Source organism: Sphingomonas sp. PAMC 26617, from assembly GCF_000242835.1.
In the GTDB taxonomy this organism is placed as follows: domain Bacteria; phylum Pseudomonadota; class Alphaproteobacteria; order Sphingomonadales; family Sphingomonadaceae; genus Sphingomonas.
Window position 1 is genome coordinate 4,065,387 of sequence record NZ_JH594425.1, and the last position, 55,032, is coordinate 4,120,418.

Annotated in this window: 62 protein-coding genes and 2 riboswitches (1 of these 64 cut by a window edge); of the genes, 11 read left to right on the top strand and 51 right to left on the bottom strand. The window is 64.9% G+C overall.

Going from position 1 to position 55,032, the window contains the following annotated elements; translation table 11 throughout:
- Positions 1-146: 146 nt before the first annotated feature.
- From gcvH (RH91_RS18080) to RH91_RS18100, 5 genes are read right to left on the bottom strand one after another with little or no spacing between them, the layout of a single operon-like run.
- Entirely contained in the window at positions 147-527 is a 381-nt protein-coding gene (gene gcvH / locus RH91_RS18080) for a glycine cleavage system protein GcvH (protein ID WP_010164536.1), read from the bottom strand.
- Positions 524-1,135: a redoxin domain-containing protein gene (locus tag RH91_RS18085; protein WP_029624051.1), complete on the bottom strand. Its 612-nt coding sequence runs from the start codon at positions 1,133-1,135 to the stop codon at positions 524-526. Before RH91_RS18085 ends, gcvH (RH91_RS18080) begins: the two co-directional genes overlap by 4 nt.
- Before the next feature lie 44 nt (positions 1,136-1,179).
- Positions 1,180-1,671: a hypothetical protein gene (locus RH91_RS18090; protein ID WP_010164540.1), complete on the bottom strand. Its 492-nt coding sequence runs from the start codon at positions 1,669-1,671 to the stop codon at positions 1,180-1,182.
- A complete protein-coding gene (locus RH91_RS21280) occupies positions 1,668-2,522 on the bottom strand; it encodes a LytTR family transcriptional regulator DNA-binding domain-containing protein (RefSeq protein ID WP_010164542.1) in 855 nt (284 codons plus the stop codon). The genes RH91_RS18090 and RH91_RS21280 overlap by 4 nt, the downstream gene beginning before the upstream one ends.
- A 54-nt stretch (positions 2,523-2,576) precedes the next feature.
- A complete protein-coding gene (locus tag RH91_RS18100; protein ID WP_010164543.1) occupies positions 2,577-3,680 on the bottom strand; it encodes an NADH:flavin oxidoreductase in 1,104 nt (367 codons plus the stop codon).
- Between the two features lie 15 nt (positions 3,681-3,695).
- Between RH91_RS18100 and RH91_RS18105 the strand changes: the two genes are divergently transcribed.
- On the top strand, positions 3,696-4,757 hold the full coding sequence (locus RH91_RS18105) for a LysR family transcriptional regulator (protein WP_010164546.1): 1,062 nt from the start codon (positions 3,696-3,698) through the stop codon (positions 4,755-4,757).
- A gap of 99 nt (positions 4,758-4,856) precedes the next feature.
- Here RH91_RS18105 and RH91_RS18110 read toward each other — a convergent pair whose 3' ends face one another.
- Entirely contained in the window at positions 4,857-6,224 is a 1,368-nt protein-coding gene (locus RH91_RS18110; RefSeq protein WP_010164547.1) for an epoxide hydrolase family protein, read from the bottom strand.
- 368 nt (positions 6,225-6,592) lie between these two features.
- Between RH91_RS18110 and RH91_RS18115 the strand changes: the two genes are divergently transcribed.
- On the top strand, positions 6,593-7,381 hold the full coding sequence (locus RH91_RS18115) for an aspartyl protease family protein (RefSeq protein WP_010164548.1): 789 nt from the start codon (positions 6,593-6,595) through the stop codon (positions 7,379-7,381).
- 234 nt (positions 7,382-7,615) lie between these two features.
- On the opposite strand, the gene guaA is transcribed toward RH91_RS18115, so the two are convergent.
- Positions 7,616-9,172, bottom strand: coding sequence for a glutamine-hydrolyzing GMP synthase (gene guaA / locus RH91_RS18120; RefSeq protein ID WP_010164549.1), 1,557 nt, complete (start codon positions 9,170-9,172; stop codon positions 7,616-7,618).
- Between the two features lie 123 nt (positions 9,173-9,295).
- On the opposite strand from guaA, the gene RH91_RS18125 reads away from it, so the two are divergent.
- Positions 9,296-10,939, top strand: coding sequence for a DUF6311 domain-containing protein (locus RH91_RS18125; protein WP_010164550.1), 1,644 nt, complete (start codon positions 9,296-9,298; stop codon positions 10,937-10,939).
- An 8-nt stretch (positions 10,940-10,947) separates the two neighbouring features.
- Here RH91_RS18125 and RH91_RS18130 read toward each other — a convergent pair whose 3' ends face one another.
- The 35 genes from RH91_RS18130 to RH91_RS18300 form a co-directional block, all read right to left on the bottom strand.
- A complete protein-coding gene (locus tag RH91_RS18130) occupies positions 10,948-13,077 on the bottom strand; it encodes a prolyl oligopeptidase family serine peptidase (protein ID WP_029624053.1) in 2,130 nt (709 codons plus the stop codon).
- 77 nt (positions 13,078-13,154) lie between these two features.
- Positions 13,155-13,577 carry a 50S ribosomal protein L17 gene (rplQ, locus tag RH91_RS18135; RefSeq protein ID WP_010164552.1) on the bottom strand — a complete coding sequence of 141 codons (423 nt, stop codon included), beginning with the start codon at positions 13,575-13,577 and terminating at the stop codon, positions 13,155-13,157.
- Between the two features lie 208 nt (positions 13,578-13,785).
- Positions 13,786-14,853 (bottom strand): DNA-directed RNA polymerase subunit alpha, encoded by a 1,068-nt coding sequence (locus RH91_RS18140; protein WP_010164554.1) that lies wholly within the window; start codon positions 14,851-14,853, stop codon positions 13,786-13,788.
- Positions 14,854-14,947: 94 nt separating this feature from the next.
- Complete coding sequence (gene rpsK / locus RH91_RS18145; protein WP_010164557.1) at positions 14,948-15,337, bottom strand: 30S ribosomal protein S11; 390 nt, start codon at positions 15,335-15,337, stop codon at positions 14,948-14,950.
- A gap of 54 nt (positions 15,338-15,391) precedes the next feature.
- On the bottom strand, positions 15,392-15,760 hold the full coding sequence (gene rpsM, locus RH91_RS18150) for a 30S ribosomal protein S13 (protein WP_010164558.1): 369 nt from the start codon (positions 15,758-15,760) through the stop codon (positions 15,392-15,394).
- Between the two features lie 198 nt (positions 15,761-15,958).
- Complete coding sequence (locus tag RH91_RS18155) at positions 15,959-17,305, bottom strand: HAMP domain-containing sensor histidine kinase (RefSeq protein ID WP_010164559.1); 1,347 nt, start codon at positions 17,303-17,305, stop codon at positions 15,959-15,961.
- Positions 17,302-17,994, bottom strand: coding sequence for a response regulator transcription factor (locus tag RH91_RS18160; protein ID WP_010164560.1), 693 nt, complete (start codon positions 17,992-17,994; stop codon positions 17,302-17,304). Before RH91_RS18160 ends, RH91_RS18155 begins: the two co-directional genes overlap by 4 nt.
- A gap of 418 nt (positions 17,995-18,412) precedes the next feature.
- The gene (locus tag RH91_RS18165; protein ID WP_010164561.1) at positions 18,413-19,063 is read right to left on the bottom strand and encodes an adenylate kinase; all 651 of its coding nucleotides are present in this window, start codon (positions 19,061-19,063) and stop codon (positions 18,413-18,415) included.
- Positions 19,064-19,091: 28 nt separating this feature from the next.
- Positions 19,092-20,444, bottom strand: a complete 1,353-nt coding sequence (secY, locus tag RH91_RS18170) for a preprotein translocase subunit SecY (RefSeq protein ID WP_010164562.1) — start codon at positions 20,442-20,444, stop codon at positions 19,092-19,094.
- Positions 20,445-20,691: 247 nt separating this feature from the next.
- Entirely contained in the window at positions 20,692-21,234 is a 543-nt protein-coding gene (rplO, locus tag RH91_RS18175) for a 50S ribosomal protein L15 (RefSeq protein WP_010164563.1), read from the bottom strand.
- Positions 21,235-21,398: 164 nt separating this feature from the next.
- Positions 21,399-21,575, bottom strand: coding sequence for a 50S ribosomal protein L30 (rpmD, locus tag RH91_RS18180; RefSeq protein ID WP_010164564.1), 177 nt, complete (start codon positions 21,573-21,575; stop codon positions 21,399-21,401).
- Between the two features lie 5 nt (positions 21,576-21,580).
- Positions 21,581-22,306 carry a 30S ribosomal protein S5 gene (rpsE, locus tag RH91_RS18185; protein WP_010164566.1) on the bottom strand — a complete coding sequence of 242 codons (726 nt, stop codon included), beginning with the start codon at positions 22,304-22,306 and terminating at the stop codon, positions 21,581-21,583.
- A 3-nt stretch (positions 22,307-22,309) separates the two neighbouring features.
- Positions 22,310-22,669 (bottom strand): 50S ribosomal protein L18, encoded by a 360-nt coding sequence (rplR, locus tag RH91_RS18190; protein ID WP_010164568.1) that lies wholly within the window; start codon positions 22,667-22,669, stop codon positions 22,310-22,312.
- Complete coding sequence (rplF, locus tag RH91_RS18195) at positions 22,669-23,202, bottom strand: 50S ribosomal protein L6 (RefSeq protein WP_010164569.1); 534 nt, start codon at positions 23,200-23,202, stop codon at positions 22,669-22,671. Before rplF ends, rplR begins: the two co-directional genes overlap by 1 nt.
- A complete protein-coding gene (rpsH, locus tag RH91_RS18200) occupies positions 23,202-23,597 on the bottom strand; it encodes a 30S ribosomal protein S8 (RefSeq protein ID WP_010164570.1) in 396 nt (131 codons plus the stop codon). Before rpsH ends, rplF begins: the two co-directional genes overlap by 1 nt.
- 10 nt (positions 23,598-23,607) lie before the next feature.
- Positions 23,608-23,913, bottom strand: coding sequence for a 30S ribosomal protein S14 (gene rpsN / locus RH91_RS18205; protein ID WP_010164571.1), 306 nt, complete (start codon positions 23,911-23,913; stop codon positions 23,608-23,610).
- A gap of 1 nt (position 23,914) precedes the next feature.
- The gene (rplE, locus tag RH91_RS18210) at positions 23,915-24,517 is read right to left on the bottom strand and encodes a 50S ribosomal protein L5 (protein ID WP_026046697.1); all 603 of its coding nucleotides are present in this window, start codon (positions 24,515-24,517) and stop codon (positions 23,915-23,917) included.
- Positions 24,510-24,827, bottom strand: a complete 318-nt coding sequence (gene rplX, locus RH91_RS18215; protein ID WP_010164573.1) for a 50S ribosomal protein L24 — start codon at positions 24,825-24,827, stop codon at positions 24,510-24,512. The genes rplE and rplX overlap by 8 nt, the downstream gene beginning before the upstream one ends.
- Positions 24,827-25,195, bottom strand: coding sequence for a 50S ribosomal protein L14 (rplN, locus tag RH91_RS18220; protein WP_010164574.1), 369 nt, complete (start codon positions 25,193-25,195; stop codon positions 24,827-24,829). The genes rplX and rplN overlap by 1 nt, the downstream gene beginning before the upstream one ends.
- A 65-nt stretch (positions 25,196-25,260) precedes the next feature.
- The gene (gene rpsQ / locus RH91_RS18225) at positions 25,261-25,533 is read right to left on the bottom strand and encodes a 30S ribosomal protein S17 (RefSeq protein ID WP_010164576.1); all 273 of its coding nucleotides are present in this window, start codon (positions 25,531-25,533) and stop codon (positions 25,261-25,263) included.
- A 10-nt stretch (positions 25,534-25,543) separates the two neighbouring features.
- A complete protein-coding gene (rpmC, locus tag RH91_RS18230) occupies positions 25,544-25,750 on the bottom strand; it encodes a 50S ribosomal protein L29 (RefSeq protein WP_010164578.1) in 207 nt (68 codons plus the stop codon).
- 1 nt (position 25,751) lies between these two features.
- Entirely contained in the window at positions 25,752-26,186 is a 435-nt protein-coding gene (gene rplP / locus RH91_RS18235) for a 50S ribosomal protein L16 (protein ID WP_010164579.1), read from the bottom strand.
- 10 nt (positions 26,187-26,196) lie between these two features.
- On the bottom strand, positions 26,197-26,898 hold the full coding sequence (gene rpsC, locus RH91_RS18240) for a 30S ribosomal protein S3 (protein ID WP_010164580.1): 702 nt from the start codon (positions 26,896-26,898) through the stop codon (positions 26,197-26,199).
- Positions 26,898-27,275, bottom strand: coding sequence for a 50S ribosomal protein L22 (gene rplV, locus RH91_RS18245; RefSeq protein ID WP_010164581.1), 378 nt, complete (start codon positions 27,273-27,275; stop codon positions 26,898-26,900). The genes rpsC and rplV overlap by 1 nt, the downstream gene beginning before the upstream one ends.
- Complete coding sequence (gene rpsS, locus RH91_RS18250; protein ID WP_010164582.1) at positions 27,275-27,550, bottom strand: 30S ribosomal protein S19; 276 nt, start codon at positions 27,548-27,550, stop codon at positions 27,275-27,277. Before rpsS ends, rplV begins: the two co-directional genes overlap by 1 nt.
- Before the next feature lies 1 nt (position 27,551).
- Positions 27,552-28,406, bottom strand: coding sequence for a 50S ribosomal protein L2 (gene rplB, locus RH91_RS18255; protein ID WP_010164583.1), 855 nt, complete (start codon positions 28,404-28,406; stop codon positions 27,552-27,554).
- Between the two features lie 4 nt (positions 28,407-28,410).
- Positions 28,411-28,722: a 50S ribosomal protein L23 gene (locus RH91_RS18260; RefSeq protein ID WP_010164584.1), complete on the bottom strand. Its 312-nt coding sequence runs from the start codon at positions 28,720-28,722 to the stop codon at positions 28,411-28,413.
- Positions 28,715-29,341 (bottom strand): 50S ribosomal protein L4, encoded by a 627-nt coding sequence (gene rplD, locus RH91_RS18265; protein ID WP_010164586.1) that lies wholly within the window; start codon positions 29,339-29,341, stop codon positions 28,715-28,717. Before rplD ends, RH91_RS18260 begins: the two co-directional genes overlap by 8 nt.
- Positions 29,342-29,343: 2 nt before the next feature.
- Positions 29,344-30,099 carry a 50S ribosomal protein L3 gene (gene rplC / locus RH91_RS18270; RefSeq protein WP_010164588.1) on the bottom strand — a complete coding sequence of 252 codons (756 nt, stop codon included), beginning with the start codon at positions 30,097-30,099 and terminating at the stop codon, positions 29,344-29,346.
- A gap of 247 nt (positions 30,100-30,346) precedes the next feature.
- The gene (gene rpsJ, locus RH91_RS18275) at positions 30,347-30,655 is read right to left on the bottom strand and encodes a 30S ribosomal protein S10 (RefSeq protein ID WP_007406109.1); all 309 of its coding nucleotides are present in this window, start codon (positions 30,653-30,655) and stop codon (positions 30,347-30,349) included.
- Between the two features lie 160 nt (positions 30,656-30,815).
- On the bottom strand, positions 30,816-32,009 hold the full coding sequence (gene tuf, locus RH91_RS18280) for an elongation factor Tu (RefSeq protein ID WP_010164590.1): 1,194 nt from the start codon (positions 32,007-32,009) through the stop codon (positions 30,816-30,818).
- 121 nt (positions 32,010-32,130) lie between these two features.
- The gene (fusA, locus tag RH91_RS18285) at positions 32,131-34,227 is read right to left on the bottom strand and encodes an elongation factor G (RefSeq protein ID WP_010164591.1); all 2,097 of its coding nucleotides are present in this window, start codon (positions 34,225-34,227) and stop codon (positions 32,131-32,133) included.
- 94 nt (positions 34,228-34,321) lie between these two features.
- Complete coding sequence (gene rpsG, locus RH91_RS18290; protein ID WP_010164592.1) at positions 34,322-34,792, bottom strand: 30S ribosomal protein S7; 471 nt, start codon at positions 34,790-34,792, stop codon at positions 34,322-34,324.
- A gap of 57 nt (positions 34,793-34,849) precedes the next feature.
- Complete coding sequence (gene rpsL / locus RH91_RS18295; RefSeq protein WP_010164594.1) at positions 34,850-35,221, bottom strand: 30S ribosomal protein S12; 372 nt, start codon at positions 35,219-35,221, stop codon at positions 34,850-34,852.
- Between the two features lie 330 nt (positions 35,222-35,551).
- Positions 35,552-36,238, bottom strand: coding sequence for an outer membrane protein (locus tag RH91_RS18300; protein ID WP_010164595.1), 687 nt, complete (start codon positions 36,236-36,238; stop codon positions 35,552-35,554).
- 309 nt (positions 36,239-36,547) lie between these two features.
- Between RH91_RS18300 and glpD the strand changes: the two genes are divergently transcribed.
- Both glpD and RH91_RS18310 read left to right on the top strand, forming a co-directional pair.
- On the top strand, positions 36,548-38,002 hold the full coding sequence (gene glpD / locus RH91_RS18305) for a glycerol-3-phosphate dehydrogenase (protein ID WP_010164596.1): 1,455 nt from the start codon (positions 36,548-36,550) through the stop codon (positions 38,000-38,002).
- A 225-nt stretch (positions 38,003-38,227) separates the two neighbouring features.
- Positions 38,228-39,130 (top strand): DMT family transporter, encoded by a 903-nt coding sequence (locus RH91_RS18310; protein ID WP_010164597.1) that lies wholly within the window; start codon positions 38,228-38,230, stop codon positions 39,128-39,130.
- Positions 39,131-39,173: 43 nt separating this feature from the next.
- Here RH91_RS18310 and RH91_RS18315 read toward each other — a convergent pair whose 3' ends face one another.
- From RH91_RS18315 to RH91_RS18340, 6 genes are all read right to left on the bottom strand, one after another.
- Entirely contained in the window at positions 39,174-39,800 is a 627-nt protein-coding gene (locus RH91_RS18315) for a DUF938 domain-containing protein (RefSeq protein WP_010164598.1), read from the bottom strand.
- Between the two features lie 7 nt (positions 39,801-39,807).
- Positions 39,808-41,469, bottom strand: a complete 1,662-nt coding sequence (gene gcvPB, locus RH91_RS18320; RefSeq protein WP_010164599.1) for an aminomethyl-transferring glycine dehydrogenase subunit GcvPB — start codon at positions 41,467-41,469, stop codon at positions 39,808-39,810.
- The gene (gcvPA, locus tag RH91_RS18325; protein ID WP_010164600.1) at positions 41,466-42,824 is read right to left on the bottom strand and encodes an aminomethyl-transferring glycine dehydrogenase subunit GcvPA; all 1,359 of its coding nucleotides are present in this window, start codon (positions 42,822-42,824) and stop codon (positions 41,466-41,468) included. Before gcvPA ends, gcvPB begins: the two co-directional genes overlap by 4 nt.
- 121 nt (positions 42,825-42,945) lie before the next feature.
- Positions 42,946-43,317 (bottom strand): glycine cleavage system protein GcvH, encoded by a 372-nt coding sequence (gcvH, locus tag RH91_RS18330; RefSeq protein WP_010164601.1) that lies wholly within the window; start codon positions 43,315-43,317, stop codon positions 42,946-42,948.
- Positions 43,317-44,489, bottom strand: a complete 1,173-nt coding sequence (gene gcvT, locus RH91_RS18335; protein ID WP_010164602.1) for a glycine cleavage system aminomethyltransferase GcvT — start codon at positions 44,487-44,489, stop codon at positions 43,317-43,319. The genes gcvH (RH91_RS18330) and gcvT overlap by 1 nt, the downstream gene beginning before the upstream one ends.
- 56 nt (positions 44,490-44,545) lie before the next feature.
- A riboswitch (glycine riboswitch) is annotated at positions 44,546-44,651 on the bottom strand.
- Positions 44,652-44,743: riboswitch (glycine riboswitch) on the bottom strand. It abuts the riboswitch before it with no gap.
- 65 nt (positions 44,744-44,808) lie between these two features.
- On the bottom strand, positions 44,809-45,465 hold the full coding sequence (locus RH91_RS18340) for a hypothetical protein (RefSeq protein WP_010164605.1): 657 nt from the start codon (positions 45,463-45,465) through the stop codon (positions 44,809-44,811).
- Positions 45,466-45,583: 118 nt separating this feature from the next.
- Here RH91_RS18340 and ispH point away from each other — a divergent pair, with 118 nt between their 5' ends.
- From ispH to rnhA, 3 genes are read left to right on the top strand one after another with little or no spacing between them, the layout of a single operon-like run.
- Entirely contained in the window at positions 45,584-46,543 is a 960-nt protein-coding gene (ispH, locus tag RH91_RS18345) for a 4-hydroxy-3-methylbut-2-enyl diphosphate reductase (RefSeq protein ID WP_010164606.1), read from the top strand.
- Positions 46,544-46,546: 3 nt separating this feature from the next.
- Complete coding sequence (thrB, locus tag RH91_RS18350; RefSeq protein ID WP_010164607.1) at positions 46,547-47,506, top strand: homoserine kinase; 960 nt, start codon at positions 46,547-46,549, stop codon at positions 47,504-47,506.
- The gene (gene rnhA / locus RH91_RS18355; protein ID WP_010164608.1) at positions 47,503-47,976 is read left to right on the top strand and encodes a ribonuclease HI; all 474 of its coding nucleotides are present in this window, start codon (positions 47,503-47,505) and stop codon (positions 47,974-47,976) included. Before thrB ends, rnhA begins: the two co-directional genes overlap by 4 nt.
- A gap of 200 nt (positions 47,977-48,176) precedes the next feature.
- On the opposite strand, the gene RH91_RS18360 is transcribed toward rnhA, so the two are convergent.
- The 3 genes from RH91_RS18360 to RH91_RS18370 all read right to left on the bottom strand — a co-directional run bounded on the left by RH91_RS18360 (position 48,177) and on the right by RH91_RS18370 (position 52,755).
- Positions 48,177-50,606 carry a TonB-dependent receptor gene (locus RH91_RS18360; RefSeq protein WP_010164609.1) on the bottom strand — a complete coding sequence of 810 codons (2,430 nt, stop codon included), beginning with the start codon at positions 50,604-50,606 and terminating at the stop codon, positions 48,177-48,179.
- A 115-nt stretch (positions 50,607-50,721) separates the two neighbouring features.
- Positions 50,722-51,810, bottom strand: coding sequence for an NAD(P)/FAD-dependent oxidoreductase (locus RH91_RS18365; protein ID WP_010164610.1), 1,089 nt, complete (start codon positions 51,808-51,810; stop codon positions 50,722-50,724).
- A 3-nt stretch (positions 51,811-51,813) separates the two neighbouring features.
- Positions 51,814-52,755, bottom strand: a complete 942-nt coding sequence (locus RH91_RS18370) for an alpha/beta fold hydrolase (protein ID WP_010164611.1) — start codon at positions 52,753-52,755, stop codon at positions 51,814-51,816.
- A 63-nt stretch (positions 52,756-52,818) separates the two neighbouring features.
- Between RH91_RS18370 and RH91_RS18375 the strand changes: the two genes are divergently transcribed.
- The 3 genes in view from RH91_RS18375 to RH91_RS18385 are tightly spaced (at most 35 nt apart) and all read left to right on the top strand, a layout consistent with a single transcriptional unit that may run on beyond the window.
- Positions 52,819-53,286, top strand: a complete 468-nt coding sequence (locus RH91_RS18375; protein ID WP_010164612.1) for an A24 family peptidase — start codon at positions 52,819-52,821, stop codon at positions 53,284-53,286.
- 35 nt (positions 53,287-53,321) lie between these two features.
- The gene (gene cpaB / locus RH91_RS18380; RefSeq protein WP_029624058.1) at positions 53,322-54,371 is read left to right on the top strand and encodes a Flp pilus assembly protein CpaB; all 1,050 of its coding nucleotides are present in this window, start codon (positions 53,322-53,324) and stop codon (positions 54,369-54,371) included.
- Positions 54,371-55,032: the start of a type II and III secretion system protein family protein gene (locus tag RH91_RS18385; RefSeq protein WP_010164616.1), read on the top strand. Its footprint extends 937 nt past the window's final position; the window shows 662 of its 1,599 coding nt (coding positions 1-662); the start codon lies at positions 54,371-54,373; its stop codon lies off the right edge, out of view. Before cpaB ends, RH91_RS18385 begins: the two co-directional genes overlap by 1 nt.

Here is a 55,032-nt window from a genome sequence, read left to right on the forward strand (position 1 = left end):
AGCCATTGCTTCATTCCCTTTGTTGACCTGCACACGCGGTCGCGTGCGCAGTACTAAGCTGGCTGCACATCGCCAGCTCAGTTCCTTGGCGTACATACGGATAGCGCGGCTGGGCTCGGCCTTCGCGCGCATGTCCGCGCGCGTTTCTACGCTGTAAGTTCTTCGACGAACGACGTGTACGCCGCCTCATCCATGAGGGCATCGATCTCTTTGCGATCGGCCACGCGGACTGTGTAAAACCAGCCTGCGCCCATCGGATCGGCATTGACCAGGGTCGGGTCATCGGTGACGCCGACATTGATCGCCGTAACCTCGCCCGAGATGGGCGCGTCGAGACCGTTCGAGACCTTTACCGATTCCACGGCGGCGACCTCCTGCCCCTTGTCGATCCGGGCGCCGACGTCCGGGAGATCGACATGGACCACCTCACCGAGTTGCGCCTGGCCGTAATCGGTGATGCCGACGACCGCCTCGTCGCCGTCCAGCCGGACCCATTCGTGATCTTCGTTGAAACGTAGGGTGCTCATCTCGGGTCCTCCTTGTCTTGGTCGCCGATGCTCTGGGCATAGCTCTTGCCGTAGGGATAAAAGGCGTCCTTGCGGTTCTGCTGCCACGCGGCTTTGAGTTCCGGCCTCGTGATGTCCCAATCGGAGCGGCATTTCCGGCTCACGGCCCGCAGGTCCTGGCGGAGCTCGTCCATGCTCGGGCGGCCGAAATACCAGTAGCCGTTGTAGACACTGTGGATAATCAGACCGGGCTCGAGGACGAGGACGTGCGGGATCATGGGATCGTGCACCGGATCGGTATATTCGGCGATATCGAGATCCTTTTGAACGATCCGCCGGCTATCCGAGAGGAAGGGCCAATGCGCGCCCACACCGCTGCGATATTCGTTTGTCTCGGTGATGCTGTCGGTGCTGATGGTGACGAGCCGACAATAGCCGACCTCCATCTCGGCGTGCAGTTCGAGAAGCCGCTGGTGCTGCCGGCGGTCCTTCGGGCAGTAGCCCCCGCGACTGAGCACGAGCACCATCGGATCCCCGCCCTGCAAGACCGAAAGTTTTCTCCGCTTCGCGCTGTGATCGGAGAGTTCGTAGTCGGGGAAGGAAGCCCCCGGAACCATGTCGCCTCGCATCGAATCCCCCTTTCTGTTTTCGAATATTGCTCAGAGACCTGAGATTACGCTGGCCATGACTTGGCCTTCGTCAACGCCCAGAAGATCATGACATGTGAAACGCCGACGAGCGGGGCGTAAAAGGTGTAGACGTACCAGAACGTGGCGATGTCGAACCGCGGGATGTCGAGCACCACAACACCGCGGACTCCGTTCAGAAGATCCAGGAACCCCCAGATATTGGCAATCCAAACAAGGGGGATCGCGAATTGTCCATTCACGCGCAGGACCATGATACAGGCGAATGCCAGCACGGCTTCCACCAGATCGCCATAAGCAGCGTTGAAGAGAAACTGAGCAGGAACTTTGGGATCGACCATGGTCGGAACCAGTAAAGTCATTCCGACGTACCGAGGCACATGCACGAACAGGAGCAGAGTAAGCGCGGACCCTATCGGCATCTTCATCAGGCGGGGCGCGACATACCAGACCGCCACTACGCCCGCGACGAAGAGGCTGGCGACAAGCTGCAGCCAGAAGATCACGACAATGTTCATTTACGTCCGTCCTCGGATGGGGTCATCGGGCGCTGGACGCTTGAAGGAGCGGTGACGTGCGGACGATCGCTTTTCGCCGAACCCCTCGATCTTTTCGGTGAACCCGACCCGGCCGAAGGCGCGCTTCGCTGCGCCGCAGCGTCAGCCTTCACGAATGCTCGGACGCGGGCCATGTAGCTCTGGCCGATGCAGACCTCGCCTCCGGAGCGCAGGCGAACGACCCACCTTCCGGAGCGACTGCGGCCGATCGCCACGATGCTTCGCTTTGCCACAAGGGCCGAACGGTGAACGCGGAGGAAAGCTGCGGCGTCCAGGTCGCGTTCGAGCTGGGAAAGCGTGGAATGGAGCAGATACGAGCAACTCCCCAGATGGAGTCGCATATAATCGCCTTCCGCCGAGACGTAGTCGATCCGATCGACGTCGATGCGAACAGTGTCGCCGCCGTCCCGTACCCAGAACTCGGATCGAGACGTGGTCTTCGCGAGCAACGGCGCGCCCTGACGGCCGTGTACCCGCTCGAGCGCGTGGCGCAGCCGATCAAGGGTAACCGGCTTCAGCAGAGCGTTGATGACCCCGACCGCGAACGCCTCCACCGCCGACCGCTCGTGCGGGGCGGTGAAGACGTTGCTCGGTGCGGGATCTCCACGTAACCGGGCTTCGCGGGCAGCTTCGTCGACGAACGTGTCGAACACCCGATAGGCCCCCGTTTCCCCTTCAACCCTCGCGGCATGCCACGTCAGGGTTCCGGGCCGGTCCTTCACCAACAGTGCTTCTCTCGCGAGAAACGCCTCGATCTCGGCTTCTTTTCCAGGTTTGGCCGTCATCTCGACCAGTACTGCAAACCCAGACATCTCTTACTTCCTTACGCTGGAATGCGTGCAGTCGCCTGCCGCACCAACATCGCTTTACATCGCGAGCTCGGTTTCCTTGACGTCGGCGATCGGTCCGAGGATCGCCGGATCGAACGTGTCGAGGGCAGCGCGATCGGCCAGGCGCCTTGGCAAATCGGGGTTCGCCAGCGCGCCCCGACCGATGGTGACGATATCGGCACCGTCGTCCAGCGCAGCCGTCGCGCGCGCAATGTCGTGCAGACTGCCGTTGGCGAGGATCGCCGCCCTGGGTGCATGCTGTTTGGCGAGACGCATCAGGGAAGGACCGTCCGCGACGAACGCGGGACGCCAGGCCTCGAACTCGGTGACATGGATGAAATCGACGCCCGCGTCCGCCAGGCTGCCGAAGATGATCTCGGCATCGCGCTCTGCGGCCGCCCACTTGTGGTGATAGTCGTTCACCTTGCCTTGCGACAGCCGGACGCCGACCGGAACCCTTGCCCCCACCCGCGCACGCACCGCCTTCAGCGTCTCGACGATCAGCCGCACGCGGTTCTCCGTAGTGCCGCCCCAGTGATCGGTTCTGGTGTTGGCGTAATCGGTCAGAAACTGGTCGAGGAGATATCCATTGGCGCCATGGATCTCGATCGCGTCGAACCCGGCGATTTGGGTCGCACGCCCCGCTGACTCGGCAAAACCGCTGATCGCGTCTGCGATCTGCGCCTCCGTCATCGCGCTCGGCAAACCGTAGCGGTCCTTGCCGTGGTAGAACGCCATCTGTTCTCCCTTCGGCTGGATGGAGGACGGCCCGACGGTGCCGTCGCGAAACCGATTGCCCTGGCTGATCGCGCCGGCATGCATCAACTGCGCGATGGCGAGCGTACCATGGGCCTTGAGGGCGCTGACGACCGGCTTCCAGGAGTTTGCCTGGACCTCATCGGTCATGCCCGGCTGGTGGACGTAGCCCTGCGCGAAGGCCTGATCGGTATAGATGCCTTCGGTGATGACCGTCCCGAAGCCGCCCCGGGCGAAACGCTCGTAATAGCGGGTCATCCGTTCGGTCGCCCGACCGTCCTCGGTCGCCGAGATGCGCGTCATCGGCGCGACCGACAAGCGGTTCTTCGCGGTATGGCCGTTTATGATGCTCGGCGCAAAAAGGGCTGTAGTATCAGTGTCCATCGGTCATACCTCTGCATGAATACGTCGGACACCTTCCCCTTAAAAGCGAAGAGCGATCCGATCGTCGTCGCTGGATCTAGTCTGGTCGACGGGGTGGCAGAAGATGAGTTTGACGATAAGCACTATATCGATCATCGTTATATTATGGATCTTGAAGATGTTGCCCTGTTTCGCGCGATAGCATCCGTCGGCAGCCTGTCGGCTGCGGCGCGCCAGACGGGCACGTCGCCGATGCTGGTCAGTCGCAGATTGGCAGGCCTCGAGGCCGAGCTGAACGCGCGTCTGTTCCACCGCACGACGCGGGCCCTTTCCCTGACTCAAGAGGGAGAGGCGTTTCTACCGCATGCCGTCACCCTCCTGGAAGCCCGGGATTCGGCGATGGCTTCGGTTTCGTCCGGCAGCTCCGGCCGGTCAGGCGGTGCCGGCCTGTCAGGTGTGTTGAAGATCACGGCACCCAACGTCATCGGGCACACCGTCGTCGTCCCTGTCGCGGCGCGGTTGATTGCCGACAATCCCGCGCTACGCGTCGATCTGACCTTGAGCGACGGGGTCGTCGACATCGCCACGGCAGGTCTGGATGTGGCGGTGCGCGTGGCGGAGATGAAGCCATCGGGCATGATCGCGACGAGGGTGGCCGACAACCCCTTCACGCTCATCGCATCGCCGGGCTACGTCGCGCGCCTGGGGAAACCCGCTACGGCGGAAGAGCTGATGGATCACGCCTGTATCCGGCTTCACGCGATGGAGACATGGCCGTTCACAAGGGGCGGTGAGGCACACCGCGTTCGGATAAGGGGCCCTTTGTCAGCCAATACCGTCGACGCGGTGCGCGCAGCCTGCATCGCCGGCGTGGGCATCGCGATGCTGACGTACTGGGACGTCCATAAGCAGATCGAACGCGGAGAGTTGCAGCGCATCTACCTCACCGACGTCGAGCCGCGGGAGGTGGGGATATGGGCCGTCTTCCCGAGCCGCTCGCACGTGCCGGCGCGGGTTCGGGCCTTTATCGATGCGATGCGGGAGTCCTGCCTCGCAGGATCCGATGCGCCTGGGTGGGACCCGGCCAGTCCGCTGTAAACGACGGCTTGGTCGATGCAATGAGGGTGCCGTAGCTGTTTCAGCTGCATGGGCACGCGGCCGGCCCGTTGCATCGAGCGTCCTGCGCAGGCGTGCCCGCTAGGTCCGGATGCGGGCAAAACACGCTCGCAGTTCCGCGGTGAACAGCGCAGGTTGTTCGAACGCGGCGAAATGCCCGCCTTTCGACACCCGGTTCCAGTAGAACAGCTTGGAATAGGTCCGTTCGCCCCAGATCCGTGGCGGTCGGTAGATTTCTCCCGGGAAGATACTGACGCCGACTGGGATCTCCACCACGTGTCGCGACGTCTGTTCCCCCGCGTCTTCAGCATAGAGCCGGGCCGATGAGGCGGCAGTCGCCGTGACCCAGTACAACATGATGTCGTCGAGCATCGCATCGCGCGAGATGACCGATTCCGGGTTCCGGTTGCTATCCGTCCAGTCCGTGAACTTCTCGTAGATCCACATGGCTTGCCCCACCGGGGAATCGACGAGGCCGTAGCCGAGCGTTTGCGGTCGGGTTTCCTGGATGCTCCCATAGCCGGTCATCGTGCGGAAGAACGCCTTGAGCTCTGCGATGGCGGCCTTTTCCTCGTCGCCCGGCGCGCCTTCGAGCGGCGGCGGCGAAAGGGTCGGCAGGTTGAGGTGAATCGCCGCCAGCCCTTCCGGCTTCTGCACGCCGAGCCATGTGGTGACATGCGCGCCCCAGTCTCCGCCCTGAGCGACCCAGCGGTGATAACCGAGCCGCTTCATCAGCGTGCTCCAGGCGGTGGCGATCCTCGGCACGTCCCACCCCGTCCGTTCCGGCTTGTCCGAAAAGCCGTAGCCCGGCAGCGAGGGAATGACGACGTGGAACGCATCCTCGGCGCGCCCACCGTGCGCCTCCGGATCGGTTAGCGGACCGATCACGTCGAGAAACTCGACGACCGACCCCGGCCACCCGTGCGTGAGGAGGATCGGCAAGGCATTTGCGTGCTTGGAACGCACATGCAGAAAGTGAATTCCTAGACCGTCGAGCGCCGTGCGAAATTGTGGAAACGCGTTGAGCCGGCGCTCAAGCCGCCCCATGTCGTACCCATCTCGCCAATAGTCGACGAGAGCTTGAGCGCGTTCCAGCTGGACGCCTTGCGACCCGTCGGCGACGGTTTCCCGTTCGGGCCAGCGTGTCATTGCGAGCCGTCGCCTGAGATCCTCGATCGCGGCCGACGCGATGGCGACACGGAAAGCTCGCACAGCCTCCGTGGCGGGTGGCAAATCGACCCCGATGGAACCTGCGATCGACAGGTGCGCGGCTGCCTTGCCCGACGCATAGCCGAGGGCACCCAGACCTAACCCGGCCTGTAGCACCGCCCTGCGCGGCGGCGACGTGCGGCCAGTGACCTCGTCGCTTGGAAGCCCCTCTTTCATCGATCCATCCTGCTTCCTGAACACGGCAAGGGCGGGACGGCTGATCCGCGCCATATCGTCCATTCGGATTGGTCCGACCCCAGGTTACAGGTTTCAGGACGGCATCCGGCGAAAGGCAGACATTTAGGGTATGTCCGCGTGGTCGCCGGTCAGTTCGTCGCGAAAGACGGATCAAATCTGCCGTTCCCTCTGCGTCATCGACGAGCGTTTCGCGCGCCCTATCCAGCTCCGCCCGCGCGGGCGGGAAGGTCAGACGGGGCTCAGGAACAGACTTTGGCACCGCATGACAGACTTAGCGCTTTTGCCCCCCCGGTTGTGAGTGCAAGATCGCCTCCATGTGATGGAACACGGTCAGGTGCACTCCCATGAAGTTCCGCTCTGCATGCCTGGTCTTGTGCGGCGTCGCGATGTCTTTGTCCCCGTCTACGACTGTGGCCCGCGATATCGTGCCGCTGTGTGCGAATTCCGCTGGCATCGAGACGGTGCAGGCTACGGTCGGCGGCCGGGCCGGTACCTATCTGTTCGACAGCGGTATCGGGACCTCCGGCGTGACACCCGCGGTGGCCGCTGCGATCGGATGCAAACCCTGGGGGAAGGTGACCGGCTTTCGCGCGATCGGCGAGCGCGTCGACGTCCCCCGCTGCAACAGCAGCACGGTAAAGATCGACGCGTATCAAACGACCGTGCCGCAACTGTCGGTCTTCGATCTGGCCAGGTTCATGGGGCCGGCCTCGGCCGGACTCAGCGGGGCGATCGGCCTCGATGCCTTCGTGGGGCAGACGGTGACGCTGGACGTCGCGCATCACCGGCTGGTCCTCGAGGACGCAGCCAGTCTCGCCGCAATCCGCAAGACCGCGGTGGAGGTGCCGATCCGGCTCGTGCGCGTGGCGGAGGGTGCGGCGCTCACCGTGGATCTCGGGGTTCCGACATCCTCGGGAACCGCATGGATGGAACTCGACACCGGCAACTACGGCGCGTCGATGGTCGATCGCACGATTGCCGGCCTGTTCGGTTTGAACCCGTCCGACACGGCGGTTCAGCGCTGGGATGTCACCCCGGCGCAGGGGCTGCACATTTCGGGCCCGGTGATGGTCAAGGACCTCATCCTCGACGGCAACCTTGGCCGAGAGGTGCTTCGGCACTGGGAAATCACTGTGGATCTTGCTGACGGCCGTGGCTGGATCAAGCCTTTACCGTCAACGAGACCGCCAACTGATTAGCCTGGCGGATGACGACATCACACCGATCGATCCTGAACATCCGCCATCGTGCGTGCGGTCTGCGGCATGGCGCCGCGTCTGTATCCCTGCCCCTACCCTGATACCACCGCGCCCAAACCAGACGTCCGTCGTGCCCTCAATTAGCGCTTGTTGGTTTCCCGTCGGCGTGTCGGCGGAATCAGGTAGGTCTGCCGCGCCATGGGGCAGCTCGATCACCCCTTGGCCAAGCAAACGTCATTCCCACTCGATCGTGCCGGGCGGCTTGCTCGTATAGTCGTAGGTCACGCGGTTGACGCCGCGCACTTCGTTGACGATCCGCGTCGCGACGCGCGGGAGGAAATCGCCCGGGAACTGGAACGCCTGCGCGGTCATCCCGTCGGTCGAGGTCACCGCGCGCAGTGCCAGCACGTTGTCATACGTCCGCCCGTCGCCCATCACGCCGACGCTGCGTACCGGCAGCAGCACCGCGAACGCCTGCCAGATCGCGTCGTACAGCCCAGCGCGGCGGATTTCCTCGAGATAGACCGAGTCCGCCTTGCGCAGGATATCGCAGCGTTCCTTGGTCACTTCGCCCGGGATGCGGATCGCGAGACCCGGCCCCGGGAACGGATGCCGCCCGACGAAAATCTCGGGCAGGCCAAGCTCGCGGCCCAGCGCGCGGACTTCATCCTTGAACAGTTCGCGCAGCGGCTCGACCAGCTGCATCTTCATCCGCGCGGGGAGGCCGCCGACATTGTGGTGGCTCTTGATCGTCACCGACGGCCCGCCGGTGAAGCTGACGCTCTCGATCACATCTGGGTAGAGCGTCCCCTGCGCAAGGAAGTCCGCGCCGCCGATCTTCCTGGCTTCCGCCTCGAAGATGTCGATGAACGCGCCGCCGATGAACTTGCGCTTCGCCTCGGGGTCGGTGACGCCCGCGAGCCCGGCCATGAACGTTTCCTCGGCGTCCACATGGACCAGCGGGATGTTATAGTGGTTGCGGAACAGCGTGACGACCTGATCCGCCTCGCCGCTGCGCATCAGACCGTGGTCGACGAACACGCAGGTCAGCTGCTCGCCGATCGCCTCGTGGATCAGCACTGCCGCGACCGCCGAATCAACCCCGCCGGACAGCCCGCAGATGACCTTGCCACTGCCGACCTGCGAGCGGATCTCGGCGATCTTGGTCGCGCGGAACTCCGCCATCGTCCAGTCGCCGGTCAGCCCGCAGACGTGCCGCGCGAAGGTTGCGATCAGCTTGGCGCCATCCGGCGTGTGGACCACCTCGGGGTGGAACTGCATCGCGTAATAATGCCGGTCGTCGTCCGCGATCACTGCGAACGGCGCGCCCGGGCTCGCCGCGACGGGGCGGAAACCGGGGGCGAGCGCGGTGACTTTGTCGCCATGGCTCATCCACACCTGATGCGCTTCGCCCGGCGTCCACACGCCGTCGAACAACGCGCAGGCATCGCCGATCTCGATCACCGCATGGCCGAATTCGCCGCTGTCGCCGAGCGTCACCGTTCCGCCGAGCTGGTGCATCAGCACCTGCTGCCCGTAGCAGATTCCCAGAATCGGCACGCCGCTGTCCAGAATAGACTGAGGAATGCGCGGGCTGTTCTCGTCGAGCACCGAGGCGGGGCTGCCCGACAGGATCACGCCCTTGGGCTGCATCCGCGCGAACGCATCGGCGGCGGTCGTGAACGGGGCGATCTCGCTATAGACCCCCGCTTCGCGCACGCGGCGTGCGATCAGCTGCGTAACCTGGCTGCCGAAATCGACGATGAGGATGGAGTCGCTGGGATGGGTCATGCGGCCAGATAGCAGAAGTGCGCCGCGATGCCAGAGGGCGGGGACGAATTGGCGGGCGCAACGCCCGCAAGAGCCAAACGTCGGGTTAACCCGTTATAGAGGGCGCGCTGCCAGACAGGGCTGATGCGTAGCCTTCTCCGTTCGCCGGTCGATCTGGCCGTGATCGTCCTTCTTTCGCTCCTTCTGTTCGTCGCCTTCTTCGACGTCGCGATGCTGGCACCACGGAACATCGGCTGGCTGCTCCGCGGGAGCGACAGCGGCGAGAATGCGCTGGGGCTGCACGCCTGGCTCAACGACCCTCATGCCACTCTTTTCCGGACCTATTTGCTCAACGCGCCGGACGGCGTGACGCTGCTGTTCACCGACAGCAATCCCCTGCTCGCGCTGCTCGTGGCGCCACTGGCGCGACTTGCGGGCGGAGACCTGCAAGTCGTCGGGCCGTGGCTGCTGGCCTGCCTGATCCTGCAGCTCAGCTTGGCGAGGGCGCTGCTGAGCCCCTATGCGCCCAGCCGGCTCATGCTGTGGATCGGGGTGATCTTGCTGACCTTGCTGCCATCGCTTTTTCTCCGGCAGGTTCACGTGAACCTTTGCGCGCATTGGTTGCTGTTGTGGGCCTTGTGGATCTTCATCGATCCGCGCCGCGCGGCCGACGGGCGCTGGTGGTTGGCCGTGGTCGTGTGCGCCGCGCTGGTTCACAGCTACCTGCTGCTGATGGTTGCCGCCATCTGGGGCAGCGCCATGCTCGAACGGTGGATAGGCCTGGAAAAAGGCCGGGCTGGCCGGCGCAACCTCCTGCTCGGCGCGGCTGGCGTCGCAATCGCCGCAGCGACCTGCGTCTTCCTCCTCGTCGATCGCGGCGGTCTCGTCCCCACGCATTCGTTCGGACAGTTCGGCATGCCCATCGATGCGCCCTGGAACCCGGCGATTGGCGGCCTGGCGCGCTTCCTGCCCGCCTACGCACAAGCGCCGGATCGCCAGATGGAGGCATTTCAGTATCTCGGCGCAGGTTTGTTACTGCTCATCGCAGCAATGCCGTTCAGTCTTGCGACCGGGCGCGAGACCATCGCCACGACCGGCTCGCTACACCGGCGGCTCTGCTGGCTGATTCCGGCGGGGACCGTCTTGACGATGTTGGCCATCACGCATCGCATGGATTATGCCGGTGTGACGCTGGTGCACATTCCGCTGTCCGCCACGATGGTTGCGGCGCTCGACCCGATCCGGGCATCGGCGCGGCTGTTCTGGCCGGTCGCCTATGGACTCGTGTTCGCCGCGATCACGGCGGCCTACCGCCTGCCACCCGCAAGGGGACAGTTGCTGCTCACGGTCGCGCTCGCGGTCCAGGTCCTCGACCTTGGCGGCCTGGCCCATTTCACGCGGGAGACGGCCAGCGGTGCGCGAGACCCGTCCAAATGGATCCGTACCCGCGATCCACGCTGGGCAATGGCGATTTCGGCAGCGCACGACGTGACCATCATGCCGCCCAATGCGGTGGAACAGCTCGATCTGTTTCAGGAGCTCGCATGGCGCGCGGTCGATGCGGGGCGCCCGATCCGGCTGGTCTATGCCTCCCGCAGCAATGTAGTGACCAAGGCACGGTTGAAGCGAGAGGAACAGGCGTTCGATCGCGGCGATCTCGATCCGCATCGGCTGTATGTCCTCCTCCCGCAGGCAAAGCTGCCAAAGGTGTCGGCCGACCGAATCGCGATGCTGGACGGTGTCCGCGTCATTCTTCCCCGACCGGACGGTCGGGGCAAGAACGACTGACGGACGCGCTACTGGACCGGCTTGACCGCCAGACCGGTCCACTTCGCCGCAAACGCCCAGGCGTCCGCAGTCTCGGCGATGACCTTGTCGGTCGGCTTGCCCGAGCCATGACCCGCGCGCGTCTCGATCCGCACCAGCCGCGGCTTCGGCCCGAGGTCGAGCGACTGGAGCATCGCGGTATATTTGAACGTGTGCCCCGGCACGACCCGGTCATCGGTGTCCGCCGTCTCCGCGAGGATCGCCGGATACGGCTTGCCCGCACGGATGTTGTGGTACGGCGAATAGGCGTAGAGCGTCTTGAAATCGGCCTCCTTGGACGGATAGCCGTAATCGTCGACCCAATAGCGCCCCGCGGTGAAACGGTCGAACCGCAGCATGTCCATCACGCCGACTGCAGGGACCGCCGCGGCGAACAGGTCGGGACGCTGGTTGGTGACCGCCCCCACAAGCAACCCGCCGTTCGACCCGCCCTGGATGACGAGCTGGTCCTTGCCGGTGATCTTCTGCGCCTTCAGATACTCGCCCGCCGCGATGAAATCGTCGAACACGTTCTGCTTTTGCGCGAGGCGTCCGCCGTCGTGCCACGCCTTGCCATACTCCCCGCCCCCGCGGATGTTGGCGACCGCGAGCACGCCGCCCTGCTCGAGCCACGCGAGCCGTGTTGCGGAGAAGGTCGGCGTGACCGAGATGTTGAACCCGCCATAAGCGTAGAGCAGCGTCGGCGCGGGGCCGGTCACGTCCTTGCGCCGGACGACGAACATCGGGACGCGGGTGCCGTCCTTCGACGTGTAGAAGCGCTGGTCGACCTGATAGCCCGCCGGATCGAACGCCACCTTGGGACTGGCCCAGGGAGTCGCCTTGCCGGTGCTGACATCATAGCGGTAGATCGTCGTGGGGGTGGCGAAGCTGGTGAACGCGTAGAAGGTCTCGCTATCGTCCGCGTCCCCGCCAAAGCCACCCACATCGCCGATTCCGGGCAGCGTGACCGTGCCGTCCGCCTTGCCGTCGAGCGTGAACCGACGGACCTCGCTCTTCACGTCCGCCAGATACGACACGAGCAGCCGCCCGCCGACCAGATTCGCTCCGTCGATCACGTCCTTGCCCTGCGCGACGATCTCGGTTTCGGGCACTTCGGCCGAGCGCGCATAGAGATTGGTCGCCACGATCCGGCCACGGGGCGCGCCCTTGTTCGTCACCCAGTAGAAATTGCCGCCGACATTGCCCGCCAGCGTCCACTCGTTCTCGAGCCCCTTGACGATCGTCCGGGGCGCAGGCTTGGGCGCGGCCAGGTCGATCACGGTGATCTGATAGCGGTTGTCGGTCCCTTCGTGGGTGGTGATGACGAGCCACTTGCCGTCATCCGTCACCTGCGCGGTGTGCCCGAGCTTCGGTTGGTCCGGGGTCGCGTAGATCAGGGCATCCGTAGATTGCGGCGTGCCGAGCTTGTGAAAGAAGACCTGCTGGTTCTCGTTGAGCGCCTGGAACTTGGACCCATCCGCCGGCGCGGCGAACCGGGAGTAAAAGAAGCCCGAGCCGTCCTTCGCCCACGACAGGCCGGAGAACTTGACCCATTCGACCGTATCGGACACCGCGCCGGACGCGACGTCGAGCACTTTGACGGTGCGCCAGTCGGTCCCGCCGTCCTGCACGGCATAGGCCAGCTTCTTGCCGTCCTCCGACGCGCTCCATTCGGCGAGCGCGGTCGCGCCGTCCTTCGACCAGCCGTTAGGGTCGATCAGCACCCGCCCCTCGCCGCCGACGCTGTCGCGAACGTACAGGACCGCCTGGTTTTGCAGGCCCGCGTTGCGGCTGTAGAAATAGCGCCCGCCTTTCTTCACCGGCACGCCGAACCGCTCGTAATCGAGCAACTGCTTCAGTCGCGCCGCAAAGATGTCCCGCCCGGGCAGCGTCGCGAGATAGGCGTTGGTGACGGCATTCTGGTCGACCACCCACTTGGCGACCTCAGGGTCGGTCCGGACGTCGTTCTCGAGCCAGCGATACGGATCGGCGACCTTGACGCCGAACTGTTCGTCGACCTGCGCGGTGCGTCGGGTTTCGGGATATTGCATGTGGGGAGCCTGTGTCTGCGCGAGGGCGGGGGAAGCGAGGAGAACCGCGAGGATCGGAAAAGGACGCATGCAAACCCCAGAAACGAAGAAAGGAGCCACACTCTGGACGAGTGCAGCTCCTTTCTCAATCCCGCGGGACGGACGGCTTACGCCGCGTCGTCATACTCTTCGCCGGTCATCACCGGGCCCGAATCCTGGCCCTTCGCGCTGACGTCGCGGTCGACGAACTCGATCACCGCCATCGGCGATGCGTCCGACAGGCGGATACCCGCCTTGATGATGCGCGTGTAGCCGCCGTTGCGACCGGCATAACGCTCGGCCAGAACGTCGAACAGCTTGGTCAGCTGCGCATCGTCAAGCAACCGCGCGTGTGCGAGACGACGGTTGGACAGGCCACCCTTCTTCGCGAGCGTGATCATCTTCTCGATGTACGGGCGCAGTTCCTTCGCCTTGGCGACGGTCGTGGTGATCTGCTCGTGCTTGATGAGCGCGGCGCTCATGTTGCGGAACAGGGCAATGCGGTGGGCCGAGGTCCGCTGAAGCTTACGGCCGCCTACGCGATGACGCATGGTATGTCCTTCGTTCGATAAGGGGCCGTGTGAGGTACCCCAGAGCCGGTGGGGACGGTGGCCCACCCGATGTTCCGTCGTACCCGCGGGAGCGGGAACCCTAACTATAGCCGGATACGCCGCGGCAAAGCCGCGTCGTCGGTCGGGCCTGGGGCCCGCCGGCCGGGCTTTCGCCGTCTCGGGATTAGCGTCGCTAATCCCGTGCCGCTCAGCCCATGATTTCCTGCTCGAGCTTCTTCGCCATCTCTTCGATGTTCTCGGGCGGCCAGCCGGGGATTTCCATGCCCAGGCGGAGACCCATGCTCGACAGCACTTCCTTGATCTCGTTGAGCGACTTGCGGCCGAAGTTCGGCGTGCGCAGCATCTCGGCTTCGGTCTTCTGGACCAGATCGCCGATGTAGATGATGTTGTCGTTCTTGAGGCAGTTGGCGCTGCGAACCGAAAGCTCGAGCTCGTCGACCTTCTTGAGCAGGTAGCGGTTGATCTGCTGCGTATCGCCCGAAACCTCGGTGCCACCGGCGGCAGGCGCTGCCTGGCCGATCGGGGCCTGACGCGTCACGCTCGAATCGTCGAAGCCGACGAACAGCGCAAGCTGGTCCTGCAGGATGCGACCGGCGTAACCGACGGCTTCCTCGGGCGAAACCGTACCGTCGGTCTCGATCGTCAGCGTCAGCTTGTCGTAATCGAGCTCCTGCCCGACGCGGGTGTTCTCGACCTTGTAGCTGACCTGCTTGACCGGCGAATACAGTGCATCGACCGGGATCAGGCCGATCGGCGCATCGGCCGGACGGTTCGACACGGCGGGGACATAGCCCTTGCCGACGTCTGCGGTCAGTTCCATGTTCAGCGTCGCGCCATCATCGAGATGGCAGAGCACGAGCTGCGGGTTCATCACTTCGATGTCGCCCGAAACCGCGATGTCACCCGCCTTGACCGGACCCGGGCCCGTTGCCGACAGCTGGAGCCGCTTGGGGCCTTCACCCTGCATGCGCAAAGCGATCTGCTTCACGTTGAGCACGATGTCGGTCACGTCCTCGCGGACACCCGCCAGCGACGAGAATTCGTGCAGCACGTTCTCGATCTTGATCGAGGTCACCGCCGCGCCCTGCAGCGAAGACAACAAAACGCGCCGCAGCGCGTTGCCGAGCGTCAGGCCGAAACCCCGCTCCAGCGGCTCGGCGATGAAGGTCGCCTTGCGCTTGCCGTCTCCGCCGGGCTTCTTTTCGAGACCGGACGGCTTCTTGAGCTCCTGCCAGTTCTTTGCATTGACGGACATAGGCTATCCCTTGATTTTGGGCCGGCACGGGCGATGCCGACCAAGTGGGAATCGGACCGTGCAGCGCGATCAACCGCGCACGGCCGAGACGAAATCAGACGCGGCGACGCTTCGAAGGACGCACGCCGTTGTGCGGGATCGAGGTAACGTCACGGATCGAGGTGATCTGGAAACCGACCGCCTGCAGCGCGCGAAGCGCCGACTCACGGCCCGAACCCGGGCCCTTCACTTCGACTTCGAGCGTGCGAACGCCGTGCTCGGCTGCCTTCTTGCCCGCGTCTTCCGCTGCGACCTGTGCCGCATACGGGGTCGACTTGCGCGAGCCCTTGAAGCCCATTGCGCCGGCCGACGACCACGAGATCGCGTTGCCCTGGGCATCGGTGATCGTGATCATGGTGTTGTTGAAGCTTGCGTTCACATGTGCGACACCAGAGGTGATGTTCTTGCGCTCACGCCGCTTAATGCGTTGCGGTTCACGTGCCATTGTCTTGTCCTAACCCTACTGCAGGAGCGAGCCGCGGTCACCCGCGGCTCAAGCTCACTTCTTCTTACCGGCGATCGGCTTTGCCTTGCCCTTGCGGGTGCGCGCATTGGTATGCGTGCGCTGGCCGCGAACGGGGAGGCCCTTGCGATGGCGCAGGCCGCGATAGCAGGCCAGATCCATCAGGCGCTTGATGTTCATCGCAACGGTGCGACGAAGATCACCCTCGACCGTGTAATCGGCGTCGATGGTCTCGCGAATGTGGAGGACTTCCTGGTCGGTCAGGTCCTGCACGCGCGCGGTCATCGGAATGCCCAGCTTGGTGACGATTTCCTTGGCCTTGGTGTCTCCAATGCCGTGGATGTAGGTGAGCGCGATTACTACGCGCTTGTTGGTCGGGATGTTGACCCCGGCGATACGTGCCATGAACTTGTTTCTCCTGCTCCACGGGACATGCATGGCTGCACATCCCATCTCATCGCGTTGCGCAACCGAACCCCGTGCCTTGCCAAAAAACGCAACACACCGGCGAGCGCAAACAAGCGCCGCCGGAGACCGGTGGTTCGGAATGCCGAGCTGGTAAAGATCGACTCGCCGCCTGTCAAGCACGCGTGACCGGTTTGCCTAGCGCGAGATGGGAACCACGATCGCGGCGATCAACCCAGGCGCATTGTCCTGCAGTTCGACCCGTCCCTCATGCAACCGTGCGACCGCCTCGACCAGCGCCATCCCCAGCCCCGCCCCGGGCAGGCTGCGCGCGCGATCGAGCCGACCGAAGCGACGCAACGCTTCTGCCCGATCCGCCTCCGCGATGCCGGGGCCGCGATCCTCGACCTGGAAGCGCGCGGCATTCCCCGCCATCGCCAGGCGCAGAACGATCTCACCGCCGACCGCGGCGTGGCGTAGCGCGTTGTCGATCAGATTGGCGATCGCCTGAGTCATCAACTCGCGGTGAAGCACGATGGGCGGAAGCCCGGTCGCGACGATCGCTTCGAACCGCATTCCGGCGTCCTCGACCACGGGCGCATACAGATCGGCAATTTCCTCGACCAGCGTCGCCGGGTCGATCCGCGCGAGCCGGTCGCGCGAGACGCTCTCGGCGCGCGTAATCTCGATCATCGTCGACAGCATGCGCATCACGAGATCGGTCTCGATCAGCAGCCCCCCCATCGCCGCCTCGCGCTGCGCGGGATCGGCCTGGAGCACCGCCGCCTCCGCCTTGGCGCGCAACCGCGCGAGCGGCGAGCGCAGGTCATGCGCGAGGCCGTCGGTGACGATCCGCAGTTCGCCCATCAGCCGTTCGGTCTTGTCGAGCATTGCATTCAGCCGTGTCGCGAGCCGGTCGAATGCGTCCCCGCTCGCGGCGTTGACGACCCGCCGCGAGAGATCGCCCGCAGCGACGCCTTCGATCACGTCCGCGACGCGATCGAGCCGGCGCCCGACATAGCGCGTGACGACCAGCCCCCCGCCGACCCCGAGCGCGAGCGACAGCAGCATGGCGGCGGCAAGCGCACGTTCGATCCCGCGTTGCTCGGCGTTCCAGTCGTCAAGAACGCGGCCGCTGACCAGGCGATACGGGCCGATCTGGCGCACCGCATAGCCGACCTCGCGCTCAGACCAGGGGGGGCCAATCGCGCGGATCCGGAAGCCGAGGTTAGGCCAGCGGGCGAAGCCATCGAGTTCGGGGCCGACACCCGCGATCAACCGGCCATCGCGCGCGATCACCGCGACGATCCGGGACAGGTCGCCAGGTGCCCGCGCTTCGCGGATCGTGCGCCCGAGTGCCGGAAGCCCGCCACTGCGATAGACCGCGATCAAGGCGTCGGATTGCTCGATCGTGTCGCGGCGCAGTTCGTCGATCGCATCGTCGCGGACCACCTTCCACACGAAGGCGACGAGCACGAGATTGGAGACGAGCGCGAGCAGGATCGACAGCAAAGCGATCCGTGCCGTGACCGACAGGCGGATCAAGGCTCGACCGACAGCCGATACCCGGCGCCACGCACCGTATGCAGGATCGGTGCGGGGAATCCGTCCTCCAGCTTGCGGCGCAACCGGCCGATATGGACGTCGACCACGTTAGAGCCTGGGTCGAAATGGTAATTCCAGATCTTCTCAAGCATCATCGTCCGGGTCACCACCTGCCCCGCATGCCGAGCGAGATACTCGAGCAGGTTGAACTCGCGTGCGCCGAGCGAGATCGGCTTGCCCTGCCGCGCGACGGTGCGCGCGAGCAGGTCGATCTCGAGGTCGCCGACCGACAGGCGCGTCGGTTGCCCCTCGGTCGCGCCGCGATCGACCCGCCGGAAGATCGCGTCGATCCGCGCAGTGAGTTCGGCGAAGGAGAAGGGTTTGACGAGATAATCGTCCGCGCCCGCGTTGAGCCCGTCGATCCGGTCGTCGACCGTCCCCAGCGCGGACAGCACCAGCGTCGGCGTGCTGACTCCGGCCGCGCGGATCGCGCCCAGCATCGCAAGGCCGTTGAGGCCCGGGAGCATGCGATCGGCGATGATCAGGTCGAAGATCCCCTCGCTCGCGAGGAACAGGCCGTCCCGACCGTCGGCACAGGTCTCGACCGCATAGCCCGTCTCTGCCAGCCCCTTCGCCAGATAGGCGGCGGTCGAGCTATCGTCTTCAACAATCAGGATCTTGCGGGTCACAGGCGGCATTCCGGGCGGTTTCCTCATGCCTAGAATGAAATGAGGCCGACGGAAAGCGAGCCTTCCGCCGGCCAACGGCACTCCCGGGAGTGCGAGTGCCGATCTCGGTGATGATTTCCGGCCGCGTGCATCGGCCATGCCGGGATGTTTGCACCGGATTGCCTGCGCGATCCGGTGACATTGAGGTGACGAAAATGTCATTGAGGTTTCTGAGTTTCGGTCGGATGCGGCGGGAAACAGCGCCCCCTATTCTGCCGTCATGCTGAACTCGTTTCAGCATCCACCGCCCAACGGGGAAGGTCCGGACTCGCGGAGGGCTGGATCCTGAAACGAGTTCAGGATGACGGGTGTGCGGGGGGGTGCCCTAAATCGTCGAGCGTAAGCGGCGAAAGCAAACGCGCTCCCCGCCCGCCTCACTTCAAATCGCGTCGAGAATACGCTCGATCGCCTTCGACACGCTGTCCATGTCCGCCATCCCATCGACCCCCGCGAGCAGCCCGCGCGCTTCGTAGATCGGGATGATCGGCTCGGTCTTCGCACGATACTCCGCCATGCGCGTGCGCACGGTGTCTTCGTTATCGTCCGGACGGCGCTTGAACTCGTGGTGCCCGCACACGTCGCACGTGCCGGCAACCTTGGGCTGCTTGAAGTGATCGTGATAGCCAGCGCCACAATTGCCGCAGGTGAACCGCCCGACGATCCGCTCGACCAGCGCATCCTCGTCGACCGTCAGCTCGATCACCTTGTCGAGCGTCCGCCCGCGTGCGGCAAGGATCGCGTCGAGCTGCTCAGCCTGCGCCGCGGTGCGCGGATAGCCGTCGAAGATCACACCCTTGTCGGTATCGCCCATGTCGAGCCGCTCGCCGATGATGCCCGAGACGATCTCGTCCGAAACGAGCTGCCCCGATTCCATCACCGCCTTCGCCTGAAGCCCGACCGGGCTTCCCGACTTGACCGCGGCGCGCAGCATGTCGCCCGTCGAGAGCTGCACCATGCCGCGGTCGCTTTCGAGGCGCGCCGCCTGGGTGCCCTTGCCCGCGCCCGGGGGGCCCAACAGAATGATATTCACGCGACTCTCCCGTTTACCGTCGCCGCGCTTAGCGCAGACGTCCGCCCTTCAGCTTCGCCTTCTTGATCAGGTCACCATATTGGTGCGCAAGCAAGTGGCTCTGGATCTGCGTCACCGTGTCCATCGTCACGTTGACGACGATCAGCAGGCTCGTCCCGCCGAGGTAGAAGGGGATCGACAACGCCGAAACCAGATACTCGGGCAGCAGGCAAATGATCGCGAGATAGCCCGCCCCGATCACGGTGATGCGCGTCAGCACATAATCGAAATAGGTCTCGGTGTTCTTGCCCGGACGGATGCCCGGGATGAACCCGCCATGCCGCTTCAGATTGTCTGCGGTCTCTTCCGGGTTGAACACGACGGCGGTGTAGAAGAACGAGAAGAAGATGATCCCCGCACCGTACAGCAGCATGTAGGCGACGCTGCCATGCTGCAGATACTGGTTGAGCGTGATCACGACCGAGCCCCACCACGTATCGCCCGACACGTTCTTGCCCGCGAACTGCGTGATCGTCAGCGGCATCAGCAGCAACGACGATGCGAAGATCGGCGGGATGACGCCCGCGGTGTTGATCTTGAGCGGCAGATGGCTGCGGTCCGACTGCATCCCGCGCTGGGTCTGGCGCTTGGGGTACTGGATGAGAATGCGGCGCTGCGCGCGCTCCATGAAGCAGATGAACAGGATAAGCCCCGCCACCGCGACGATGATCGCGACCAGCGTGAAGCCGGTGACGTTCCCGCCCCCGGTCCGCGCGGTCTGCGCGAGATTGAACAGCGTCGTCGGCAGGTTCGCGACAATGCCGGCCATGATGATCAGCGACATGCCGTTGCCGATGCCGCGGCTGGTGATCTGCTCGCCGATCCACATCAGGAACATCGTACCGCCGACCAGGCTGATGACCGAGCCGATGATGAACAGCATGCCGGGATCGACCACAACGCCCTGGCTCTGGAAGCCGAGGCTGAGGAAATAGCCCTGGATGACGGTCAGCGCGACGGTCCCGAAGCGCGTGTACTGGTTCAGCCGCTTGCGCCCGCTCTCGCCTTCCTTCTTGATCGCGGCAAGCGTCGGCGACAACGAGGTCGCGAGCTGAACCACGATCGAGGCGGTGATGTACGGAGTAACGCCCAGCGCGATCAGACTGGCGCGCTTGAGCGAACCGCCCGAGAAGGCGTTGAAGAAATCGAGCACGCCGCCATTGGTGCGGCTCGCCAGCGCGGCAAGCGCGGTCGGGTCGATCCCCGGCAGCGGGACGTAGCTGAGCAGGCGGAACACGATCAGCGCGCCGATGGTGAACCACAGCCGCTTCTTGAGGTCGGTCGCCTGCGCGAACTTCGACAGGCTGATGCTTGAGGCCATTTTATCGGCTGCGGATGCCATGCGGTTGATCGTCCTGGAATCGATATCGGCGGAAACAAAAACGGCGGGAAACGTTTTACCGCCCCGCCGCTTCATATAGTCATGGAGGCGCGCTTGCCTAGCCGTTGCAGTCCGCTACCGCTTCCCCAGCGAAGGCCGGGGCCCAGTAGCGGACCGATTGAAGTTCGGGCGCACCCTCCATTACCTCCATCACCACGCTTGGGCCCCGGCCTTCGCCAGGGAAGCGTTGATGGAAAACGCGAGCGAGTTACGCCTTGAACGACGCCTTGTGCGCCTGGCGCTCCTTGTACTTCACGCCCTTCTTGGCAGCGGCCTTCTCGTTTGCCGGCATGACGTAGATCACGTCGACCGAACCGCCCGCCTTCTCGACCGCTTCGATCGCGCCCTTCGACGCGCCGGCAACCGTGAACTTGAGGACCGTGGTCAGCTCGCCCTTGCCGAGCAGACGGACGCCGTCCTTGCCACCGCGTGCGAGGCCAGCGGCCTTGAGCGCTTCGTGGTCGATCGAAGCGCCAGCCTCGATCTTGCCCGCGTCGATCGCCATCTGGATCGCACCGAGGTTTACCTCGGCATAATCCTTGGCGAAAATGTTGTTGAAGCCGCGCTTAGGCAGACGCATGTGAAGCGGCATCTGGCCGCCTTCGAAGCCGGCGATCGAAACGCCTTCACGGCTCTTCTGGCCCTTCTGGCCGCGGCCTGCGGTCTTGCCCTTGCCCGAACCGATACCACGGCCGACACGCATCTTGGATTTACGCGCGCCCTGATTGTCGCGGATTTCATTGAGTTTCATGAGTTGCACTCGCTTTCGCTTTTGTCGCGCTGATAAAAAGAAGAAGGGGGCCGTTAGCCCCCTTCCCCGCATTTGTCACTAGGCAAGCTGCAAAAGCGGCTGCCCAGAGATACCTGTTGTCGTGACGGATGCCACAGCGCCTGCTTTCACAGACGCTGCAAGCCTTACGCCTCGATCTTCACCATATGCGCGACCTTGCGGATCATCCCCCGGACTTCCGGGGTATCCTCGAGCTCGCGCGTCTTGTGCATCTTGTTGAGGCCGAGGCCGATCAGCGTTGCGCGCTGGTCGGCTTCGCGGCGGATCGGCGAACCGGTCTGCGTGATCTTGATGGTCGCCATCGATATTACTCCGCGATCGCTTCGGCCTGGGCCTCTGCGACGTCCTTGTCCGCGCCACCACGGCCGAGCAGGTCCGCAATCTTCTTGCCGCGACGCTGCGCAACCGCCTTCGGGCTGACCTGTGCGGTCAGCGACTCGAAGGTCGCGCGGATCATGTTGTAGGGGTTCGACGTGCCGACCGACTTGGTCACCACGTCCGCGACGCCGAGCGCCTCGAACACGGCGCGCATCGGGCCGCCCGCGATGATGCCGGTGCCGGGAGGCGCCGAGCGCAGCGTGACGAGGCCGGCACCGAAGTGACCGCGACCGTCATGATGCAGCGTACGACCTTCCTTGAGCGGAACGCGAACCATCGCCTTCTTGGCGGCAGCCGTCGCCTTGGAGATGGCTTCCGGCACTTCGCGTGCCTTGCCATGACCGAAGCCGACACGCCCCTTGCCGTCGCCTACGACGACCAGCGCTGCGAAGCCGAAGCGCTTACCGCCCTTGACCGTCTTCGAGACGCGGTTGATGTGAACCAGCTTCTCGATCAGCTCTTCGCCACCATCGTCCGAACCCGGACGACCGCCGCGATTGTCGCGACCGCCGCGGCTGTCACGGCCACCCCGGTTGGGGCCACCGCCGCCAGGACCGGTGCGACCACGACCACCACGGGGCCCGCGGCCCTGCGGTGCATCGTTCGGCGTCGTTGCCGGTGCGGCGATCTCGCCGGTGTTGATCTCATCCGCCATGTCTTAGAACTCCAATCCGGCTTCGCGCGCGGCTTGCGCCAGCGCCTTGACGCGGCCGTGGAACAGGAAGCCGCCACGGTCGAAGACGACCTGCGTCACGCCGGCTGCCTTGGCTGCCTCGGCGACACGCGTGCCGACACCGATCGCTGCATCGACATTGGCCCCGGTCGTGTCGCGCACGTCCTTTTCCAGCGTCGAGGCAGCGGCAACGGTCACGCCCTTGGCGTCGTCGATGATCTGCGCATAGATGTGACGACCCGAACGGTGGATCGACAGCCGCGGACGGCCCGTTCCACGCGCACGGAGCGCGGTGCGATTGCGGCGGCGCCGCTTCTCGAAGAGAGACATACCCTTGGTCGACATTACTTCTTTTTCCCTTCCTTGCGGAAGATGAACTCGCCGTCGTACTTGATGCCCTTGCCCTTGTACGGCTCGGGCTTACGCCACTGGCGAATTTCCGCGGCCAGCTGGCCGACCTTCTGCTTGTCCGTGCCCGAGATCTCGATCGTCGTGTTGTCGGGGGTCTTGACCTCGATCCCCTCCGGCACGTTGATGTTGACGTCGTGGCTGTAGCCGAGCTTCAGGTTCAGATTGCGACCCTGGGCCGCGGCACGATAACCAACGCCGTTGATCAGCAGCTTCTTGGTGAAGCCGTCCGACACGCCGGTGATCAGGTTCTGAACCATGGTACGCTGCATGCCCCAGAAGGCACGAGCGCGCTTGGTCTCGTTCGCCGGGACGACGGAAATGCCGCCGTCCTCGAGCGTGTAGCTGATCTCGTCGCGCAGCGGCATCGCCAGGGTGCCCTTGGGGCCCTTCACGCTGATCTGCCCGCCGTCGATCGTCGCAGAGACGCCGGCGGGAACGGTGATCGGCTTTTTACCGATGCGGCTCATCAGAACACCTCCGCGAGGACTTCGCCGCCGACGTTCTGCTCACGCGCTTCCGCGTCGGACAGAACACCCTTGGGGGTGGAAACGATCGTGATGCCGAGGCCGTTCATGATGCGCGGCAATTCGGTCGAACCCGAATAGACGCGACGACCGGGCTTGGACACACGGGCAACGTGCTTGATCGCGGGCTGGCCCTCGAAATACTTCAGCTCGATGCGGATGCCGGCCGCGGGGCCCATCTGCTCTTCGCTATAGCCACGGATGTAGCCTTCGCGCTGAAGCACGTCGAGAACGCGGGTCCGCAGCTTGGAGCCCGGCGTCAGGACGGAGTCCTTGCGCGCGCGCTGGCCGTTGCGGATGCGGGTGAGCATATCACCCAGGGGATCGGTCAATGCCATCTCGTGATCCTTACCAGCTCGACTTCGTAACGCCCGGGATCAGGCCCTTGTTGGCCAGATCGCGCAGCTGAATACGGCAGAGGCGGAACTTGCGATAATATGCGCGCGGACGACCCGTCAGCTCGCAGCGGTTGCGGATGCGCGTCGGGTTCCCGTTGCGGGGAATCTCGGCCATCTTCAGGCGGGCTTCGATCCGCTCGCCGTCGCTCAGCGTGCTGTCGGCAGCGATTGCCTTCAGCGCGGCGTACTTGGGCGCGTACTTCTTGACGAGCATCTTGCGACGCTCGTTCTTGTTCACCGAACTTACCTTGGCCATCTTATGCCGCCTTCTTCTGGTCGTCAGCAGACTCTGAGCCAGTCACTTCTGGCGGGAACGGGAAGCCGAACAGACGGAGCAGCTCGCGCGCCTCGTCGTCGGTCTTCGCGCTGGTCGTGACGATCACGTCGAGACCGCGGACCTTGTCGATCTTGTCATAGCTGATTTCCGGGAAAACCAGCTGCTCCTTCAGACCGCAGGCATAGTTGCCGCGGCCGTCGAACGACTTGGGGTTGAGCCCGCGAAAATCGCGAACGCGCGGGAGCGCGATCGTGATGAAGCGGTCGAGGAATTCGTACATCCGCTCACGGCGAAGCGTGACCTTGACGCCGATCGGCATGCCTTCACGCAGCTTGAACTGCGCGATCGACTTCTTGGCCTTGGTCACGACGGGACGCTGCCCTGCGATCAATTCCATTTCGCCGAAAGCCTGGTCGACCTTCTTCTTGTCCTGCGTCGCCTCGCCAACGCCCATGTTGAGCGTGATCTTCTCGATGCGCGGAACTTCCATCGCGTTCTTGTAGCCGAACTTCTCGGTCATCGCTGCGATGACCTTGTCGTCGTAAATGCCCTTCATGCGGGGCTTGGTAGCTGCATCAGCCATCGATCTTGTCTCCGGTCTTGACCGCAACACGAACCTTCTTGCCGTCCTGGGTCTCGAAACGAACGCGCGTCGGCTTGCCGTCGGCGGTCACATGCGCGACCTTCGAAACGTGCATCGGCGCTTCGCTGCGCATCAGGCCACCCTGCGGGTCACCCTGGCTCGGCTTGGTGTGGCGAACGGCGATGTTCACGCCGGACACGACGACCTTGCCGTCCTTCGGCATCGCCATCGTGACGTCACCGGTCTTGCCCTTGTCCTTGCCGGACAGGACGATGACGCGGTCGCCTTTCTTGATACGTGCAGTGGCCATTACAGCACCTCCGGCGCAAGGCTGATTATCTTCATGTGCTTCTTGCCGCGAAGCTCACGCACGACTGGGCCGAAGATACGGGTGCCGATCGGCTCCTCGTTCTTGTTGACCAGCACGGCCGCATTCGAATCGAAGCGGATCACGGTGCCATCGGCGCGGCGAATGTCCTTCGCCGTACGCACGATGACGGCACGGTGCACGTCGCCCTTCTTCACGCGGCCGCGCGGTGCGGCCTCCTTCACGCTGACGACGATGATGTCGCCAACGCCTGCAACACGACGCTTGGAACCCCCAAGCACCTTGATGCACATAACCCGCTTCGCGCCGCTGTTGTCAGCGACCTCGAGATTGGATTGCATCTGGATCATTGGATCCGCTTCCTTCTCATCTGGGGCCGATACCGACCGGTCCCCGCCTCAATAAACGTTGACGCTTACGCGTCGACGTCAACTCGTTGCGGCGTCGCGTGGGCGTTAACCCGCTCGATCACCTTCCACGTCTTCAGCTTGGAAATCGGTGCGGTCTCTTCGATCCGCACGATCTCGCCGAGCTTGAACTCGTTGCCCTCGTCGTGGGCGTGGTACTTTTTGGTCCGACGAATGATCTTGCCGTAGAGCGCATGCTTGACCTTGCGCTCCACGTTCACGACCACCGTCTTGTCGCCCTTGTCGGAGACGATCAGCCCCGTCAGCACGCGCTTTGGCATGTCTAAATCCTTACTTTGCCGCAGTGTCGCGCGAACGCGCGGTCTGCAGGGTCTTGATGCGAGCGATGTCGCGACGGACTTCACGAACCCGGCTCGGCTTTTCGAGCTGGTTGGTCGCAGCCTGGAAACGGAGGTTGAACGCCTCGCGCTTTAGGTTGCCGAGTTCTTCACCCAGCTGGTCCTCGGACTTCGCCTTGAGGTCGTCGATGCGGGCCATCTTATGCAACTCCCAGATGCGAGGTGTCGCCGAGACGGGCAACGACCTTCACCTTGATCGGCAGCTTCATCGCTGCGCGGCTGAACGCCATAGCGGCAATGTCACCCGGAACGCCATCCAGTTCGAACAGGATGCGGCCCGGCTTGACGCGGGCTGCCCAATATTCCGGCGAACCCTTGCCCTTACCCATGCGGACTTCGGCAGGCTTGCCCGAGACGGGAACGTCCGGGAAAACGCGGATCCACAAACGGCCCTGGCGCTTGATGTGACGCGTGATCGCGCGGCGAGCCGCCTCGATCTGGCGTGCGGTGAGACGATCCGGCTCCATCGCCTTCAGGCCATACGACCCGAAGTTGAGCGTGGTGCCACCCTTGGCGTCGCCATGGATGCGGCCCTTGAAGGCCTTGCGGAACTTGGTCTTTTTCGGTTGCAGCATGATCTATTCCTTAGCGGCGCGGATCAGGCCGGACGCCGGAAGTCTGCGCTTCCATCATCAGCCGGTCGGTCGCCATCGGGTCATGACCCAGGATTTCGCCCTTGAAGATCCAGACCTTCACGCCGCACACGCCATATGCGGTGTGTGCCTGCGCTTCGGCGTAATCAACGTTTGCGCGCAGCGTGTGGAGCGGAACGCGACCTTCGCGATACCATTCCGACCGTGCGATCTCGGCGCCGCCAAGACGGCCACCGCAGTTGATCCGGATGCCTTCGGCACCGAGACGCATCGCCGACTGAACAGCACGCTTCATGGCGCGACGGAAAGCGATACGACGCTCGAGCTGATCGGCAATGCCCTGGGCGACGAGCTTGCTGTCGACTTCCGGCTTGCGGATCTCGACGATGTTCAGGCTGACATCCGAAGACGTCATCGCACCGAGGGTGCGACGCAGCTTCTCGATGTCCGCACCCTTCTTGCCGATGATCACGCCGGGGCGTGCGGCAAAGATCGAAACGCGGCACAGCTTGGCCGGACGGTCGATCACCACCTTGGAGATCGCGGCCTGCGGCAGCGTCTTCATGATGTAGGTGCGCATCTTAAGGTCTTCGAGGAGAAGACGACCGTAGTCGGCGCCTTCGGCGTACCAACGGCTGTCCCAGGTGCGGTTGATCTGCAGGCGCAGACCGATCGGGTTCGATTTCTGACCCATTATGCTTCTTCCTGCTCGCGCACGACGATGCGCAGACGGCTGAACGGCTTGAGGATGCGCGTCGACTTGCCGCGACCGCGGGTCGCGAAACGCTTCATCACGATCGACTTGCCGACCGAAGCCTCTGCGACGACGAGGGCGTCGACGTCGAGGTTATGGTTGTTCTCGGCGTTGGCGATGGCCGAAGCCAGCACCTTGCGCGCGTCGACGGCCATACCCTTGGTCGAGAACTGCAGGATGTTCATCGCATCGCCGACCTTCTTGCCGCGGATGAGCGCTGCAACCAGACCGAGCTTCTGCGCCGAACCACGAATCTGCGTGCCGACCGACAGCGCCTCGTTGTCCGCCACGCGGCGGGGAGCTTTTGCCTTAGACATTAGCGCTTGCCCTTCTTGTCCGCGGCATGGCCGGGGAAATAGCGGGTGGGCGCGAACTCGCCGAGCTTCATGCCCACCATGTCCTCGTTGACCGAAACCGGCACGAATTTGCGACCGTTATAGACGCTGAACGTGAGGCCGACGAACTGCGGCAGGATGGTCGAGCGGCGCGACCAGGTCTTGATCGCACCACGCGCGTTGGTTTCCTGCGCGGTTTCTGCCTTCTTCAGCAGATGGAGATCCACGAAGGGACCCTTCCAGACTGAGCGAGCCATCTTAGCCCTTCCTCTTCGTCGAATGACGCGAACGGATGATCATCTTATCCGTCGACTTGTTATGACGGGTGCGCGCACCCTTCGTCGGCTTGCCCCACGGCGTGACCGGATGACGGCCACCCGAGGTGCGGCCTTCACCACCGCCGTGCGGATGGTCGACCGGGTTCTTGGCGACACCACGCGTCAGCGGGCGGATGCCCAACCAGCGGTTACGACCGGCCTTCGCCAAGTTGGTGTTGCCATTGTCCGGGTTCGACACCGCACCGACCGTCGCCATGCAATTGGCGTGGAGGTAGCGCTGCTCGCCCGAGTTGAGACGGACCATGACCATGCCCTTGTCGCGACCGACGACCTGCACGTACGTGCCTGCCGACCGTGCGAGCTGACCGCCCTTGCCCGGCTTCATCTCGACGTTGTGGACGATCGTGCCAACCGGCATCTGGCCCAGTTCCATCGCATTGCCCGGCTTAACGTCGGTCTTCTTGTCGGCGATGACCTTGTCACCAACCGCAAGGCGCTGCGGCGCGATGATGTACGCAACGTTTTCCTTGCCATCAGCGGTCTGACCATAATTGATCAGCGCGATGAACGCGGTCCGGTTGGGATCATACTCGATCCGCTCGACCACGCCATCGACGCCCCAGTTACGGCGCTTGAAGTCGATGATGCGGTAGCGCTGCTTGTGACCGCCGGCGATGCCGCGCGAGGTCACATGCCCCTTGTTGTTGCGCCCACCGGTCTTGCGCTTGCCTTCGGTCAGCGCCTTGACGGGGCCGCCCTTGTGCAACGCCGAACGGTCGACGAGGATGAGCCCGCGTTGGCCGGGGCTGGTCGGATTATAATGCTTCAGTGCCATCGGATCAGATCCCCGTCGTCACGTCGATGGACTGACCGTCCTTCAACGTCACGATCGCCTTCTTGATGTCGGAGCGCTTGTAAGGAGCACCCTTCCACTTCTTGGTCTTGCCCTTCTGGACGATCGTGTTGACCCCCAGAACGGTCACGTCGAACAATGCCTCAATCGCAGCCTTGATCTGCGGCTTCGTGGCTTCGTTGGTGACCTTGAACACGACCGCGTTATGCTCGCTGAGCAACGTGGCCTTCTCGGTGATGTGCGGTGCGACGATCACGTCATAATGACGCGCGTCGATCGCTGCTTTCTGCTTAGCCATTGAAGCGCGCCTCCAGCTTCTCGACGGCAGCGCGGGTCAGGACCAGCGTGTCGTGCTTCAGGATGTCGTACACATTGGCGCCCGCAGCCGGCATCACGTTGATCGTGTGCAGGTTGCCCGCGGCCAGTGCGAAGCTCGTGTCGACCATGTCGCCGTCGATCACGAGTGCGGTCTTGCCCGCACCGATGTTCGACCAGCTGCCGATGAGCGTCTTGGTCTTGTTCGCCTCGACAGCGAGGCTGTCCATGACGACCAGCGTGCCAGCCTGCGCATGGCTCGAAAGCGCCATCTTCAGACCAAGCGCACGAACCTTCTTGTTCAGGCCAGGGTTGAAGTCGCGGGTCCGCTGACCGTGCGCCTTACCACCACCGACGAAGATCGGCGCGCGGCGATCGCCGTGACGCGCCGTACCGCCGCCCTTCTGGCGACCGAACTTCTTGCCGGTGCGAGCAACGTCGGAACGCTCGCGCGTGCCGCTTGCGGTCGCACGACGCTTCTCGAGCTGCCAGGTGACGACGCGGTGCAGAATGTCGGCGCGCGGATCGAGGCCGAAGACCTCATCGTTGAGCTCGACTTCCGTGCCGGCTGCGCCGTCGAAAGACTGAGAGGTAACCTTCATGATCAGCCCTCCTGGCCGTCGGTCGCATCCACGGTCGCGACGTCGGAAGGCGTCTCGGCGGGAGCGGTGTCGTTGTTATTGGCGACCTGGCGGAGACCGGCGGGGTACGGCGCATCAGCGTGACGCGTGACCTTGACCGAATCCTTGACGAGCAGCCAGCCACCCTTCGAGCCAGGGACCGAACCCTTGACGAAGATGAGGCCGCGCTCGACGTCGGTCGATACGATTTCGAGGTTCTGCTGGGTGCGGTTCTTGTTGCCCATCTGCCCGGCCATCTTCTTGTTCTTGAAGACCTTGCCCGGATCCTGGCGCTGACCGGTCGAACCGAGCGAACGGTGCGAGACCGAAACGCCGTGAGTTGCCCGAAGACCGCCGAAGCCCCAACGCTTCATGCCGCCCTGGAAGCCCTTACCCTGGGTCACGCCCTGGATATCGACGATCTGGCCGGAGACATAGTGATCTGCCGAGATGGTTGCGCCGACTTCGAGGACTGCATCCTCGGCGACGCGGAATTCGGCGAGCTTCGCCTTGGGCTCGACTTCGGCCTTGCCGAAGTGGCCACGCTGCGGCTTGGCGACATTCTTCGCCTTCGCAACGCCGGCACCAAGCTGCACAGCAACATATCCATCACGGTCGGCCTCGCGAACGGCCACCACCTGCAGATTTTCCAGTGCCAGGACGGTGACGGGCACGTGGCGCCCATCGTCCTGGAACAAGCGGGTCATCCCCAACTTTTTCGCGATCACGCCAGTGCGCATGACCAATGCTCCAATCAGTGCAGAGGCACATCCCGGACCATTCCGAAACATGCGTGCTGGCCCCGACCAAGGCGTATCGCCTCGATCGGAACCGGTTCAGCCCAAATTCTTTTATACTGCTGCCCCGACCCGGGCTGGTGCCCCCGCCATGGCGGGAAACGTGTCGGGGGACGCAGACCCAGCCGAAGCTGGCGGTATCCCTATCAGGTCCGTTTTAGCGGACCGAATCTCTTGCGAAGCGCCGCTATTAGGCGAGCTTGATCTCGACGTCAACGCCTGCGGCGAGGTCGAGCTTCATCAGCGCATCGACCGTCTGCGGGGTCGGCTGAACGATGTCGAGCATGCGCTTGTAGGTGCGGACCTCGAACTGCTCACGCGACTTCTTGTCGATGTGCGGGCCGCGGTTGACCGTGAACTTCTCGATGCGCGTCGGCAAAGGAATGGGGCCACGGATGAGAGCGCCAGTGCGGCGCGCGGTGTCGGCGATGTCGCCGGTCGCCTGATCGAGCACACGGTGATCGAACGCCTTCAGACGGATGCGGATATTGCTGTCCATAGTCCCTACCAATGCGAAAGAGCGGGCCCGTTACCGGGCGCTAGTTAGTTCTTTTTAAAAACCGGAGGCGGGCCACTACACGGCCCTCCACAAAAAGGCAACCGCCCGCGCCTCGATTTGAGGCGCGGGCGGCAGCTTTTTTAAAAAAGACGGTTAGGTATTACTTGGCGATCGCGCTGACGATGCCCGAGCCGACCGTACGGCCACCTTCACGGATCGTGAAGCGCTGGCCAACGTCCATGGCGATCGGTGCGATCAGCTTGACGCCGAGCGCAACGTTGTCGCCGGGCATGACCATCTCGGTGCCCTCAGGCAGCTCGACCGTGCCGGTGACGTCCGTGGTGCGGAAGTAGAACTGCGGGCGGTAGTTGGCGAAGAACGGCGTGTGACGGCCACCCTCGTCCTTCGACAGCACGTACACTTCCGACTGGAAGTCGGTGTGCGGCGTGATCGAACCCGGTTTTGCCAGAACCTGGCCACGCTCGACTTCTTCACGACCGACGCCGCGGATCAGCGCGCCGATGTTGTCGCCTGCCTGGCCCTGGTCGAGCAGCTTGCGGAACATCTCGACGCCCGTGACGGTCGTCTTGCGGACTGCCGGGTGAATACCGACGATCTCGACTTCCTCACCAACCTTGACGATGCCGGTTTCGACGCGGCCGGTGACAACCGTACCACGACCCGAGATCGAGAAAACGTCCTCGATCGGCATCATGAACGGCTTGTCGAGCGGACGCTCGGGCTGCGGCAGGTACGTGTCGACCGCTTCCATCAGCTTGAGGACGGCGTCATGGCCGATCTCGGGCGTGACGTCGTTCAGAGCTGCAACAGCCGAACCCTGGATGACCGGGATGTTGTCGCCGTCGAAGTCATACGACGAGAGCAGCTCGCGGATTTCGAGCTCGACGAGCTCGAGGATCTCGGCGTCATCGACCAGATCGACCTTGTTCATGAACACGACCATCGTCGGCACGCCGACCTGGCGTGCGAGCAGGATGTGCTCGCGGGTCTGCGGCATCGGGCCGTCGGTTGCCGAAACGACGAGGATCGCGCCGTCCATCTGTGCCGCGCCGGTGATCATGTTCTTCACATAATCGGCGTGGCCCGGGCAATCGACGTGCGCGTAGTGACGTGCGGTCGTCTCATACTCGACGTGTGCGGTCGAGATCGTGATGCCGCGCTCGCGCTCCTCGGGAGCCTTATCGATGTTGGCATAGCTGGTGAACGTAGCGCCACCGGTCTCGGCGAGCACCTTGGTGATCGCAGCCGTGAGCGACGTCTTGCCATGATCGACATGGCCGATCGTGCCGATGTTGAGATGCGGCTTGTTCCGCTCGAACTTTGCTTTCGCCATGATTTCCTACCTTATTGATCGTTTTCGGTTCGCCCGGAGCGCTACGCGAAGCGCGCCCCATAGCGAGAGTTTTTGGGTAACGCCAGCCCTGACGCCCATCGAGGGCGTCAGGTTTGTCGCCTTAGGCCAGCTTCGCCTTCACTTCGTCGGCAACGTTCGCCGGAACTTCCTCGTAATGCGAGAACTGCATCGAGTAGTTCGCACGACCCTGCGTGAACGAGCGCAGCGCGTTCACGTAGCCGAACATGTTTGCCAGCGGAACCATCGCGTCCACCGACTGCGCGTTGCCGCGCGTATCGGTGCCCTGGATCTGGCCACGGCGGCTGTTCATGTCGCCGATCACGTCACCGAGATAATCCTCGGGCGTCACGACCTCGACCTTCATGATCGGCTCGAGCAGCTTGATCCCGGCCTTCTGCGCGACTTCACGCATTGCGCCACGAGCACAGATTTCGAACGCCAGCGCCGACGAGTCGACGTCATGGTAGGCGCCGTCATAGACGAGGATCTCGAAGTCGATGATCGGGAAGCCGACCAGCGAACCGGTAGCAGCCGTCTCGCGGAAGCCCTTTTCGATCGCCGGGATATATTCCTTCGGAATGTTACCGCCCTTGATCTCATCCTTGAAGATGATGCCCGAACCGCGCTCGCCCGGCGTGACCTTGACCTTCACGCGACCGAACTGGCCGGTACCACCCGACTGCTTCTTGTGGGTATAATCCACATCGACCGGCTTGCCGAGATATTCGCGGTAAGCCACCTGCGGCGCGCCGACATTGGCCTCGACCTTGAACTCACGCTTCATGCGATCGACCAGGATCTCGAGATGGAGCTCGCCCATGCCCTTGATGATGGTCTGGCCCGATTCGGAGTCCGACGAAACGCGGAACGATGGATCCTCGCGTGCAAGACGATTGAGCGCGACGCCCATCTTCTCCTGGTCGGCCTTCGTCTTCGGCTCGACCGAGAGCTCGATCACGGGCTCGGGGAATTCCATCCGCTCCAGGATGATCGGAGCGTTCATCGCGCAGAGCGTGTCGCCCGTCGTCGTGTCCTTGAGGCCTGCGAGAGCGACGATGTCGCCCGCGTATGCGATCTGGATGTCCTCACGCTCGTTCGCATGCATCAGCAGCATGCGACCGACCTTTTCCTTCTTGTCCTTGACCGAGTTCGTGACCTGCGACGCGGTCTCGAGCTTGCCCGAGTAGATACGTGCGAAGGTCAGCGTTCCCACGAACGGATCGTTCATGATCTTGAACGCCAGCGCCGAGAACGGTGCCTCGTCCGACGAAGGACGCTCGTCGACCGTCGTACCGTCGAGCTTGAGGCCCTGGATCGCCGGAACGTCGAGCGGCGAAGGGAGATAGTCGACGACGGCGTCAAGCAGGGGCTGGACGCCCTTGTTCTTGAACGCCGAACCGCAAACCACCGGCACGAACGAGAAGTTGAGCGTGCCCTTGCGGATCAGCTTCTTCAGGTCAGCCGTGCTCGGCTCGTTGCCCTCGAGATACGCTTCCATGAGCGCGTCGTCCTGCTCGACTGCCATCTCGATCAGGTCGCTGCGATACTTCGCTGCCTTCTCGACGAGATCCTCGGGGATCTCGGCATATTCGAACTTCGCGCCGAGGCTCTCTTCGAGCCAGATGATCGCGCGGTTCTCGACGAGATCGACGAGACCCTTGAAGCCGCCTTCCATGCCGATCGGGAGATACAGCACAGCGGGACGCGCACCCAGACGATCGATGATCGACTGAACGCAGAAATAGAAATCAGCACCGGTCCGGTCGAGCTTGTTGACGAAGCACATCCGCGGAACCTTGTACTTCTCAGCCTGACGCCACACCGTCTCGGACTGCGGCTCAACGCCGGCAACGCCATCGAAACAGGCGACCGCACCGTCGAGCACGCGCAGCGAACGCTCGACTTCAATCGTGAAGTCGACGTGGCCGGGGGTATCGATGATGTTGATCAGGTGCTCTTCGCCCTTGCCTTCTTCGGCGCGCCATTTGCACGTCGTAGCGGCGGACGTGATCGTGATCCCGCGCTCCTGCTCCTGCTCCATCCAATCCATCGTCGCGGTGCCTTCATGCACTTCGCCGATCTTGTAGGACTTGCCGGTGTAATAGAGGATGCGCTCGGTCGTCGTCGTCTTGCCGGCGTCGATATGCGCCATGATGCCGATGTTGCGATAGCGGTCGAGCGGATGGCTGCGGGCCATGTCAGTGCTTCCTTAAGGATATGGGGAGCCAGCGAAACCGGCTCCCCAATATATAGGTGTTAGTTCTGTCGGCGAAAAGCCGCCGTCGGAACGATTACCAGCGATAATGCGAGAAGGCGCGGTTGGCTTCGGCCATACGATGCGTGTCTTCACGCTTCTTGACCGCGTTGCCGCGATTGTTCGCCGCATCCATCAGCTCACCCGACAGGCGTGCCGACATGGTGTTCTCGCTGCGCGCACGAGCGGCAGTGATCAACCAGCGAATCGCCAGGGCCTGGGCACGCTCGGGGCGAACCTCGACCGGGACCTGATAGGTCGCACCACCGACGCGGCGGCTGCGAACTTCGATGCCGGGCTTCACGTTGGTCAGCGCATCATGAAAGACCGCGATCGGGTCCTTCTTGGCGCGCGTCTCGACGGTTGCGAGCGCACCGTACACGATCAGCTCCGCGACCGACTTCTTGCCGTCGAGCATCACGCTGTTCATGAACTTGGAGAGAACCTCGTCCCCATACTGGGGATCCGGAAGAATGACCCGCTTTTCGGGCCGACGACGACGTGCCATATCAAAAACCTTTTCTAACTTCAGCCATAAGATGGTCGGCTATGAGAGCCGACCGGCTTACTTCGGACGCTTGGCGCCGTACTTCGAACGGGACTGGCGACGATCCTTGACACCCTGTGTATCGAGGACACCGCGCAGGACATGGTACCGCACGCCGGGAAGATCGCGAACGCGACCGCCGCGGATCAGCACGACCGAGTGCTCCTGCAGGTTGTGGCCCTCACCCGGAATGTAGCTGATGACTTCGCGCTGGTTGGTCAGGCGAACCTTGGCCACCTTGCGCAGAGCCGAGTTCGGCTTCTTCGGGGTCGTCGTGTAGACGCGGGTGCAAACGCCACGCTTCTGCGGGTTTGCTTCCATCGCAGGGACCTTGGACTTGGCCTTCTGCGGATCGCGGCCCTTGCGGACCAGCTGGTTGATTGTCGGCATTGAATCTCTTCACCTTGGATCGATGGTTACTTTGCTGGAGCCATCACGCCCCCCGAGAACAAATTTCGGGAATACAAAAAGGACCGTCAGGGACATTCGCCCCCCGGGTCCTGGAATGCATCCAGCAATGTTCAAGCACTGTCCCGCAGGAAAACCTTCGGTCGAGCGGAGGTGCGCATACAGCGAGACGCGGATCGGGTCAACCGAGTCGCGCATTTCCCGCGTTGTGCAGCATCTTGCAGAAACGGTGCCGCCGGTTGCGATCGCCTGCAAAAAGGGCGGGGAGTGTCGCCACTCCCCGCCCCCTTCTTACTTTCTTCGACCGGAGTCTTAGAAGTGCGTGATCACGCCGAGCATCGGACGGACGCTGTGGAAATCGCCGAACGTGTTGACTTCTGCACGGATACGGAAGCCGGCGTTGCCGGTGATGCCCTGAAGGCCGATGTCCTTGGGGCCGAACTCGGTGCCGATCCCGTAGGTGATGCCGTCATGCTTCTTGTCGTTGCGGTTGCCGCTGACGAAGGTCGAATAGTGATCGAAGTCGATCCACTGGTAGCCGACCTTGCCGTAGAACATGCCGCTGTCACCAGCGCGGATGCCGAAACGGCCTGCTGCGCCATATTCCCAGTTGATGTTGCCGGAAACGCCCTTTGCGACGTTACCTTCTGCACCAACGAAGACCGGGCCGAGCGGAACGTTGAAGCCGACGACGCCCTGCACCAGCGCGCCCGACAGGCGGTAGTTGTTGCGCAGCGTGCCGTTCGAGTTGATCGCCTGCGGGATACCATGGTTCGGTTCGTTGTCGAACTGCTCCCAGCCGCCCATGACGCCGACGTAAGGCTCGATGCCGAATGCACGGCTGCCGTCGGGTGCGCGCGGGCCGGTGTCGGCGGGTGCGGCTGCATCGACCGGCGCTGCTGCGTCGACGGGGGCGGGTGCTGCCGGTGCCATGTCCTGCGCGAACGCGGGAGCGGCGACAAACGCCAGTGCAGCGGCGGCGATTTTCAGAGTACGCATAAATGATGACCTATAGTTGTGGCTGTTAAGGCGCGCCGGCTCTCTAGCGGTGCTCCGACCGCGACTGAACAAGGATCGTCGTCGGATGTTGCATTGCGGTGCGAAAAAAGGTCCGCCCTTCCGAAGTGTCGCATTTCTGCAACGCTTTCTTGCTGTAAGATGAATGATTTGAGCGGTGCATGGCAATTCTGACGGCTTGCACATGGGGGCAATAATGGAAATCCGGGGTCCGCCACGAGTCGCGCAAGCCGGCCTCGGGGTGCACAAACGCCGGTCGCTTCGGGCGTAAGGGTGCGATACAGGACAGCGGTGACATATGATCTCCTCATCGTCGGCGGCGGTATCAACGGCTGCGCGATCGCGCGCGAAGCGAGCCTGCTCGGCCTCACGGTCCTGCTGGTGGAACGCGACGACCTCGCGGCGCACACCTCGTCGGCTTCGACCAAGCTGATCCACGGCGGATTGCGCTATCTCGAATATTACGAGTTCAAGCTCGTCGCCGAAGCGCTGCGTGAACGCGAGCGGCTGGTGAAGGCGGCACCGCACATCATCCACCCGCTGCGCTTCGTGCTCCCGCACGAGAATGCCGTGCGGCCGTGGTGGATGGTGCGGCTCGGGCTGTATCTCTACGACTTCCTGGGCGGCAAGATGACGCTCGCGCGATCGCGCGGCCTGCGCAAGAACGACTCCGCGTTCACCGCACCGCTCAAGGTGGCGTCGAAGGGCTTCGTCTATTCGGACGCATTCGTCGACGATTCACGCCTTACCGTCCTCAACGCGATGGATGCCGCGGCAAATGGCGGGGACGTGCGCGTCGGGGTCGCACTCGAGTCGGCGCGACGCGAGGGTGAGGTGTGGCAGGCGCATCTGTCCGACGGCAGCAGCGTCCGCGCACGCGCGATGGTCAATGCGGCGGGTCCGTGGGTGGCGCAACTGCTCGGGCGGCTGGGCGTCAACGCCGCGTCGGGCGTGCGACTGGTCAAGGGCAGCCATATCGTCGTGCCCCGGCTGTATGAAGGCGACCACGCCTATATCCTCCAGCAGCCCGACCGCCGTATCGTCTTCGCCATCCCCTATCAGGACGGCTTTACCGAAATCGGCACGACCGACGTCCCGGTCGACGCGCCCGAGGACGCGGTGATCGACGAGAACGAAATCGCCTATCTCTGCGCGGCGGCGAACCGGCATTTCGCCCAGCAGATCGCGCCCGACGACGTCACCTCGACCTGGTCCGGGGTCCGCCCGCTCTACGACGACGGCGCGAGCGAGGCGAAGGCGGTGACGCGCGATTACGTGCTCGAGCTCGACACCAACGGCCCTGCGCTGCTGTCGATCTTCGGCGGCAAGATCACCACCGCACGGCATCTGGCGGAGGAAGCGCTCGGCAAGCTTGCGGGACCGTTGGGATTTTCCGCACACCCGGTGACGCGTGCGCGGGTGTTCCCCGGCGGGGCGATCACCGAATTCCGGCAGTTCCTCGATCAGGTCCGCGCGACCTGGCCGTTCCTCGGCATGGCACGATCCGAGCGGATGGCGCACGCCTACGGTTCGATGCTTGCCGAAATGCTGCGCGACATCAAAAGCGCGGAGGATCTCGGGGCCGAGCTTGGCGGAGGCCTCACCGAAGTCGAGGCGCGCTGGCTGCGGACGCGGGAATGGGCACGGACGGCAGACGACGTGCTGTTGCGGCGCTCGAAGATCGGGCTGCACCTGAGCGCGGCGGAGCGCGCGGCGTTCGTCGCGGCGTGGGACGCGCTGGCGTAGCGCGTCTTTCGAACGGGAGCGGCCCTCCCCCTTCCCTTAGCACTTCCCCGGCGAAGGCCGGGGCCCAGTCGAGATGGCCGAAGTAACAAGGCGCAGCCGCTCGCATTCTCCGGTTTCACTCCTGGGCCCCGGCCTTCGCCGGGGAAGCGATTCTCCCACGCACAACTTGCGTTAAGACATCCCCGACTGGCGCGCGCCCCGGCGACCCCATAAGGCTCCACCTCTATGACGACAGCCGCGCCCGACCGCATCCTCGCCGCGATCGGTCTGCGGCTTCTGTCCGTCGTCCTGTTCGCGATGATGAACGTCGTGATCAAACTGTCCGAACAGCATGGCGCGGCGCTCGGGGAGATCCTATTCTTCCGGCAACTCGGCGCGTCCGTCCTGATCAGCAGCATCATACTGTCCGGCCCCGGCTGGCGGTCGGTCGGCACGAAGAAGATCGGCACGCATATTTCGCGCGCGATCCTCGGGCTGACCGCGATGGCGTTTACCTTCACGACGATCGTCACACTCCCGCTGGCCGAGGCGACGACGCTTGGTTTTACCGTACCGATCTTCGCGACGATCCTAGGGAGCGTGATCCTGCGGGAGCCGACCGGGTGGCACCGCTGGGGCGCGGTGATCGCCGGGTTCGCAGGCGTGCTGATCGTTGCGCAGCCGGGCGGCGAGCATTTCCCGCTGTGGGGCGCGGCAACCGGACTGCTCGGCGCGTTCGGAACCGCGTCGGTGACGATCCTGCTCCGGCAGATCACCCGGACCGAGTCCGCGCTGACGACGGTGTTCTGGTTCTCGACGCTATCACTGCTGCCGCTCGGCGTGGTGTATGCCGTGGTGGCACGTAGCCATCCGCTCGAAGTCTGGGTCTTGCTCGCGGTGGTCGGGCTGATCGGCGGACTTGCGCAGCTTGCGATGACCGGGGCGCTCGGGCTCGGGCCGGTGTCGGTGGTGGTGCCGATGGACTATTCATCGCTGCTGTGGGCGACGTTGTTCGGCTGGCTGATCTTCGGCACGCTGCCCAGCGCGGCGTTGTGGGTCGGCGCGCCGGTGATCGTCGCAAGCGGCCTTTACATCCTGTGGCGCGAACGGGTCCGGCATATCAACCGGGCGCTGGAAGAGGTGCAATAGTGGGCAAAAGCCACGTAGTATCCCTGTAGACCGCCCGGCGGACTTACCCCGCCCGGAAAACCAGCAGAAGATTATTCGCGGGCATCTCGACCCGTCGATCCAGCGCGAAACCATGCCCCGCGGCAACCTGCTCGACCGATTCGACCTGCCGCAATCCCCAGCGCGGGTCGCGCAAGCGCAAGGATTCGTCGAACGCAATGTTGCTCGGCGCAGTCGGGACGTCGGTCTGCAAGAACGGCCCGTACAGGATCAGCGGCGCGCCCGCTGCCAGCACCCGCGCCGCCCCCGCGAGCAGCCCCAGCGTCGCGCTCCACGCGCTGATGTGGACCATGTTGATGCACAGCACCGCATCCGCCCGGTCCACCGCCCAGTCCGCCACGCCCGCATCGAGATCGAGCGGCGGCGCGACGTTGACGATCCCGTCGCACCACGCCGCGATCGACACGCGCGCGGCGGGATCGGGGTCGCTCGGCTGCCACTCGGTCGCGGGAAATTCTTCCGCGAAATAGGCGACATGCTCGCCCGATCCGCTTGCCACTTCGAGCACTGTCCCCGCGAACGGGAGCACCTCGCGCAGCACGTCCGCGATCGCCATGCGATTGCGCAGCGTGGCCGGCGCGTGGCGGCGGGTGTCCCCCTCCGCCTCGCCCGGGATCCACGGGGTGGTCACGCCTTGGTCACTCGGCGGCCTGCGCGAGGACCGGCTCTTTCCACACAAGCACCGGCTTGCGCGCGGCGAGCGTCTCGTCGAGACGGCTGCGCGGCGCGAAATGCGGCGCGCTCTTCAGGCTGACGTCGCCTGCCTTCGCCCGCTCGGCGACCGAGCGAAGCGCCATGACGAACTGGTCGATCGCGGCCTTGGATTCGGTCTCGGTCGGCTCGATCAGCATCGCGCCGTGGACGACCAGCGGGAAGTACATCGTCATCGGATGGAACCCCTCGTCGATCAGCCCCTTGGCGATATCGATCGTCGAGAAACCGGCGGCGAGGCCGTTGTCGGAGAACAGCGCTTCATGCATGCACGGCCCCGACGCCCCGAACGGCGCGTCGAGCGTCTGGTCGAGGCTGCGCAGGATGTAATTGGCGTTGAGGACCGCATCCTCGGCGACCTGCCGCAGTCCATCAGCGCCGTGGCTGAGGATGTAGGTGAGCGCGCGCGTAAACATGCCCATCTGGCCATGGAACGCGACCATCCGGCCGAATGCGTGCGGGTGATCGTCGCCCGCGGTCTCTTCCTCGATCAGCGCGAAATGGCCATCGGCCTGCTTGGCGACGAACGGCAGCGGGCCGAACGGGGCGAGCGCTTCCGACAGAACAACCGGACCCGAGCCGGGGCCGCCGCCGCCATGCGGAGTCGAGAAGGTCTTGTGCAGGTTGATGTGCATCGCATCGATGCCGAGATCCCCCGGCCGCACGCGCCCGACGATCGCGTTGAAGTTCGCGCCATCGCAATAGACGAACCCGCCCGCCGCATGCACCGCGTCCGAGATCGTCCGCATGTCGCGCTCGAACAGGCCGCAGGTGTTCGGGTTGGTGATCATCACCCCCGCCACGTCCGGCCCGAGCCGCGCGATCAGCGCCTGCGTATCGACGCGGCCTTCGGCGGTCGCGGGGATATCCTCGACCTGATAGCCAGCGAACGCCGCGGTCGCCGGGTTGGTGCCGTGCGCGCTTTCGGGGACGAGGATGATCTTGCGATGCCCCTCGCCCTTCGCCTCGAGCGCGGCGCGAATCGCCAGCACGCCGCACAGCTCGCCATGCGCGCCCGCCTTGGGGCTCATAGCGACGCCGTGCATGCCGGTCAGCGTGATCAGCCAGGTGGCAAGCTCATGGATGACGCCGAGCGCGCCCTGCACGCTGTCGATCGGCTGGAGCGGATGAATGTCCGCGAAACCGGGGAGCCGCGCCATCTTCTCGTTGAGCCGCGGGTTGTGCTTCATCGTGCACGAGCCGAGCGGGAAGAAGCCGAGGTCGATCCCGTAATTCTGGCGCGACAGGCGCGTGTAGTGGCGCACGGTCTCTGGCTCGGACAGGCCGGGGAGACCGATGGCCGTATCGCGGAACAGACCGGCGAGGCGATCAACACTCCCCTCCCCTTCAGGGGAGGGGCTGGGGGTGGGGGGCGTCTCACCGAGACCTGCGCCTGGTACAGCCCCACCCCAACCCCTCCCCTGAAGGGGAGGGGCTTGCTCGAAATCCACCCCGGTCGTCTCTGCATCACCAATCTCGAAGATCAGCGCCTCTTCCAGCATCAGCGCCTTGTTGCCGGTCACCGTCGGGGACGCCTTGCCCCCGGAAACGGGCGCTTCGGGGCGCCATCCGCTTGCGTTGATGCTCATGCCAAGATCTCCTCAAGCGCTGCCGCCAGCGTTTCCACATCTTCTGCCGACGTCGTCTCGGTCACTGCGACGACGAGGCCGTTGGCGAGATCGCCCTCGCCCGGATACAACCGCCCGAGCGACACCCCCGCCAGGATCCCGCGATCCGCCAGCGTCCGCACGACCGGGCGTGCCTCGACCGGCAGCTTGAGCGTGAATTCGTTGAAGAAGGCAGGCGTGACGAGTTCGACGCCGGCAACCTTGCTCAACCGCTCCGCCGCCGCGACCGCGCCGCGATGGTTGATCTGCGCCAAGGTGCGCAGCCCCTTCTCGCCCAGCAACGTCATGTGGATCGAGAAAGCGAGCGCACACAGCCCGGAGTTGGTGCAGATGTTCGACGTCGCCTTCTCGCGCCGGATATGCTGCTCGCGCGTCGACAGCGTCAGCACGAAGCCGCGCCGGCCATCCGCGTCATAGGTCTCGCCGCACAGCCGACCCGGCATCTGGCGGACATATTTGTCCTTGCAGCCGAACAGCCCGACATAGGGCCCGCCGAACTGCAACCCGACGCCGAGCGATTGCCCTTCGCCGACGACGATATCCGCGTCCATCTCGCCCGGCGCTTTGATCGCGCCCAACGCGACCGGCTCGGTCACGACCGCGATCAGCAGCGCCTTGTTGGCATGGCACGCATCGGCCAGCGGCGTGAGGTCCGCGATCCGCCCGAGAATGTCGGGATATTGCACGACGACGCACGACGTATCCTTGTCGATCGCGGCGATCAGCGTCTCGAGATCGGTTTCCGCGCTCAGCGTCGGCGTGGCGGTTTCGAGCAGGTCGCCCGTGAACTTGGCCATCGTCTTCGCGACCGAAACATAATGCGGGTGCAGCCCCGACGACAGGATTGCCTTGCCGCGCTTGGTGATCCGCCGCGCCATGCCGATCGCTTCCCAGCATGCGGTCGAGCCGTCGTACATCGACGCGTTCGCCACATCCGTGCCGAGCAGCCGCGCGACCTGCGTCTGGAACTCGAACAGCATCTGCAGCGTGCCCTGCGCGATCTCGGGCTGGTACGGCGTATAGGCGGTGAGGAACTCGCCACGCTGGATCAGGTGATCGACCGAGGCGGGGACATGATGCTTGTACGCGCCGCAGCCGAGGAAGAACGGCGCTTCCCCCGCGGTCAGGTTCTTGCGCGCGAGGGCGGTCATGTGCCGTTCGACCGCCATTTCGCTGGCGTGCATCGGCAGGCCGTGAATCGGTCCGTCGAGCCGCGCGGCTTCGGGCACGTCGACGAACAGATCGTCGATCGTCGCCACGCCGATCACGCCGAGCATCGCATCGCGGTCAGGCTGGGTCAGGGGGAGATAGCGCATCTATTATACTCCTCCCCTCCCGTTCAGGGGAGGGGCCGGGGGTGGGGCCGTGCCACGAGTGGAGCGCCCGCGGAGAGGCCCCACCCCAACCCCTCCCCTCAAGGGAAGGGGTCAGTTCAGATCACAGCTTCTCGACGAACGCCTTGTAAGCAATCTCGTCCATCAGCGCGTTGAGCTCGTCGGTGTCGCTCAGCGTCAGCTTGAAGAACCAGCCCTCTGCTTCGGGATCCTCGTTGACGAGCCCGGGCGTGTCGCCGAGCGCGGCGTTGCCCTCGATCACCGTGCCGGACACCGGCGAATAGACGTCGGACGCGGCCTTGACCGATTCGACCACCGCGGCTTCGTCGCCCTTGGCGAATTCCTTGCCCTCTTCGGGCACGTCGACGAATACGATGTCGCCAAGCTGGCTCTGCGCATATTCGGTAATGCCGACGACGCCGACGTCACCATCGACATCAACCCATTCATGATCTTCGGTAAAATAACGGCTCATCACTTGCCTCCTGCGCGGACATAGCGGTGGGGAATGAACGGCATTGCGGTGACGGTCGCCTGATGGACCTTGCCGCGCTGCGCGAGTTGAATCGTGGTGCCCGCAACCGCCAGCGCGGTCGGGACATAAGCCATGGCGATCGGCGCACCGACGCTCGGCGCGAACCCGCCCGAGGTGACGCGGCCGACTTCCGAGCCCTGATCGTCGAGCACTGCCGCGCCTTCGCGCACCGGCTGGCGCCCTTCGACCAGCAGGCCGACACGCTTGATGATCGCGCCCGACTCGCGCTCGGCGAGAATGCGCGGTGCGCCCATGAAGTCGCCCGCCTCGCGGCGGCGCTTCGACAAAGCGAAACCGAGGTCCGCCTGAACCGGGGTCGTCTCGGGGTCGAGATCATGACCGTACAGCGGCAAGCCCGCCTCGAGCCGCAGCGAATCACGCGCGCCAAGACCGATCGGCTTGACCTCGGGCTCCGCGGTCAGCGCATCGGCAAGCGCCTCGACGTTTTCGGCAGGGACCGAAATCTCGAACCCGTCCTCGCCGGTATAGCCCGAGCGGCTGATCCACAGCGGCACGCCGTTCCACTCGAACGCGCCTGCGGTCATGAACACCAGCGCTTCGACGCCCGGCACCAGCCGCGCGAGCGCATCGACCGCCTTGGGCCCCTGCAACGCGAGCAGCGCCTGGTCTTCCATATGGTTGAGCGCGATCCCGTCGGGAAGATATTCGAGCAGATGCGCGATATCGTCGATCTTGGTCGCACCGTTGACGACCATGTAATAGCCCTGGATGTCGAACGGGTTGGCATCCGGCAGATGCGTGAACATCAGGTCATCGAGGATGCCGCCATCCTCCGACAGCAGCAGCGAATAGCGCTGCTTGCCTTGCCCCAGCCCGGCGACATCAGCCGGCAGTACCGCTTCCAGCGCCGCGACAACGTCTGCGCCCTCTTCCGAGCGGAACAGCAGCTGGCCCATGTGGCTGACGTCGAACAGCCCGGCCGATTCGCGCACCCACAGATGCTCGGCCATGATGCCTTCATATTGGACGGGCATTTCGTAGCCCGCGAACGGCACCATCCGGCCACCCCGCGCGCGATGCCACGCATCGAGCGGCAATTGCTCGATGGCAATCTCGTCGGCTTCGGTCTCGTAAGGGTCGAGGTCGCTCATGTTGGTCTTCCGCAAGAGGTCAACGGCGCGCCATGGCGCCGGAACGCCGTGATGTGCCGCCCCCTCTGTCACGGAACCTGAGAGCTTTCACGGAACCACATGGTCCGCTTACCCCTTCGGTGGCGCTCGCCCACAGGGCAGCGCGCTTTCCAGAGTGTCGAGTCGATCCGCGCGGTCCGGTTGCCTGAGAGATTCCGGGGCGGTTGCTCCTTCGGCGGTCCGAGTTGCCCCGGACGCTCTCCCGCGCGTACCCTTGACGGTTGCCCGTCAACGACGCGGCCGGTTTGCCGCGCCGCAACAGGCAAGTCAACGAGAAGGCTCAGCGCGTCGCGTTATATTTGAGCTGTTCGTCGGTCAGCTGGAAGCCGACCAGCGCCTCGAAGCTCGCGCGGAGCACCGCCTGGCGGATTTCCGGACGGGTCAGCGGGTCAGTCGCGGCGTCTTCGTCGCCCGCCTTGCGCTTCTCGGTCAGCTTCTTGCGAACATCGTCGGGCAGAGTCGCGGCGGCGCGCGACACGGTCGCCTCGCCCATGCCCTGCACCGCCGCGCGCGCCTGCCCCGCATCGAAATGCAGCGTCACGCGCCCGACACGCTTCGCGACGACCGCGGTGCCGCCCTGCACCACCGTCACGAAATACGGCAGCGTCACGTCGCGTGGCCCATCGGTGCGCACGCGGCGCCCCTCGACCGAGAAGGTCAGCTTGGTCAGCACGTCGCTGCCCGAATCGTCGCAGGTCGAGCGGACGTTGGTCAGCACCGCGGTCATGTCGAGCGCGGTCGCATCGCGGCTCGCGGGCGGATCGAACAGCGTGACGTCGCCGGTCGCGGCGGGCACGCCGACGCTCGGGCAGGCGTTGCGCACCGCAGTGATGCCGCCGGACGCATCGAGTTCTCCGGTATGGGCGCACCCGCCGAGCAGAAGCGCACCGCACGCGCTGGTCGCGAGGGCGGCAATGGCTGATTTCCGGATGGTCACGGGGGCACGCACCTTATCATGCAAAAGGAATCCGCAACCGATAGGAGAGCGCGCGGACGTCCCGCTTCATAGGAAGCGGCTTTCGCGCACGCAAGCAATCGCGTAGGCTTGGGCCAGCATGAGTATCCCCGTCGAAAAGCCGCCACTCGAGCTGGTCATCGCCGCCCCCCGCGGATTTTGCGCAGGGGTCGATCGCGCGATCCAGATCGTCGAGCTGGCGCTGCAGAAGTTCGGCGCCCCGGTCTATGTCCGGCACGAGATCGTCCACAACCGCTTCGTGGTCGACATGCTGCGCGACAAGGGTGCGGTGTTCGTCGAGGAACTCGATCAGGTGCCCGATGGCGTGCCCGTCGTCTTCTCCGCGCATGGCGTCCCCAAGGCGGTGCCCGACAAGGCGACCGAGCGCGGGCTCGCCTTCCTCGACGCGACCTGCCCGCTCGTTTCCAAGGTTCACCGCCAGGCCGAGCGAATGGTCGCGCTCGGGCGGCATATCGTATTTATCGGCCATGCGGGCCACCCCGAGGTGATCGGCACCTTCGGGCAGGTGCCCGAGGGCGCGATGACGCTGGTCGAGACCGTCGCCGATGCGGAAGCCTACAGCCCCGCCGACCCCGCGACCCTTGCCTTCCTGACGCAGACCACGCTGTCGATGGACGATACCGCCGCGGTCGTCGCGGTGCTCAAGGCGCGCTTCCCGTCGATCCAGGGGCCGCCGGGCGAGGACATCTGCTACGCCACCTCCAATCGCCAGGCCGCGGTCAAGGCGATCGCGCAGACGTGCGACGCGATGCTGGTGATCGGCGCGCCCAATTCGTCCAATTCGGTCCGCCTCGTCGAAGTTGCCGAACGCGAAGGGACACGCGCGCACCTGATCCAGCGCGCGGCGGAACTCGACTGGGACTTCCTCAAGGACGTGCGCATTCTCGGGCTGACCGCAGGCGCCTCTGCGCCCGAGGTGCTGGTCCGCGAACTCGTCGACCGGCTCGGCGAGCGCTTCACCGTCACCGAACGCGAGGTCGAGACCAAGCGCGAGACGGTGTCGTTCAAGCTGCCTCGCGGCCTCGACGTCGCGGCCTGAACCATGGCGGTCTACACGCATGTCTCGGCCGAGGCGTTCGGCCGCTTCCTCGACGGGTTCGATTGCGGCACGCTCGTCTCCGCGAAGGGAATCGCGGAAGGGGTGGAGAACACCAATTATCTGGTCGACACCACATCCGGACGCTTCATCCTGACGCTCTACGAAAAGCGCGTCGATGGCGACGACCTGCCGTTCTTCCTCGACCTGCTCGATCATCTTGCGGCGCGCGGCAACCCGGTTCCGCCCGCAATCAAGGACCGCAACGGCACCGCGATCCATACGCTCGAAGGCCGCCCGGCGTGCCTGATCCAGTTCCTGCCCGGCGTCTCGCTGTCGCACCCGACCCCGACTCAAGCCGCCGCGACCGGGGCGGCGATGGCGGCGATGCACGCGGGGCTCGCCGATTTTCCGCAGACCCGCCCCAATACGATGGGCGTGGAAAGCTGGCAGCCGCTGTTCGCGCGGTGCGGCCAGAGCTTGAACGAGATTGCACCCGGGCTTTACGACACGCTCGGATCCGCGCTCGATGGCGTTATGATACGCTGGCCCCGCGACGTGCTCGAGCAGTCCGCAATCCATGCCGACCTGTTCCCCGACAACGTACTGATGCGTGGCGATGACGTATCCGGGCTGATCGACTTCTATTTCGCCTGCACCGACATCCGCGTGTTCGATCTCGCGATCATGCACACCGCCTGGTCGTTCGATTCGACCGGGACGCACTACGATGCGGCGATCGGCGATGCGGTGATTGCGGGCTACGCAACGGGATTCCCGTTGAGTGACCTGGAAAAGCAGCATTTCCCGACGCTTGCCAGCGGGGCCTGCCTCCGGTTCGCACTCTCGCGCGCGTGGGACTGGCTCAACACGCCCGCCGACGCCTTGGTCACGCGCAAGGATCCGCTCGCCTATGTCCAGAGGCTGTCGCATTATGCGCCGGAGCTGGCTAAGCGGACGCGATGACTGACGCTGCGCCCACCACCCCGCCCGAACTGACCAAAGTCGAAATCGCCACCGATGGCGCCTGCAAGGGCAATCCCGGCCCGGGCGGCTGGGGTGCGCTGATTCGCAGCGGCGGGACCGAGAAGGAATTGTCGGGCGGCGAGAAGCTGACCACCAACAACCGCATGGAGCTGATGGCCGCGATCGAGGGCCTGCGCGCACTCAAGCGGCCGTGCCGAGTGACGCTGTCGACCGACAGCCGCTATGTGATGGACGGCCTGACCAAGTGGATCAAGGGCTGGCAGAAGAACGGCTGGAAGACCGCCGCGAGGCAGCCGGTCAAGAACGCCGAGCTGTGGCAGGCGCTGCTCGATGCCGCCAAGCCGCACCGGATCGACTGGGTGTGGGTCAAGGGCCACGCCGGGCACCCCGACAACGAGCGATGCGACAAGTTGGCGAGCGACGCCGCGATGCTGGCGGCGCGGCGGTAACGTCGCGCGCCGTACGTCAGTGCGTTCGGGACCGGCGCAAACCTCCCGTCACCCCGGCGAAGGCCGGGGCCGTTAGGTTATCCGGACGCAACGGCGCGACGGGATGCGGTATCGCCAGTCGCGCCATTCAACATGGCGGCCCCGGCCTTCGCCGGGGTGACGGAAAACGCGGGCGGGGCACTACAGCGCCCACCCACCATTCAGAACCGCTTGCTCGCCGTCAGCCCGATCGTGCGTGGCTGGTTGGTCGTGAAGGCGAGCCGCGCGCGCCCGCCGCGTTCGCGGTCGAACGACAGCAGCGCGTTCTCGTCGAGCAGGTTGTTGACGTAGACCGAGACCGCGAGGTCGTTCGCGAATTCCAGCCCGGCGCGGAGCCCGACCAGCTCGTAGCGCGGCAGGCGCAGGTCGATCACCGTCGAGGCGGTCGCGGGCGCACCGCCGAACGGCAGACCGGTGACGAACGTCCGCGGGTTGTTCTCCTGGTCGCCCGGTTGCGTGAAGCGGCTGCCGACATGCTGGAACGAACCGCTGAACACCGCATAGGTCGACGCGGCGACCGCGAAGCGGTAGCTGGCATTGGCCGATAGCTGGAACTTGGGCACCGACGGCAAGCGGTTGCCATCGCGGATCCCCTCGATCACGCTGCCGTTGGGCCGCGTGAGCGTCGCATCGAACTGCGCTTCCAGCACGCTACCCGACAATCCCAGGTCGAGCCCGGTCACCGGGGTCATCGACAGCTCGACCTCGACCCCCTTGGAATGCGCCTTGGGCACGTTGAACACGATCCGCGACGAACAGCTTCCGGCATCCGCCGTGACCTGCAAATTCTTGATGTCGTTGTAGAAAGCCGCGGCGTTGAGCGTGACGGGGCCGAACCGCGCCTTCATCCCGCCCTCATAGTTCCACAAGCTCTCGTCGCCATAGCGCGGGCGGTTGCCGAAGGTCGCGGCGTCCGGACCGCCCGCGCCGCCCGAACAGAGCGGAATGTTGAGCGGGTCGTTGACCCCGCCGAGCCGGAAGCCCTTGGATGCCTGCGCGTTGAAGGTCACGCGATCCGCCGCCTTGTAGCTCAGCAGCAATCGCGGCGAGAACCCTTCCGAGGACGTCCGGTCGCTGTTGTTGTCGCCATTGGTGAACAAGCCGCCGGACTTGAACACGCGCGATTCGTTGTAGCCGTAATAGCGCCCGCCCGCGGTCGCCTTGAGCCGAGCGGTGATCGCAAGGCTCGCCTCGCCGAAGATCGCGAGCTGTTTCAGCTTGTACGGAATGTTGGCGTTATACGGCGAATCCGCCGCGAACCCGTTGGCCACCGCCGCCGACGTCCCCGCGCCGAGCACCGAATCGGTGAAGGCGTCGTAGCCCGGCGTCGGCAGCCGCTGCGCATAGTTGCGGTCGGTGCTCGAGAAGAATCCGCCGATCAGCCACTGGAACGGGCTCGCATAGGCCGAGGCAAAGCGGATTTCCTGCGTGAACGAGGTCACCTTGGTCGTATCGCGCAGGTTGGACGGGAGCAGCACCGCCGCGGTCGGGAAGCCGAGGTCGACCGAAACGCTTCCCGTCAGCGCACTCGCGTCGCGGCTGACGAGGATGCTGCGGTCGGTGTAGCTCGTCACCGTGGTGATATCGACACCCTTGACGTTCGCCTGGATCGTCAGGTCGCCGATCTTGATATCGTCGGTGAATTTCTCGTCGAGCAGCAGATATTGCTCGCGGTCTCCGAGCGTCACCTGCGGGCGCGTCGTCGTGAAGCTGTTGGCGAAGAGGTTGTAGCGTTCCTCGCGGTTGAAGCCGTTGACGTCGATCTTCTGGTAGATGAAGCGCGGCGTGATGCTGAGCCCCTCGACCGGCTTGATCAGCACCGCGATCCGCCCGCCATAGCGTTCGCCGTCGTTGACGTTCTTGTCGACCCTGCCGCCCTCGCGCCGTGCGTCGATGAAGCCCGCATAGCGCGTATAATAGCCGACCGCGCGTACCGCGACCTTCTCGCTGAGCGGAAGGTTGATCGCGCCCTTGAGATGCCCGCCGAGCGCATCCTCCGCGACGACGTTGACGTTCGCCTCGACCGATCCCTCGATCCGGCTCGTCGTCGGCTGGTTGGTGATGTAGCGAATCGTGCCCCCGACCGAGCCCGAGCCGAACAGCGTCCCCTGTGGCCCGCGCAGCGTCTCGATCCGATTGAGGTCGTACAGGTCGAGATCGGGCGTGAACAGCGAGAGCGAAATCACTGATTCGTCAAGGTAGATGCCGACCTGCTCCTTCACGCCTGGCTGGTCGCGCGCGACCTGCCCGGCGGAGACGCCGCGGATCCCGACCTGGCTCTGCCCCGGCCCGAGGTTCTGGATCGCAAGCCCCGCGACGTTGCGCGACACGTCCTCGAGCGTCGTCGCGCCCGAACGGCGGATGTCTTCGGAAGTCTGCGCGTTGATCGAGAAGGGCACGTTCTGGATCGTCGTCGAACGCTTGTTCGCGGTGACGACGATGTCGTTGCCATCCGCGGCAGGTTCCGCCTGTTGCGCATCGGCCCCTGGCGCAACCTGCGCCAGCGCGGGCGTCGCAGCCGCGCAGGCGGCAAAGGTGATGATGGAAAAACCGGACGCCAAAGCGGCGCGCGCCGATGCATAGGCTTGCATTGATCCCCCCCTGTTTCCGGCGCCTTTGGCTACCGGTATGGGAGGACGCTAGTCCGGGTGAGGCCGCGTATCAAGTAGAACCGCGTCGGCCTCATTGCCGCGTCATTTCAGCGAGCTAACCTGCGGCAAACCGCTGCGGCGCATAGCGGGCGGCGTCGATCCCGGCGACGCTCGCATCCGGCGCGTGCCCCAGCAGCAGCGACGCCGCCAGCGCCGCCGCCGCGGGCGCGGTCTGGATGCCGAACCCGCCCTGCCCCGCGCACCAGAAGAAACCGGGCGCGTCGGGCGCGAAGCCGAAGACCGGCAGCCGGTCGGGCGCGAAGCTGCGCAACCCCGCCCAGCGCCGCTCGACCTTGGTCACGCGCCAGTCGACGACTCGCTCGAACCGGTCGATCGCGGTCGCCACGTCGATCTCTTCGGGCTGCGCATCGCCCGGGGCCGACTCGGTCTCGTCATGCGGGCTCAGCCAGATCTTACCGCCCGCCTCGGGCTTGAAATAGAAATCTCCGCCGATCCCGACGACATGCGGCAGCGTTTCCGGCGCGGGCGGATCGGTCGCGAGCTGCACCATCGTGCGGCGATAGGCGGTGATCCCGATCGGCGCGACGCCCGCCATCCGCGCGACCGGATCGGCCCACGCTCCGGCGGCATTCACCAGCACCGTCGCCGCGAACGTGCCGTTCGCCGTCTCGAGCGACCAGCCGTCGCCACTCCGCGTAACGCCGATGAGCGGTGCGGACAGCACCAGCCTGGCACCCCCCTTTCGAGCCGCTTTCAGGTAATGGCTGTGCAGCGCGGCGACGTCGATATAGGTGCTGCTCTGCTCGAGCACCCCAAGCATCCATTCGGGCCGCAACCCCGGCACCAGCGCGTGCGGGTCGACTCGCTCGAGCGCGACCCCGCTGCCGTCGAACTCGGCCAGAAACGCGTCGATCGCGGCATGATCCGCCGCGCGCCCGATGTGCAGCGACCCGAGCGCCTGGAGAAACCCGCCGCCGTGCAACGCCGCGCCCGACGCGGTCGTCAACGGCTGGACGCCGGGGCCGCCATAGGTCTCCGACCAGAACGCCGCCGAGCGCCCGGTCGCATGGAAACCGGGCAGATCCTCCGCCTCGAGCACCACGACCGAGGCGTGCGGCGCGATCGCGGCGGCAAGGCTCGCGCCCGCCATCCCCGCGCCGACGATCGCGACATCGTAGCGCATCGCCTACCGCCTCGCGTGCGCGGCGAGGAACGTGTCGATTTCCCCGATCGCGCGTGCGCGCACGCCATCCGCCTCGCGCAGGATCTCATGCGCCGATTCGGGGCCGAACCGCACGACGGTGCTGTCCGGCAATTTCGTCGCGACGCGCGCCGCAACCTTGGTCGAGACGAGCTTGTCCGCATCCGCGAGCAGGAACAGCAGCGGAATGCTGAGTGTCGCCAGCCGGGGATCCTCGCGCAGCCGGCGCGTCGACGTGAACGCCTGCGCGAGCCAGCGCCAGCTCGGCGGGCCAAGCAGCAACTCCGGGTGCGTGGCCTGCCAGAACAGCTCGTCCTCATAGCGCGCGGGATCGTGCGTCAGCAGCGACTGTCTCGTCTCGGTCGTGGCGGGCCGCTCATTGCCGCGCCATGCCGGGCGTGACGCCTCGCCGACGCGGCTCATCAGCCTCGCGACGCGTTCGCCGACTCGCTGGCCGACCGGACTGTGCAGCCCGAGCATCGGCGCGACGAGTACCGCCGCATCCGGAGTCGCCGCCCCCTCGGCCAGCGCCCGCAGCAGCAGATGCCCGCCCATCGAATGGCCGATCGCGACGTGCGGCCCGGGCCCCTGCGTCACCCATTCCGCCCAGAAGGCGCGAAAATCATCGATGTACTGCTGGAAATTCTCGATGTGCCCGACGTGCGCATTCTTGGACAGGCGCCCCGAGCCACCCTGCCCGCGCCAGTCGAACGAGGTGACGGCCCAGCCTTGCGCATGCCAATGCGCGAACGTTTCCAGGTACTTCTCGAAAACATCCCCGCGCCCGCCCTGGAACAGCAAGCGTCCCCGCGCCTTCGGCGGGGCAGGCCAGTCGAACCGGCGCAGCGCCCATCCGTCGGGCGCTTTCCAGTGCGTGATCCGCGCCGCTGCGGGAATCGCGCGCCGGTACAATTGGGGGGAGACCATCCGGCATGGTTACGTTTTCGAAAGGCACGCCGTCTAGGGCTTTCCCGCATGGGTGGGCTTTCTATGACGACGACGGTGCTGATCGCATTGGTCGCCTTGCTGGTTTCGGCGGGTGTCCAGGACGTGCGGACGCGCGAGATCGCCAATTGGAAGAACGCGGCGATCGCCTTGCTCGCGCCTTTGTGGTGGTGGGGTAACGGCCTTTCCCTCTGGCCCGACATGGTCGTCCAGCTCGGTCTGGCGCTGCTCGTCTTCGCGTTGTTCATCGCCGCGTTCCACTTCGGCTGGATGGGCGGGGGCGACGTCAAGATGATCGGCGCGCTCGCGCTATGGCTGCCGCTCCAGCCGTTGCTGGCGATGTTGACCGCCATGTCGCTGCTCGGCGGCGTGCTCACGCTGCTGCTGCTGGTCGACCGCGCGCTGCGCCGGCGGACCGGGCAGATCGAGGTTCCGTACGGCGTGGCGATTGCGATCGCTGCGCTTTTCGTACTGCGTGAACCGCTTTTTAACCACCTTGGTGGGAATGCTTAACGCGGGCCCAACCGCCCGTGTTCGAGAGGTCGGAAATGGATAGTCGTAAGATCCTATTGCTGGTGGGAGCGCTGATCGTAGCGGCGATCACGGCGTTCATGGCGCGGTCGCTCCTCATGGGCAGTCCGGCGCCGCAATCCGCCGCGATGGCGGTCGTCGCGGCCGCGCCCGACGGCCCGGACGTGCTCGTCGCGACCAAGGCGCTGCCGGTCGGCACGATCCTCGACGCGACCTCGCTGCGCTATCAGCCGTGGCCTAAGGACCTCGTCCAGAACGTCTATTTCATCAAGAAGCCCGGGTTCGACCCCAAGTCCCTCGCCGGCACCGTGGTGCGCAACGCGATCACCGCGGGCCAGCCGCTGACGCAGGGCGCGCTGGTCAAGCCGGGCGACCGCGGCTTCCTGGCGGCAGCGCTCGGGCCGGGGATGCGCGCGGTCACCGTGCCGGTGGAAGCGACCACCAGCGTCGCGGGCTTCGTCTTCCCGGGCGACCGGGTCGACCTGATCCTGACGCAGACCGTCGCTGGCGGTGGCGATGGCCCGCCGCTCAAGGCCGCCGAGACGATCATGCGCAACCTGCGCGTCCTCGCGACCGATCAGCGGACCGACAATGCCGCAGGCGATGACGGCAAGACCGTGGTCCACACCTTTTCCAACGTGACGATCGAGGCGACGCCCAAGATCGCCGAGCAGATCGCGGTCGCGCAGACGCTCGGCGCGCTGTCGCTGTCGCTGCGCTCGATCGCGGACAACAGCACCGAGCTGGAGCAGGCGATCGCCAGCGGCGACGTGTCGATGCCCGATGATCCCAAGGCCGAAAAGGCAATGCTGACCCGTATCTCGAGCGCGCCCTCCGCCGGGAGCAGCTCGCTCGCGACCGGGGCGGACGTGTCGCGGTTCCAGCGGCGCACGGTGCCCGGCAAGGCGGCCGAACCGTCCGGTGGCATGAGTGGCGGCGGCGGCGTCGGTGGCGGCGCGCCGGTCGCATCGGCGGCGACCTTCCCGGGCGCGGCCAGCAGCGGCCCGATGGTCCGGATCGCACGGGGCAATTCGGTGACGGCGGTTGCCGTCGAGGGGAAGAAGTAATGCGTAGCGTTTCGATCTCGGGCGGCTGGACGCTCGCCGCCGCGCTGGTCGCGGCCAGCCTGGGCACCCTGCCCGCCATCGCCCCCGCACAGACCGGTGCGAGCGCGACCACGCCGGTCTTCCAGCTCAACACCGGGCGCGGACGGCTCGTCACGCTCGTCCGGCCGATGAGCGACGTGTTCGTCGCCGACGACAAGATCGCCGACGTGCAGGTCCGCTCGCCGACCCAGCTCTACATCTTCGGCAAGGGCGCAGGCGAAACCACGATCTCGGCGACGAGCAAGAGCGGCGCGGTCGTTTATTCGGCGACGGTCCGCGTCGGCAACAACTTCGATTCGATCCAGCAGATGCTTAGCATCGCGATGCCCGAGGCGAAGATCGTCGCGACGCCGATGAACGGCCTCGTGCTGCTGACCGGCACCGTCTCCGGCCCCGAGGACGGCGCGGAAGCAACCCGCCTGGTGCAGGCCTATGTGGGGGATGCGACCAAGGTTCTGTCCCGGCTCGGCACCGCAACGCCGCTGCAGGTCAATCTGCAGGTCCGCATCGCCGAGGTGAGCCGCAGTTTCGTCAAGAACCTGGGGGTCAACCTGACCAACCGCGGCGGCGGCAACGTGCTGTTCGGCGTCAGCCAGGGGCGGCAGGGATCGATCTCGACGGT

Excerpts from the sequence above, each read along its gene's own strand:
- RH91_RS18085 (WP_029624051.1), bottom strand. The coding sequence starts at position 1,135 with ATGCGAGGCGACATGGTTCCGGGGGCTTCCTTCCCCGACTACGAACTC.
- rnhA (WP_010164608.1), top strand. The coding sequence starts at position 47,503 with ATGACTGACGCTGCGCCCACCACCCCGCCCGAACTGACCAAAGTCGAA.
- rplF (WP_010164569.1), bottom strand. The coding sequence starts at position 23,202 with ATGAGCCGCATCGGTAAAAAGCCGATCACCGTTCCCGCCGGCGTCTCT.
- gcvT (WP_010164602.1), bottom strand. The coding sequence starts at position 44,489 with ATGAGCGACCTCGACCCTTACGAGACCGAAGCCGACGAGATTGCCATC.
- rplN (WP_010164574.1), bottom strand. The coding sequence starts at position 25,195 with ATGATCCAGATGCAATCCAATCTCGAGGTCGCTGACAACAGCGGCGCG.
- rplB (WP_010164583.1), bottom strand. The coding sequence starts at position 28,406 with ATGGCACTGAAGCATTATAATCCGACCAGCCCCGGCCAACGCGGGCTC.
- thrB (WP_010164607.1), top strand. The coding sequence starts at position 46,547 with ATGGCGGTCTACACGCATGTCTCGGCCGAGGCGTTCGGCCGCTTCCTC.
- RH91_RS18300 (WP_010164595.1), bottom strand. The coding sequence starts at position 36,238 with ATGCGTACTCTGAAAATCGCCGCCGCTGCACTGGCGTTTGTCGCCGCT.
- rplX (WP_010164573.1), bottom strand. The coding sequence starts at position 24,827 with ATGGCCACTGCACGTATCAAGAAAGGCGACCGCGTCATCGTCCTGTCC.
- rpsE (WP_010164566.1), bottom strand. The coding sequence starts at position 22,306 with ATGGCGGATGAGATCAACACCGGCGAGATCGCCGCACCGGCAACGACG.
- gcvPA (WP_010164600.1), bottom strand. The coding sequence starts at position 42,824 with ATGCGCTATCTCCCCCTGACCCAGCCTGACCGCGATGCGATGCTCGGC.
- RH91_RS18090 (WP_010164540.1), bottom strand. The coding sequence starts at position 1,671 with ATGAACATTGTCGTGATCTTCTGGCTGCAGCTTGTCGCCAGCCTCTTC.
- rplD (WP_010164586.1), bottom strand. The coding sequence starts at position 29,341 with ATGAAGGTTACCTCTCAGTCTTTCGACGGCGCAGCCGGCACGGAAGTC.
- RH91_RS18360 (WP_010164609.1), bottom strand. The coding sequence starts at position 50,606 with ATGCAAGCCTATGCATCGGCGCGCGCCGCTTTGGCGTCCGGTTTTTCC.
- cpaB (WP_029624058.1), top strand. The coding sequence starts at position 53,322 with ATGGATAGTCGTAAGATCCTATTGCTGGTGGGAGCGCTGATCGTAGCG.
- rplQ (WP_010164552.1), bottom strand. The coding sequence starts at position 13,577 with ATGCGTCATCGCGTAGGCGGCCGTAAGCTTCAGCGGACCTCGGCCCAC.
- RH91_RS18310 (WP_010164597.1), top strand. The coding sequence starts at position 38,228 with ATGACGACAGCCGCGCCCGACCGCATCCTCGCCGCGATCGGTCTGCGG.
- gcvH (WP_010164601.1), bottom strand. The coding sequence starts at position 43,317 with ATGAGCCGTTATTTTACCGAAGATCATGAATGGGTTGATGTCGATGGT.
- RH91_RS18370 (WP_010164611.1), bottom strand. The coding sequence starts at position 52,755 with ATGGTCTCCCCCCAATTGTACCGGCGCGCGATTCCCGCAGCGGCGCGG.
- RH91_RS18140 (WP_010164554.1), bottom strand. The coding sequence starts at position 14,853 with ATGTCCGTCAATGCAAAGAACTGGCAGGAGCTCAAGAAGCCGTCCGGT.
- RH91_RS18375 (WP_010164612.1), top strand. The coding sequence starts at position 52,819 with ATGACGACGACGGTGCTGATCGCATTGGTCGCCTTGCTGGTTTCGGCG.
- gcvPB (WP_010164599.1), bottom strand. The coding sequence starts at position 41,469 with ATGAGCATCAACGCAAGCGGATGGCGCCCCGAAGCGCCCGTTTCCGGG.
- rpsL (WP_010164594.1), bottom strand. The coding sequence starts at position 35,221 with ATGCCGACAATCAACCAGCTGGTCCGCAAGGGCCGCGATCCGCAGAAG.
- rplE (WP_026046697.1), bottom strand. The coding sequence starts at position 24,517 with ATGGCTGATGCAGCTACCAAGCCCCGCATGAAGGGCATTTACGACGAC.
- rpsK (WP_010164557.1), bottom strand. The coding sequence starts at position 15,337 with ATGGCACGTGAACCGCAACGCATTAAGCGGCGTGAGCGCAAGAACATC.
- rpsH (WP_010164570.1), bottom strand. The coding sequence starts at position 23,597 with ATGGCATTGACCGATCCCCTGGGTGATATGCTCACCCGCATCCGCAAC.
- rplV (WP_010164581.1), bottom strand. The coding sequence starts at position 27,275 with ATGTCTAAGGCAAAAGCTCCCCGCCGCGTGGCGGACAACGAGGCGCTG.
- rplO (WP_010164563.1), bottom strand. The coding sequence starts at position 21,234 with ATGAAACTCAATGAAATCCGCGACAATCAGGGCGCGCGTAAATCCAAG.
- tuf (WP_010164590.1), bottom strand. The coding sequence starts at position 32,009 with ATGGCGAAAGCAAAGTTCGAGCGGAACAAGCCGCATCTCAACATCGGC.
- RH91_RS18130 (WP_029624053.1), bottom strand. The coding sequence starts at position 13,077 with ATGCGTCCTTTTCCGATCCTCGCGGTTCTCCTCGCTTCCCCCGCCCTC.
- RH91_RS18125 (WP_010164550.1), top strand. The coding sequence starts at position 9,296 with ATGCGTAGCCTTCTCCGTTCGCCGGTCGATCTGGCCGTGATCGTCCTT.
- rpsJ (WP_007406109.1), bottom strand. The coding sequence starts at position 30,655 with ATGGACAGCAATATCCGCATCCGTCTGAAGGCGTTCGATCACCGTGTG.
- RH91_RS18260 (WP_010164584.1), bottom strand. The coding sequence starts at position 28,722 with ATGGCTAAGCAGAAAGCAGCGATCGACGCGCGTCATTATGACGTGATC.
- rplC (WP_010164588.1), bottom strand. The coding sequence starts at position 30,099 with ATGCGCACTGGCGTGATCGCGAAAAAGTTGGGGATGACCCGCTTGTTC.
- rpsN (WP_010164571.1), bottom strand. The coding sequence starts at position 23,913 with ATGGCCAAGGTAAGTTCGGTGAACAAGAACGAGCGTCGCAAGATGCTC.
- rpsS (WP_010164582.1), bottom strand. The coding sequence starts at position 27,550 with ATGGCTCGCTCAGTCTGGAAGGGTCCCTTCGTGGATCTCCATCTGCTG.
- RH91_RS21280 (WP_010164542.1), bottom strand. The coding sequence starts at position 2,522 with ATGTCTGGGTTTGCAGTACTGGTCGAGATGACGGCCAAACCTGGAAAA.
- RH91_RS18105 (WP_010164546.1), top strand. The coding sequence starts at position 3,696 with ATGAATACGTCGGACACCTTCCCCTTAAAAGCGAAGAGCGATCCGATC.
- rpsM (WP_010164558.1), bottom strand. The coding sequence starts at position 15,760 with ATGGCACGTATCGCCGGGGTCAACATCCCGACCAACAAGCGCGTAGTA.
- secY (WP_010164562.1), bottom strand. The coding sequence starts at position 20,444 with ATGGCATCCGCAGCCGATAAAATGGCCTCAAGCATCAGCCTGTCGAAG.
- guaA (WP_010164549.1), bottom strand. The coding sequence starts at position 9,172 with ATGACCCATCCCAGCGACTCCATCCTCATCGTCGATTTCGGCAGCCAG.
- ispH (WP_010164606.1), top strand. The coding sequence starts at position 45,584 with ATGAGTATCCCCGTCGAAAAGCCGCCACTCGAGCTGGTCATCGCCGCC.
- rpsG (WP_010164592.1), bottom strand. The coding sequence starts at position 34,792 with ATGGCACGTCGTCGTCGGCCCGAAAAGCGGGTCATTCTTCCGGATCCC.
- rplR (WP_010164568.1), bottom strand. The coding sequence starts at position 22,669 with ATGTCGACCAAGGGTATGTCTCTCTTCGAGAAGCGGCGCCGCCGCAAT.
- fusA (WP_010164591.1), bottom strand. The coding sequence starts at position 34,227 with ATGGCCCGCAGCCATCCGCTCGACCGCTATCGCAACATCGGCATCATG.
- RH91_RS18365 (WP_010164610.1), bottom strand. The coding sequence starts at position 51,810 with ATGCGCTACGATGTCGCGATCGTCGGCGCGGGGATGGCGGGCGCGAGC.
- RH91_RS18100 (WP_010164543.1), bottom strand. The coding sequence starts at position 3,680 with ATGGACACTGATACTACAGCCCTTTTTGCGCCGAGCATCATAAACGGC.
- rpsC (WP_010164580.1), bottom strand. The coding sequence starts at position 26,898 with ATGGGTCAGAAATCGAACCCGATCGGTCTGCGCCTGCAGATCAACCGC.
- rpsQ (WP_010164576.1), bottom strand. The coding sequence starts at position 25,533 with ATGCCAAAGCGCGTGCTGACGGGGCTGATCGTCTCCGACAAGGGCGAC.
- RH91_RS18110 (WP_010164547.1), bottom strand. The coding sequence starts at position 6,224 with ATGGACGATATGGCGCGGATCAGCCGTCCCGCCCTTGCCGTGTTCAGG.
- gcvH (WP_010164536.1), bottom strand. The coding sequence starts at position 527 with ATGAGCACCCTACGTTTCAACGAAGATCACGAATGGGTCCGGCTGGAC.
- rplP (WP_010164579.1), bottom strand. The coding sequence starts at position 26,186 with ATGCTGCAACCGAAAAAGACCAAGTTCCGCAAGGCCTTCAAGGGCCGC.
- rpmC (WP_010164578.1), bottom strand. The coding sequence starts at position 25,750 with ATGGCCCGCATCGACGACCTCAAGGCGAAGTCCGAGGACCAGCTGGGT.
- rpmD (WP_010164564.1), bottom strand. The coding sequence starts at position 21,575 with ATGGCGACCATCAAGATCACGCAGACCGGTTCGCCGATCCGCCGCGAA.